Source organism: Paenibacillus sp. GCM10012306 (assembly GCF_042649265.1).
GTDB lineage: Bacteria > Bacillota > Bacilli > Paenibacillales > Paenibacillaceae > Paenibacillus_AQ.
Genome location: NZ_JBHRYW010000007.1, coordinates 286,604 through 344,274, shown reverse-complemented (window position 1 = coordinate 344,274; position 57,671 = coordinate 286,604). Strand labels below are relative to the sequence as shown.

Below are 57,671 nucleotides of genomic sequence, written 5' to 3'. Positions count from 1 at the left end.
CACGGTTTTTGGCGGTGCTTTTTTGCTGTCTTTTTTTAGAGAAAGGAGAGTGATGGCATGGCGGCAAGGATTGTGCTGGCCGTGCGGGAGAGTCAATACATCGAACCGTTACTGCATTATCTTCATCATAGCCAGTATAGCGATCTGCTGCGGATCACGGCGTTCAGCCGGATGGAGGCTTTTGCAGAATTTATACAGGGCGATGAGGTGCCAGATGCTGTTGTTGGGGATGCGGCCTTTATTGAAGCTTGGCTAGTTGGCGGACGAAGCACTGTGCGATGGGCGGTTATGAGCGAGGATGGAGGGCCAGGAAGCTACCTTGGGACCAGCAACAAGAGTTTGGCTGGCGGGGAAGTCATTGCCAAGTACCAGTCGTTGCCTTCCTTGCTGGAATCAATATTGCAATTATGTGATGTCAGGCGTTCAGGCATGCCATTATCGGCCAAAGAAGAAACTTTGCTGCTCGGCGTAGTCTCCAGTAGCGGCAGCAGTGGCAAGACGACCATTGCTCTAAATATGGCGAAAGTTCTGGGCGAACAGGGCTTGTCAGTCTTTTATCTCAATTTGGAAAGTGTGGATAGCAGCGGTATCATTCTTCGCCCGCCGCATGGGAATGTCCCAGGGCTCGAAAGGCTGCTCTATGATCTTCAGGCTGGTAGGAACAATGATGAGGTAGAACCCCCTGAACTGGGGCGTTATGTCATTCGTCATGAGGAGCTGCAGAGCGATGCGTTTAGACCTGTGAACAATCTCAAAGAAATGCTCCAGATGACTTCGCAGGATACACTCGACTTACTGGAATTGCTCATAGCCACTCGTAACTATGATGTTGTCATTATCGATACCGGTAACATAGAGGAGGAGCGGGTCAAGGCGGTGTTGCAGCGCTGCAGCATTCTGTTGTGGGTGATGCGCAATGATGATCTGAACATACATAAGATGGCCAGATGGCTGTCACATTGCAGTGCACCTCATTCCGGTCTGCCGCCGGGCATTCTTGAGAAGAGCCGGTTTGTCATGAACTTTGGGTCAGATGACATTGAAGTAGGGGGCCTGCCGGAAGGGCTGAGTATGGATGGGGTACTTCCTTATATTCCGTCTTGGACATTGCGGCACCGCGAGGAACTGTATCTGAACTCCCCTCAATTCCAGCAAGCGGTTATGGAACTATGTAGGGCTGTCGTAGAGCCTTCTCTGCCGCGTGTTTTTACTGGGAACACCGGTTATGAATGAGGAGATGTTCAGGGCGCTGCGCGGTGATATCCGGGCCGGACTGGATGTTACTTCATCTGTCGGGAACCGTGAGCTTACAGCCTATATTGAACAGACCATTCTGGAGCGGGAGAGTCTTCGCTACTTAACGGCACAGGAAAAGCATGAGCTCGTGAAGCGGCTGTTCGATTCCTTCCGCGGGCTGGATGTACTTCAGCCCCTGGTAGATAATCCGGCAATCACAGAAATTATGATCAATAGCCACAAAGATATTTTCATTGAAGAGGAGGGGGCTATCCGCCGCCTGCCACTGGCCTTTGAATCCAGCGGCAGACTGGAGGATATTATCCAGACCATCGTTTCCGGTGTGAACCGGGTGGTTAACGATTCTTCTCCCATTGTGGATGCGAGACTCAAAGATGGTTCCCGCGTCAATATTGTTCTACCGCCCGTTGCCTTGAAAGGTCCGGCGATGACTATCCGCAAATTCCCGGAAAAGCCCATGACCATGAATGAACTGGTCCGGCGCGAGACGCTCAGTGAAGAGGCGGCGGAGTTGCTCCAGACTTTGGTTGAGGCCAAATACAATATTTTTATTAGTGGAGGGACAGGTTCAGGTAAAACCACATTCCTGAACGCATTGTCCCAGTTCATCCCCTCGCAGGAGCGTGTCATTACGATTGAGGATTCAGCGGAACTACAGATTGTCACCGTTCCGAATCTTGTCTCCATGGAGACACGCAATGCTAACACAGAAGGCAAGGGGGAAATTACGATCCGCGATCTGATCCGTTCTTCACTACGAATGCGGCCGAACCGGATTGTAGTTGGCGAGGTACGGGGCGCGGAATGCCTGGATATGCTGCAAGCCATGAACACTGGCCACGACGGAAGCTTGTCCACGGGACATTCAAACAGCGCCCGCGATATGGTCAGCCGCATGGAGACCATGGTGCTAAGCGCGGCAGAGCTACCGGTTACGGTGGTTCGGCAGCAGATTAGCTCGGCGATTGATATCTTCGTGCACCTCTCTCGGTTGCGTGATCGATCCCGTCGGGTAATGGAAATCTGTGAAGTTGACGGATTGAAGGACGGAGAAGTACAGCTCAATCGACTCTACGAATTCCGGGAGACGGGAGAGCGTGACGGACGGGTTCAGGGAGGGCTGACTGCTTGCGGTAATGCTATGCTGCATACCAGCAAGCTTAGAATGTCGGGTATCGCGACACACCCGTTATCGAAGTATGCCGAGAAGGCTAGGGAGGAGGTAGGAGGGGTTTGATTCAGCGCGGGAATTTCAAACAGGATTCTGCCATGGCTCAAACCGGAAAGTCTGGTGCCGGGGTGAGGACGGTTCTGCCGGATTACAAAGTCTACATCTTATCTTCTTGGCAAAAGAATGCGGCGATCCTAATCGGGAGCCTGCTCCTGTATGGAGTTGGCTATCTCTTTTATCATCATTGGCTCATAGCTCTGCTGCTAGTACCGGGTGGAGTCTATGCTCCGCGGTTGCTGCGTGATTATTTGCATAATCGTCGCCGGATGGGACTCACGCTACAGTTCAAGCAGACACTGTTCTCATTATCCTCTTCTCTCTCGGCAGGCCGCTCTGTAGAAAACGCCTTCCGGGAAGCGGTGCAGGATTTGCACATGCTGGACCCCGAAGGGGGCGGCGATATGATTGCCGAGCTGAACATTATCTGTACACGTATGGAGAATGGACAGCCGGTGGAAGAAGCGCTGCATGATTTTAGTGCAAGGGCTGGCTTGGAGGATATTGAACGCTTCGCTGATGTGTTCACGGTATGTAAGCGGACAGGCGGTGATCTGGTGGAGGTAGTGCGCCGTACCTCGACAGTCATCGGCGAGAAGCTTGATATTCAACAGGATATCGCTGTCAGCATTGCTCAGAAGAAATTCGAGGCTAAGGCTCTGTTGATCTCTCCGCTGGCCATGATCATGTTTATGAGTCTGACGGCGGGTGATTATATGGAGCCTATGTACACCGGGCTAGGGATGGTTATATCTACATTAGCACTGGCGGGGTTGTTTCTGTGCTATCTGTGGACTTCCAAGATAATGAATATCCCGCTGTGAAGGACGGATGAGGATGAGATGGGTATCTGGTGTGGTCTTGCTTCTATTGATAGTGTTCTGGTGTGTCTTTCGGGTGCAAAGTGGCAACCGGTATGCAGGATTGCGCACATTGCCCATGGAGGGACTGAGGCTGCGACAGCTTGGTGAACCAATGCTGCTGTTGATTGAGAGACTTGGCATTGGTAGTCGTTTTCCGTCAGTGATGTTCAAAATTCAGCGTTCCATTCAGCGGATTGAGGGTACCAGATATAGCGCAGAACGAACACTGCTGTTCGCGGGAGAGATGCTCAGTTATAGCTGGCTGCTGGCAGTAGGTGGGAGCGCACTGACGCTTTTAACCGGGGAACAGACGGGGATTGTACTAGGATCTCTGCTAGCTCTTGTATTGCCGATTGCTTTGGCAAGTGATTTGCATAAAAAGGTGCGGTTGCGGGAGCAGAATATTTTGCTGGAGTTGCCTGAGCTACTGAATAGCATCGTGCTACTGGTCGGCGCCGGTGAGACCGTGCAGCGGGCAATCCAGCGTTGTGTGGAGAGCCGCAAAGGGAATACGAAACACCCGTTATATAAAGAGTTAATAGCCATGACAGGGGAATGGGAGAGCGGCTATTCCTTTCAGCAGTCGCTTGAGAACTTTAGCAAACGCTGTGCTGTGCAGGAAGTATCGTTGTTTACCACGACCGTGTTATTGAATTACCGGAGGGGTGGGAGTGATTTTGTATTGGCGCTCCGCGACCTGTCACGGATGCTGTGGGATAAGCGGAAGGCGGTCAGCCGGACACGTGGGGAGCAGGCTTCCTCGAAGTTGGTCTTTCCGATGGTAGTGATCTTTTTAATCGTTATTGTGCTGGTGGGAGCACCGGCAATTATGATGCTCAAAATGTAGAGGAGGAAGATGAGATGTCGTTGATTATAGGGAAAATGAAAAGCTTCTGGAAGGACGAGGAGGGACTCGGCACCTTGGAGATGATTCTGATTATTGCAGTATTGATTGCTGTAGTATTGGTGTTTAGAAAAGAAATACAAGAGGTTGTGAAATCGCTGATTAGTACTGCTGGCAAGAAGAGTCAGGAAGTATTCGATTGATGTTGCTGAGGGATGATCGCGGCAGCTTCACCATCGAGGCTTCCCTCCTGCTACCCATTATTATGCTCATTACCATGCTGCTTCTGTTTTTCGGCTTGTACAGTTATCAGAAGACAATGCTGCTACAGGTGGCGTCGGCTTCTACTGAACGGGCGGCGTTTAATTGGGACAATAGCCATAAAGAGAAGACGGGAGCAGTTGCTGCAGGTGAATATGATTCATTGTATTGGCGTATCGGGGAGGACAGTTTAATTGCATCATTATTTGGTGGTGAGGGGGGAAGTGGCGGTACACAGATTGAGCTTCCGGCGGGAAGTAAAGATTCAGCTCCGCTGCCTGATCTTAAACTGGCTAATGCATCCCGTATGGTCCCAGCCAATATGCCAGGGGAGATGGGCTATAAGTATGGCTTTACTGGGCGCAAAGTGAGTCTGGATTTAAAACGTCTGCTCCACTTACCTGTATTGGACGATGTGTTATCGGATGGCGCAAGTCCCAGTATACAAGCCACATCTGTCGTTACTGAACCGGCGGAGTTTATTCGTACTGTAGATCTGATGCGTTATTACGGCGCCAAGTTTAAAGGACGTCAAGGAAGCGGGGAGACCCGGCAGCCTATGAACAAGCAGGATGCCTCTGCAATGATGATGAAGCTTGGTAAAAAGTGAGAATGAGCAATCCTATTGAGAGTTTGTGACGAGAATGGCTGGGAATGGGGCTCAATCTGGGAACGGAAGAAAGTAGTCACGAAGAAAGGAAGACATGGATGAAGAGAGCGTATAACGGCTCTAACCGAGGCTTGAAGCGCAGGAAAGGAGGGTGGTTTTTTCGAATAGACGGTTCGGTATCCATCTTTTTGATCATGGTGCTGGCCTTTGTCTTCCTGTTCGATGCGGTTCTGATTGATTATGCGCGGATTGCTGCGGCCAATACCCAGGGGGAACGTCTTGCCCGAGCCGGAATACGTTCCGTGCTATCGGCTTACGATGTAGAGCTAAGGGAGAAATACGGTTTGTTCGCTTCAGGCGGAACGGATGGAAACATGCTGTTATCCAGCGTACTCAATGATAATCTGCACGAAAGCGGTCGGTCTGACGCTTTTAATCTTATTCAGATGGGCGTTGAGAGCTCTACTGTGGAATGGAGTCGGCCGCTAGGCGAGTATGGGACTTTCCGGCGTCAGATTAATGAAGAGATGAAATATAAGGCACCGATCGATTTTACACTGGAATTGGGCGGCAAGTTCAAACCTTTGTCCGGGGCGATGGCGGAGGCCTCGCAGGTGACGAAGGTACTCCGGGCATTGCAGCCACTTTATGATGAGCGTGAGGAAGCGCTGGATCTGATGATAGAACGACGGAAGCAAGCTGCAGAAAGCGGCAGGGCGCTGCTTCAGCTTATCATGAATCCACCGGGGGACAGCTTGCAGCCAAGTACGCTTGGTGAGGTATCTACGGCAGCGGATATAGCGGCTCAATATGATGATTTTGTTTACAAGTATACGTGGGACATGAACCGTGATAGTCGGGAGCCGGCGAGATATACATATCCGTTATCCCGGTATTCACAGCAATCGGCACTAGTAATTCAGCGAATTCCGCCAGCCATGAATGCTTTCCGTGAACAGCACAATGTCTTCATAGAACAGGCTGAAAGTGCTTTGTTACGGGCAAGAGAGCTGAATGATGAAATGAAGGTCGTGCTGGAGCAGTCCCGAAACAGCGGTTCTAGTAAGAGTGACCGGGCGAAGGATTGGGATATTCCAGGCAGTAGTGGTAATGAAATAGACTCTGATCCGCTACACAAGCTTCGTGAGCAGGAGGATTCTCTTATTCTTGATCAAGCTGACTTTACAGGGATAGAAGAACATTTTTCCACTCAAAAGAGAGGTTTTGAACGGCTGGAACCAGTAACTGCCGCATTGCCGGGTGTCCTTGCTGAATTTTCGGGGCTATACAGTAATGGTTCAAGAATGATTGGGTCGGTTTTAGCAGCTGCGCAATCTGTTGGGAACTATCTGGGCAGCTATGGTGCTGGAGGTAGCCTTATTGAAGCAGAGCTTGCTGCACTTGAAGAGCACCGGAGCTCGGATAAACAGCGGAAGCAGTGGGAGAAAGAGGCCAAGACCAAGCTGAGTGATGCTATGAAGACAATAGATATAATTCGAGAGCTGAACGACCGGGCAGGAGAGGCTATGCAGCGCTATGATACTTTGCAGAAGTACTACGAGGAAATTCTTTCACTGAATAAAGGATTGGACGATGCCAGAAAAGACGGGCAAACCTCCTCCGATCCTTATGCTGCCGGAAGCTCTGCGATGACGAATATGGACGGGGTATACGATGTCATGACCAGTGCCCTTACAGGAACAAGAGATAGGCTTTTTCAAACAGAGTATTCAGCACTTTATTTTCAACATTTTGATCTCTCTGCTTTGTCCTCTATGGGTAGCGGTATGGAAGGCGCGAATGTTGACAAGCTTGCTGCACAGATGGACCCGCATGCTCAGGAACTGGAGTATATTTTGTACGGATTCCATAATCCGGCAGGCAACATTGCCGCCGCTTATGGTGAAATATTCGCCATGCGGCTAGCCATTCGCACCATGGAGGGGTTTGTCAAAAAAGCGGGTATTGGCAATCCACTGGCTGTTCTGGCGGCTGCGTTGTTGTACGGCATTGAGCAGGCAGTTCAGGACATGCTGAAACTATGCAAGGATGGTTCAATTCCATTATCAGAGTTTATACCGGCTCAGTTGACTTACCGTGATTACTTGAGGTTGTTCCTCATGATACATGGCAGTGGCGAATCACAATTATCACGAATGCTGGCTGTGATTCGGCTCAATACAGGTATCAATCCCGCAGAGAGAAATACTTATGCTTCCGCGAATATTCGTTTTGGACTGCGTCTATGGTTTCTGCCAGGGATGATTACATTGCTGAATTACAGTGGAGTGCTTGCGGGGGATGTGAAAGGAAAGATTTACTATAGGGGGATACAGGCTGATTCAGCTTATTAGGCGGAGGGGGTGAAGATTATGAGGCTATGGCTCAAAAGAAGAAGAAGCAATGAGAAGAACGAGGGTAGCATGGTGGTTGAAGCGGCAATGGTTCTCCCCATTTTCTTGTTATTCGTTCTGTTCCTGATCTTTATCATTCAAATGAGTCTATACTCCACCGCTTTGCAAAGCACGGCCTCGGACACCGTGAAAGTCATCTCCACCCATATCTATCCCGCAGCTCTGGCAGCTCAAAAATGGGATAAAGACAGTGGCAGCGAAACAAATCCTACAGGAAGTGATCCGGGAAGCAAACAAGCAGATGCACACTCGCCATGGGGAATTCCCCGTCTTTCGCTCATGGAATGGGGGGAGGATTATGCGAATGATCTGCCGCCTCCGCTGAATGAGTGGGCCCTGGCTGCAGCAGAAAAGGGAGAAGGACCCTTGCAGAAGCTTCAGGCGGAAGCCTCACAGAGTGTGTTGGACCTGGCCATAAAGCCTTTAATGAAGCCTTATCTCGCCAGCGACATGTTGGAGTATGACCGAATTCATGTGTCCAATGTCATTATCCCAGATTTGAAGAAGGGGACAAGGCCCTATTTCGGTGTGGAGGTAAGCTATGATTTGCCCATGAAGGTTCCTTTTCTGAATCAAAATATTGTGCTGGAGGCAAGTGCCGTAGAGCGTCTGTGGATCGGTGATACTGGCGAGGGCCGCGGCGGAAATGGGGAAGAGGGCGGAAAAGAAGAGCCTTCGATTGTGATCCTGGAGAAGCCGGATCCCGGTGTTGTTAACAAGCAGGGCAAGGTTCGGGCCAAAATCCCACCGGGCACCTCTGCTAACTTGACAGTCATTTATAAGAGTGGCTTGAGCAAGGCAAAGTACTTGGGCTGGAAGCAGGCGGACAAGGATGGATATATCGAATGGGAATGGAAGATTGGCGTTAACACGACGCCAGGTTCCTGGACATTGGTTATTCAGACAGATGATGGGCAGTCCATCGAAGTCAATTTTACAGTCGTGAGTGGTAAAAAAGGGGGTTAGAGAATGGCCGATTGGGCTTTTTGGGGCTGCCTTCCGTTTCTGGTGGCTGCACTCGTTACAGATATACGATCGATGCGGATACCCAATCGAATTACAGTGTCTGCATGGCTTGGAGGCCTATTGGCTCAGTCGCTCATGAACGGCTGGCACGGTCTTTTAATGTCAGTCATCGGGGCTGCTGGGGGATTTGCAGTGATGCTGCTTTTGCATCTTATCGGGGCTGTTGGAGCCGGGGATGTTAAGCTTTTTGCTGGCATCGGGGCCTGGACTGGCTTTATGTTCACAGCTCAGACCATCATGTATTCGATCTTGTTCGGGGCGGTCATCGGTTGGATCATCGCCTTGCGGCGCGAAGAGGCGTGGGTGCGGTTGCGAAAAGTTTTTGGAACAGTGGCGGGGGTTGTAGTGCTGCGCAATCTGGGTATAGCAAAGTCAGGCGGCGGGCATCTGCTGAAATTTCCTTTTATGCTGGCGGTGCTACCCGCTGTTGTATGTGCTTATCTATATTATTGAGGTTGGGAGGTGATCAATGTTGTTTGGTTTGACCCGTGATTTTATGCAAAAGGATGGCATCAGCATGATGCTGGGTGTTCCCGAAGGGCTGCGTGCAGAGCGGCTCAATATGGTACAGGTCCGTATGCTTATGAATTCAGAAATCCCACATCATTTGCGGTTGCAGCTCAAGGAGATCGACCTAAGAGTCACTCTGGAATATGGATTATCCCGCAAAAAAATGCTCAGCCATCTACTGAAAGGTGAGAAACTGAGTATGACCTCTTTCTTCGGTTTGCTGCTCCAGGTGGCTCAATCGATAGAAGAGGGTAGACTCTACATGCTGAAAGCCGAACAGTATGCGCTGCATGAGGACTATATTTTCGTCGAAGGTTCGCTACACTCCGGAAAAGTCTATCTGACCTACGTTCCCTTGCTAAGTCCGGATAATGTAATCTCTACCGGCCAAGGCTTTAGATCCCTGATTATGACGCTGATGGCTTCAGTGAAGGAGCTTACGGGCGATGGTGTACAGCGATTATTGCAATGCTGTGGAGAAGAGGACTTCACTCCCGTCCGTTTAAAAAAACTGCTGGCAGAGCTTCTGACTGAGGGGGAAGTGGTGAAGCCGCATTCGGAAATCAAGAGGGACAGCAATGTCTTGCCTTTCCCGAGATTTGAGAATCCTGAGCCGTCAATTTTATCTGATCAACCGTTAAGGACACGGCCATCAATCGGGGGTTCTGATAAGAAAGCGGGCATGCAAGATTCTGTTAGTGTACCTACAGCAGCAGGAGTTCCTCCGACCCCATGGACGGGTGGTTATTCCGCTTTTCAGCGGAGCCAGGAACAAACAAGTTCAGGGTTTACGGAAGCAGAGGAAACACAGCGGGCCTCGCCATACAGAACATATATCGTGCTTGGATGCTTGCTGGGCGATGCACTGTTGTGGAAATTTCTTTATATGAGTGATCCTTCAACTCTATGGCTAGCAGTGTGCGGAATCATAACGTTGCTGCTTGCGATTACATGCTGGCTGGTGTGGACTGGGGTCATCAAATTAGGTAAGAAGGAAGACGAGGATGAACCGGATGCAGAAGAGATTGCACGGGGGATGAGCCTCAGGGTACCGGACAGTTTTTTTGGAAGAGATTCTGGGAGGGATTCTGTAAGGGGCCTTAAAAGGGAATCTGAAAGGGACTCTATGAACGCCGGTTTATCACCACCGCTGTCCAAGGTAGAACCGTTGAAAAATAGGCAGAAAGTAGACAATAGCCGATCAGTGCAAAACCAGAAGCATCCTGCTCATGAATTTCCTGCTTCAGGCTCGTTACCTACCTCGGCAACCGTTCTGTTATCAGTGGAAAATGCGCCGGATAACAATGTGGCGACGGATAAGCACAGACGTGCTGCACCGTATCTGGAACGATGTGATCACAATAACAGCGGTGCGATTGAACGAATCGAACTGGATCGAGCAAGCTTTATTATTGGACGTTCGGAAGAGGTGGCCCAATATGTAGAAAAATCCGAGGGCACCTCCCGAGTGCATGCTGAAATACTCAAGAGTCCAGCCGGATATGTCATTAAGGATCTCGACTCCAGGAACGGAACTTTGCTACAGGGGGAGGCTATGATCCCATATAAAGAGTACCCGCTCATGGAAGGAACTGAATTTACTATTGTCAAAGGCAATTATATCTTTCATACAGCCTAGTCCCTGAATTCAATGTTGCTTTATTGGGGAGCTTCTACTTCTACTACGCCTTGAGGTCTTGCAGTGCAGTTTCTAGTGTAGGATGAGTGAAGCTGAATCCGTGCGCTATCGATTTGGAAGGAAGCACTCGCTGGCCTTCCAACAGAATTTCCGAAAGTTCGCCTACGGCTGTCTTCAAGAGGAATGCCGGGAGTGGAAACCAGTGTGGTCTTTTATACACCTTGCCAATGGTTCGACCAAACTGATCATTGGTGACCGGATTCGGGGCTGTGGCGTTGACTGGACCGGAAATATCCGGCGTATGGACACAGAAGTCGATTAGCTTCACGATGTCATCATGATGAATCCAGGACAGCCACTGTTTACCGCTACCTATTTTGCCGCCAACGCCTAGAAGGTAAGGAAGCTTCATCATAGGAAAAGCTCCACTTTCGTTGCCAAGTACGACTCCTATACGGAGCTTGACCCTTCTGATATCGGGATAGGCTGCATCTGCAGCATCTTCCCAAGCTTTTACGACTTCTGAAGGGAAATCCATCACATGGGCGGGAGAAGATTCATCGAAAGTATCATTGAAGGACGTACCGTAGATAGCCACGGCGGAGGCTTGAACGATCACAGGTGGCTGATGCTCCAGCGCATGCCACAGCTTGGCTGCCGCCGCTACGGTGACCAGACGGGACTGTATAATCGACTGCTTTCCTTTTGGGGTCCAGCGCTGACTTAGCGAGGAGCCGGCAAGATTGATAAGCGCGTCACTGTTCTCGGCAGGGAGGGGATTGACTGCAAGGCCGTCCCAGGTATGATAACTTAGCTTGGCATGTGATGACTTCACTTCAGGCAGCTTGCGGCCTACGATCAATACTTCATGACCGGCCTGAAGCCAGTAATCCTTAAGCTTGCTTCCGATGAAGCCTGTGCCGCCGCATATTACGTATTTCATACTGTATGCCTCCATTTCGCCGCTCGGAATGCCACGGAAGTTCTGTATGATGGTCTACTTGAACAAATGCTTGTAGGGAGAGTAATCGATTCCGTTCTTTTCAAGAAAACTGACGAGAAAACGGTTATCCCGCCGGGGGGTAGCAACAATGTAGCCCTTGATGCAATGATCGCGTGTAACTTCAGAGGCATTGCTCTCCACCGCTATCTTTCCGATCTCGGCAGCAATGGAATGTTTGGCGATATCTCGAAAGGGACTGGGCACCGGCTGAACGAGTTGATCCAAAAAGGCTTTAGATTCGCTGCCCCACAGTGGTCGGCTACGCTCCACCCAATAGTTCTGCCAATCAAGTTTGGACTTCCCATCGGCTTTGGGAAGCACTTTCAGAAATTTGCGAAACATAAAGTAGCCGCCGATACACATGGAGCCAAGTAGAAGAAAGGTCCAGAAAGCGATGGAGTTCATAAACCAATTGCTCGGTGCTACCGACAACATTCCAAGCCCTGATTTGATAAACATGTCCTAACCACCTTTAACAATGATTATTATCACAAATTTGTCTCTGGTCTAAAGTATAGCGTATTTACCAAGTTTTGCGAAGTCGGAATGCCAGCTTGGCATTGCCTAGATTTATTCCCCCGTTCACGGTAGAATATAGTTTAATTCGTGATGGAAAGAGGGAAAAAGGCATGCTGAAAATAGGTTCACATGTGTCCAGCTCGGACAAGGGTCTCCTGACCGCTGCTAAGGAAGCCAACGAGTACGGTTCTAGCTCGTTCATGTTATATACTGGGGCGCCGCAGAATACGCGTCGCAAGCCGATTGAAGCGATGTATCCCGAGGAAGGGAAATTGGCGATGAAGGCCAACGGGGTAGAGGAGATTGTTGTCCATGCCCCATACATTATCAATTTGGCCTCGTATAAGGACAATACGTATCAGTTGGCTGTGGATTTCTTGCAGGAGGAAATTCGCCGTACACATGCATTTGACGTCAAGAATATTGTACTGCATCCAGGTGCTTATACAGACAAGGATCCGGAATATGGCATCCAACGGATTGCAGACGGTCTTAATGAGGTGCTTAACGGTACTAATGAGACAGAAGTTCATGTTGCGCTAGAGACCATGGCCGGAAAGGGTACAGAGATCGGCCGCAGCTTTGAGGAGATTGCCTCAATCATTGACAAAGTCGTTCACAACGAACGGTTGACCGTTTGTCTGGATACTTGCCACATTCATGATGCCGGGTATGATATCGTTAGCGATCTGGATGGAGTGCTGCAACAGTTCGATCAGATCGTTGGTTTGAACCGCCTAGGCGTTATTCATATCAACGATAGTAAGAATCCTTCCGGCGCGCGCAAAGACCGTCACACACCGATAGGATCCGGCTTTATTGGCTTCGATGCGATCAATAAGGTGGTTCATCATGAAGCACTGTCGGGTCTTCCGTTTATCCTGGAGACACCATGGATCGGTAAAGATGCCAAGACACAGCGGCCGATGTATGAGGTGGAGATTGCCTTGCTGCGTGGCAACGTATCAGAGCGCTTCGGACCGGAGTTTCTGAAGGAGGTTGAGGAGCTGCATAGCTTCTTTGCCAAGCTGGAGATTGATTCCCGCCAGTATGTGCTGGATATCTGGAATCTGCTGAAGAACGATGCCAAGGCCAAGAAGGCTGACCCACGCGAGCCGCTGGAACGGTTGTATGATCATGTGGCGGCTGCCGGATTGTTCCCTGAACTCAGTGAGGAAGGTATCAATCACCGTTTGATCGCGTGGCTTGCCGGCAAACAAATTCTGGTTAACGCTTAAGCAAAACTTTAGACATGCGCAAGTAGATGAGAGGGTGGAACACAGAACATGGAATTACATGTAAAGAGAGATCATTCATCAAGCAGTCATCAATATCCGAATCGTGCGCGGATGCTCATTTCCTGTCCGGATGGACCGGGAATTGTGGCGGCAGTATCACATTTTCTGCACCAGCACGGTGCCAACATTGTTCAGTCTGATCAATATACAATGGACCCGGATGGCGGCATGTTTTTCATGAGAGTCGAATTTGATCTTTCGGAGCTAGGGGAGCGGCTGGAAGAACTTCGCACACAATTCAGTGCAGTAGCTGACAAGTTCAAGATGGATTGGCAGATCTTCCAGGTGAGTCACAAAAAACGGCTAGCCATCTTTGTTTCCAAAGAAGATCACTGTTTGGTCGAGCTGCTCTGGCAGTGGCAGGCCGGTGATTTGGATGCTGAAATTGCCCTTGTGGTGAGCAATCACACGGATATGCAGGCTTATGTGGAATCCTTCGGCATTCCATTCCATCATATCCCGGTTACTGCGGAGACCAAGGCAGCAGCAGAGAAACGGCAGCTTGAAGTCATCGGAGGCGACATTGATGTCATCATCCTGGCCCGTTATATGCAGATCATTTCGCCTTCATTCATCGAGCATTTCCGTCACAAGATCATCAATATCCACCATTCGTTCCTGCCTGCCTTCGTCGGTGGCAAGCCTTACGCACAGGCTTACCAGCGCGGGGTGAAAATTATCGGAGCTACAGCTCACTATGTAACTGAAGAGCTTGATGGCGGCCCGATTATTGAGCAGGACGTTCAGCGCGTTAGTCATAGCGACGATGTGAATGAACTGAAGCGAATTGGTCGTACGATCGAGCGTGTAGTTCTGGCCCGTGCCGTTAAATGGCATATTGAAGATCGTATTCTTGTGCACAACAACAAGACTGTCGTGTTTAACTAATTCAACTAACTTTTCGGTGAACGCGGGTGCAACCCTTGCAAACCCGGCGTTCACCGGATTCTTCATCAGCCGGAATGCTCATTCCGCAGAATCCCCCAGTGTAGTTCCTCTTGGATAATCTTATAACTTTCTTAATTCCCTACAGGTAAAAAAGCATTTTACCAGCATTTTGGATATCCATGCCAAAGTGCATTTTGTCGTGGGCAAAATTAGTATTTTGAAGGAGGCAGAGGGCTTGTCTTTACAGCGAAGGCATTTGCTAAAACGTAATTATTTTTTCGCATTTCTGATTCTGATTACAGGGTTCGGCGGTCTACTTGGCTACGATCTATATTTCAAGCCCTACGTGTTGGCCCAGACGGTAGTGAAGGTCAAGGTAGCAGACGGCAATTTTTTGCCTAAAAATTATGAGTTGACCGCTAGTGATCTGTACCTGGATTCTGTTCAGACCAAGGACATTCCCGCCGGTGTCGTTACAGATATCCGGAAGGTCGAACATAAAATCACAAATGTCAATTTAACGAATGGGAGTATTCTCACCGACTACCTGATTGATGTCAGCGAGCTGGAGCCTACGGCTGATGAAGGAATATTCCCAATTCCGAAGGAGGGGATTTATGCCATCAATGGTTCATTGCGCAGCCGGGACAAGGTGGATATTTATCTGGTCGAGGGTGATTCTCGCAATGCTAGTGCAGCTAGAGAGCGCAATGCTGCCAACGGTATAGACAACACGCCAGGAGTTTTAAGTGACGGTAAGGAGGCTGCAGAGCTTCCTGACTCTGGAGCATCGCTGTTTCTGGCCGGAGCCACAGTGAACTATGTGCGCTCGGAGGATAATAATGATGTGCTCGACTCGGAGCATGGCAACACGAATAATCGGTTCACATCGACGGGGAAGGTCGCATCACCTGAACTGAAGCTGAAGAAAAGTGATGGTCAGCGCTTAGGCCAATATTTGGAGCAGGGTAAGAAGCTGTGGATTGTGCGGGTGGAGTAGGAGGGAGAACGTAATTGAAGATTTTTAGCTTTGGAATGGATCAACTGACTGTCAATGAGATTAAAAATGCTGGCTTTACAGTCGTCACTCAAAATGTGCTGCCTGATCCGCCCCATACGGAGGGGCACATGCTTCTGGCAACCAGCGAGCAGGTCCCGGTACAGACTTTGCGTGAGCTGCGCCACCGATACCCGGTAACGACGATTCTTTATCTGTATATGCAAAAGGGAGTTCACGGCTATCAGCCGGTGCATATGTTATGCGAGAGCCTGGGGATTCATTTTATCCCGCCTCGATCAACTTCATTGGCGATTATCGAGAAAATCCATTTTATTCTGGAAGAGGACGGCGAGAAACGCAGCAATTTGGTTGGGTTTTTCGGGTCAGGTCCCGGAATCGGCTGCACAAGTGCGGCCAAGCTGTTTGCCTGGAGACTTGCTGCGGCTGGCTTACGCGTGATTTTACTGGGCCTTGATTTGTATGATCCAGGCTTTGACCGTAGAACAACAATCAGCCTGGACAGGCTGCGTCCAAGAATTACAGGCAAGATGCTGCACGCCGAGGATTTCGAGCAATTGATCAAGCAGGACGGCTATGCTTATCTGCCGGGCAACTATGACTACTTGAGCGCCCAGGATTATCAGGAAGAGGAGATCGAGTATCTTTTGGCCCGGGCAGCGGAGAATGCCGATATCGTGATTGCTGATTTTGGCTCCATTCCGGAAAGTGCTGCCTGGTATGTGGGGATGCATCAAAGTGCGCTGCGACTGATCGTCACCCATCCCAAGCACGAATATAGACTGGAACCCTTGCTAGAGTTGGCCGGGCACATGGATCTGGGACCACAGGATTTTCAACTGATTATTAACAGAAGCAATCTGGAAGAGATTACGACACCGAAAAATCTTGCGCATCGGATCGGCAGCGAGATTATGCTGGAAATCCCATATGTTCAATCCTTTCAGGAGAATCTCCCGCTTGGCAAAAGAGAGCTTCAGCAGGTCGATGATAAGGTGCGTTTCTTAATGGTGGCACTTGGATTGGCACCTGAGACACGCAAGAAGGGATTGTTCTCATGATTAGTGTTCAGGAGCCTTTTTCGCTTAAAAGAAGTGTGATGCGCAGCAGCAAGCCCGGGAAAGAAGATTTCTACGCTTTTCTGCAAAAAATGAAAAATGATATGAATGCGGGATTGGAGCGGGAGGATGATTACTATTTCCAGCTTAATGCCAAGGCTCTGATTGGTGATCCCCAGGCGGTCAGTTATTTTATGAATGAAATTGAAAAGTATCTGCGCAAAACACCGTTCACAGGTCAGGTGCCGGAGGCCTACCGGACAGCAGCGGAGGCTCTTTTCCACGAATGGAAGGGCTTCGGTCCAGCCTACCGCTGGTTTACCGACCGGGCATACAGCGAGTCTACGGGACTGCAGATGATAGGAAAACAGATCTTTTATAACCACAAGGGACAGTTCGTGCCTTATCCGTACGAGATGCCTTCTCTGGATCGGGTGGAACAGCTGAAGCGATCTTTGCTGAAGAGCGACCCTAACAAAAAGCTGAACAAGGATCACCCTTCGGTTGAGTTTAAAATGGACGATCCACTCTGGCCCGGACGTTTCATCCGGCTGGCAATCTGGGTGTCCCCGCGGGTCTGGGAGGGCTTCACGACAATCTCGCTTAGACGTCAGGTTGTGGAGTTTCTTGATCTGGATGATCAGGCTGGCACGGAATGCATCCCGGTAGAAGCTGTGGAGCTGATTCGGGCGCTCGCTGGGACATTCCGTAACACGATCATCGCAGGTGCTGTCGGTTCGGGTAAAACAACGTTTGCCAATACGATTGTCGGTGAGCAGCTGCTGGGTTCTACCTCCTGCATGGGGGTGGTCATGATTGAGAAGCATCCGGAATCTACGCTGCCGTATCAGATCAAAGGCCATCGAATTATTCCAATCCAGGCAGCTAATGAGGAATTGATGGAGGTCGGCGTGGAATCGCTGCGGCATGACCCAAACATCGTCTACATGACCGAGATGCGCTATAACGAATGGGAATTTTATCTCTGGAGCGGCGAAAAGGGCTATGACGGCATCACCGGCACGTTTCACACAGTTGACTCGGAGGATATTCCGTATCAAGGGGCTTTTGCTGTATCGACTCGGATTGGTGGTAGCCTGGAGGGCCATCTTATTTCTGCCCTGAAGGCCTGTGAACTGGTCTTTATTCTGGAGAGCATTCCTAATGGGAAGAAGCGGTTGTCCCGTATTTCGGAGGTGTTTTACGATGAGGCCCGTAATTCAGTTTTTGCCAATGATCTGATGCGCTGGGACGAGGTGCGGGCGGAGTGGACATACAACGATGAGCTGACAGAGGCGCTGATGACCAAGATGGCGAAGAAAAACGCCACAGCCGCCAAAATACTGCTCAAGGAGCTTGGACATCTGGCCGGTCTCAAACCGATGGTGGAGCCCCTGAAGGAAAGCTTGAAATCGCGGATTGTTCTTAACAAGTAAGGCGGTGAATCTATGAATCTTTTGCAGTATTTACTACGGTTTGCTCTGCATGTTCTGGTGGTATGGGCATTATGGCTGATGATTAAACCGCTCGTAGAGCAGCATTTGCGGCAGCTTGGGCAGAAGTTGGATCAGAAGCTGCACCGTAAGGCCAGCATGTTCGGGCAAAAGGTCAGCAGGTTTCGGAAGAGGCTGTGGATCTATCGCCATCTGGATCACCTGCTTTATTTTGCTCAGCGGAAGTACGAGCCCGGGATCAGTGTGATGCGTTTTATGTTTGGTTCTGGCATTGTGTTTACGGCGGTTTTCTTGTCTGGTCTATTGACACTAAGCGAGCTTCCCGGTCGTTTGAGCTTCTCTAACCCTTTTATGGAGGGAGTTACTTTTAAGCAGGGGGTGCCCATTCAAGGGGCCTGGCGTTTTCCGTTATTTGCAGCTTTTATTTCTGCGATGATTCCGTACTTCCGGCTAAGGTATGTCCATGCGCAGCGTAAGGTAAGAGGAAGCTACGATCTACTGGATGTGGTAAAAATATCGACGAAATTCACACATCTATCGGTAGATTCCATCCTGAACAAAACAGCGGATTTTCTCACAGAGGATAACGTGCTGAAGACCCCGCTCAAGCTGCTTGGCGCCGCCTTTTCCAATTACAGCAGTGAAAGAGAACTGAATGAGGAGGCTGCACGCTTCTCTTCCGCGATTGGAACAACCTTCGCCGTGGAGTTTGTGTCGGATTTGTTGTATTCGGAGAAAGAAGGTACACGTTATCTGAAGAACTCGCTTATGATGCTGAACCGCTCGATGGAGCAACAGCGCGAGACTATTATTTCGGTAAAAGCAAACAGTCGAGACGCAATCAGCCTGGGGCTGTACGGTAATCTGGTGGTGCTATTTTCTTCTGTCGGAACCTTTATCTACATGCTGAAGCCTGATGTGTACCTGCGACTGCAGTTTGAGACTCCGCTTGGCCTGACCTTTTTGATGATCATTATTACGGGACTCTTTATTTCCTTTGTCATCAGCACGGTTCTTGCCAGACCTAAACTGGACTACCATTAAGGTGATGAACTATGGATAGATTATTTTTATTACTTGCCACATTGGGAGTTGCGTACGTTGCGTTGCTAGTTTTTGTGAGCAGTAGCAGTAAGCAGGAACGCTATATTCTTAGGCTTGGCCTAAAGTGGAATAAGATTGGTGAGCGTGTACAGAATGACCGCCTTCAGCAACTGCTGGATCATAGCGGAATACCTGTATCGGCCCAGAAAATCACCCTGTTTCGCTACTCTGCCGCGCTTATCTATCTTCTGCTCCAGATTATCGGAGATTTCATTCGCGCCGCACCATTTTCACTCTATGATCCATTGATTGCAGGTCTCATTCTAGTGGTTACTAGTCCTGTGCGCTATCTTCCGTTCGGCTGGCTGTTGTCATGGTATCACCAGAGAACGATGGTTCAAAAGGACGGTGAGCTGATCTCCTTCATTCGTCTATATGAGAATAACAGGCTGCGAAAACATGGATATGTCCAACTGTCTGCTTTTTGCGGAGGCTCTGCAGATCATTTTCAGTATATCCGCCAGGATCTGCGTGAGTTGTCAGAGCGTGCGGTCGATGAAGGGGTGGAACCGGCCATAGAATGGTTTTGTGGAAGGTTTCCGGCGAACCATAGCTTTATTAACGATATCCGTTCTATTTTGCTGGCTACCGAGAGTATGGACGACGATGTCGAAGCCGCCAACTATTTGCGGGAACAGGGGAAAATCATTTCGAAAATCTCCAGCGATCAGTATTTGCGAAAATGGTCCTTTATCGGGGATATTTCAACGATTGTGAACGTAATTCCGTCGATCGCCACCTTTTTGATGATTGTTTGTTTGGCGATGCAGTACATCATGTTAATAAAAGGGGATTTTGGCGGTGTAGGTATGTTTCAGTGAAAAAATGTCATATTCAAGAATCGAATAAAAATATACAATTAAAAGGGAGATATTAACAATGAAAAAAGACGCTATATCTACAGGTATGTTTATCGCTATCGGATTTTTGTGTGTTGCTATCGTTATCGCCATCCTGGTTCCTGTCGTCAGGGATGTCGTTAATAATGCGCGTGACAGTAAACCGGACATTCCTAAAGTGATGATTGTACAACCGTCTGGACAGATTCAAAGTGCTGCAACCCATTTGTTGTTAAACGGTCAAGTGTAACGAGTTATGAAAAAGGACTCTATTTCTGTTGCGGTTTTTCTGGCCATAGGCTTTGTCATCGCCGGGATATTTATCACTGCGGCTACTGGCATTATTGGCGACAGCCAGGATGACATCATTACTTATACAAAGCAAGTAGAGCAATACTAGAAGGGGGCAGAATCCGTGAAAGCGACTGTCCTCAGGGCATTGTTCATGTGGCTTGTCCTCTTTATTATTTTGCAGCCGATATTCACTTATCTTGATTATTTACTCGATCTGCAGGTAAAGGCCAACACCTCTTTTCTGACGCAAAAGGCGGCTACTGAGGGAATGGTTACCTCTGCAATGAGAAGCGAAGTGATATCTAACCTGAAGGCGGTCGGTTTTCCAGAAGCTTCGATCTCAATCACCAGCAGTACGGAAAGCGTGCAGGCGCGCAAGCAGCGAATTGACGTCTATGTAACAGCACCGCGACTGAATCTGTTTCCTTACAAATTCTCTGGCATGTCGCAGCCGACACGTTATTACGGGCATGGATCCATAATGAGTGAGTATTTGGACTAGATGGGGATGGGCTAACAGATGGACTATATTATCAAACTGGCTTTTGTGCTGCTGATCTTTATTTATTCCTGGTTTTTTCAGATTCAGAATCAGGAATGGGACACCGTGCGGAGCATGCTGAAGGATGCTAGTAACGTCGCAGTCCATGATGCTGCACAAGAAATGGATGAGACTGCCCGCGCGCAGGGCCGGCTGATTATCGATCCCGCCCAAGCTTATGCGACCTTTGAGGATTCGCTTCGCCATAATTTGGGGCTAGGTATTGATCTCTCTCCCAAGGCTGGAAGTAGATTTCGAGACAAGGTCAAAATCGTAAAGTTCGATATCGTAGATGAATCCAAAGGAGCAAGTTTCCCGCTACTCTACGAGGACCGTAAATACGGCATCACCAAATATATACAAGGTCCTTCCGTTATAGCGGTGATAGAAACCAAGCATCCGGTATTGATTGCTAGAACAAAAAAGCAAGAAGCCATTACCGTACCGGCAGTTCAGGAGTACAAGTACAATAAGTAATTTTAGCGGCAACTGGAGCCTGTGAGGATGGTATTATCTCGGGCTCTATTGCCGTAATACATAACCCTGTTTTTGGCGGATGACCTGTTCAGGTATGGCGGAAAAACTACCCGGTGGAGATGAACTGAAGCATATTTGGAGTGGTAAGGCTGATCTGTGGTGAGACTTAGCAGGGCATCAAATAAATATTCTAAAGGAGATGTTTCGAATGAAGAACACAATGATGAAGGTAACTCTAGCAGCAACCATGTTGGTAGGTGGAATTTTGGGACAGGGTGCAGTGGACGATTCGAAAGCAGATGCAGCAGCAGCTCCTACTACAAAAGCCCAGCCGGTCATGACAGATAACTTGTTTAAGTTTGGATTGAAAAAGGACATTGAGCTGCCGGTTACTGTTACTGCTGGGGGTTTGAGTTACACGCTGGAGAAGCTGATGTTCTACGACGTGAAATCTACTGAAGCGCAAACGCTCATGAAGAAATATGGTTATTCAGATAGAATTTATAGAACACCTACTAAATATATGGTATGGACAAAGTTAACCATTGAAAATAAAAGTAATAAGATCATTCAGCAAGGTGCAAGAGATTTGAGTCCGAAATGGCGTATAAATGTAAATGGCAGTAGCCTCGATGCACCCACTCCTGGAAAGAAAGTAGATGAGCTCAATAATAGAGAAGCATTGTGGGATTGGGTATTGAAACCAGGTGAACAACTATCTACCTATCAGATGTATGGATATATTAAAGATCCTAAAGATATCTCTATTTACGTTAATGTTAATGGCCAATTTCAAGAAAAATACATTGTGAATATGCCAGAGGAATAGTCTATATGAAAAAACTATGCATTGCTATATTTACATTTACGTTGTTTTTAACATCTTTTTCGCTGGAAACGAGGGCAGCTAATACGCTAAACAAAACAGTGTCAATACCCTCAGAAATTCTTACTGGATCTGCCAATAGTCAGAAGACATATTACTTAGATCTTCCTAGTGGTGTATCCAGTTCTTCGATTAATACCTCATCTCTAAAGTATAATGGTACTAGTCAGAGAGTAAATTTATCAATAGAGAATGGGAAAATAAAAGTGACTTTAAAGGGTGTGGAATCGAAGCAACGAATCGATAATGTGCTCGGGTATTTCGGTTCTTTTAGATATCTATTTGAAACAACGCCCGGCAATTCAATTTGGCGATATTCAGATGGTGTGAGATGGCAAATAAATGAGTGGGACCCCTACCTTAACGCTCAGAAACATCACAATACGAATGGACAAGGTAATGAGATACCTAGAGAAGATCCCCCGGATATGAAGGTGGTGACTCAGTCAGAAGTATCACGATCCGGGATTAAATGGTACGACAAGAGTGTGAATTCGGTAATTGATCCAACTCAGATCATAGAGTCCTCTGTCCAATTAGTTGTACCTACAGATCTTCTTCCACCAACATATGTTAATCATAATGTAGTAAATGGAAAACAATTTATAATCTATTATAAAACTGATGCGGCTTTGAAAAATTATGGTCCTGAACCATTGAGTGAAAATTTTGATAAAAGCGGTCATGCATTGGGTAGACGGTATAGAACAGCATTAAAATACTACTTTACAGCCTCAGCGAATGTAACCTCTTATAAATATAGTGGAGATATCTCGTTTGATTACAATCTCCCAACAGAACCTACCCTTACCGGAACAGCAACTCTAAACAAACCTAATCCAAATCCTACAAAACTGGGAGATACGGATGTACCCGTGCAAATCGCTTTAATGGGACAGCTGCAAGGTTACACGGATGCCTCAAACATTCAAGAGTGGGTCTTCTATGCAAAAGAGAAAAATAGGGACCAGACCCTACAAACGAAAAAAGAAACTGCAAAGACTTTCAATGTTAGCACCGTATTTGATTTTACGATAAAAAAACCGGATGTGAAGGGCGAAACCCATACTCAAGATTATGCGCTAAGGGTTCTTGTTCGTTTCAAAAAACCTATTGTTACTAAAAATGGACCTATTGATTCATTGGAACAGCTTTTAGAAATTTCGGCGGGTGTTTATAAGAATAAGCCTGAGGTTTCTTTTCCTTCGCCCCCAGCCGTTCCTACACCCCCTGAAGGAAAGCCACCTGTAGCAAGAATATCAGCACCAAGATACATAAAAGCTGGGGATGATATGCTTGTTAGTGGAGCTGCTTCCTATGATCCGGATGGATACATTAAGGATTACTGGTGGGATACCTCGGGAGCACAGGGGGAGATCGGAAACAACTCAAGAGGTTATGTCTGGTATACCAGAGAGCAGATTGGAAAGACGTATCCTATTGCGCTGACAGTTGTAGATAATGATAATCTATTTGGCAGTACAAGCACCCAAGTTACGGTAATTGAGCCAACACCATCAGCGAGTTTAGTAATAGAAGGGACGCTTAAGCAAAATCGAAAGACTACATTAATGTCTAAAAGCCAGAGTCCCACACGGTTTCCGTTAGTTTCTTCAAAGACGAGAGTGACCATAACCGCTGTCTCTGGCGGAACGAATGCAGATATTAAATATGCCGGTACATTATCTGATTTTGAAAGTAAAGATATTCTATTCAAAAGGGCTGGTAAATATAAAGCTTCGATTTATGTAGAAAACACGCTTGGATATTCTGCTACAAACGAGATTACTTTTGATATTATTCCAGATGAAGCACCATATGCTTACTTCACTATGCCGGCAGTAGTCTATAGAAGTCCTGATTACGGAAACAAGGCAGTAGTTTCTTTGGATGATATGTCGTATTCCCCTGATAAAGATGTAGTGGGACGCAGATTGTGGGAATATCGCTATGACTCTAATAATGACGGAAGTTTTGACGGAGAACCATGGGTGATCTTCAGTAATGACAATGAGGATCGTTTAAATCTGCTGCTTAGTGAGGTTGGGAAATATGAAATTCGCCTAACCGTTTTTGAGGAATTTGGTCAGCCTACGATCGATGAGTTCGTCACTTTAGCAGACCGTAAATCCACAAATTCAGATGGACAAAAATTAAGCTCACGGATAGTGGAAGTGAAAAATCGAGCACCAGAAGTTGATTGGTCCTGGTAGAAGAGGTGATTAAATGACAAAAAAAATACTATCTTTATTCCTTGTAATCTCATTGGTATTTAGCGTTTTTCCTAATTATTATCTTCAAACCGCCGAAGCTGCTACTGGTGATCCGAATATTATCAATTTCAAAGATATAAACATACCTGCTGCAGCACAATATTTTGATGCAGGGTGGAGATCCGGTAATATTACTGCATCTATCAATGATCACAAGCTAACGAATCTTAAATATAATAAGGCAACAGGACAATTAACATTCGATCTGAATTCAGATGCAACAATGACGACTACAGCAAACTTAGTTCCTTCTCAAAGTTCTACAGATGTACGTGTCATTGCGAACGATCTCTGTGTAGCGGCAATTGGAGAGGGGCAATCAACAGATCTACCGGCAACTAGTTATGGTTGTCCAAATGGCTGGTATTCCAATACCAGTTGGACCCCGCTACAAATGACTTGGTTTCAAGGGCCGTTTGCGGAAAATTCCATTTCGCACACATTCAATTTAGCAAAAGATGTTTATAGTACAAAAAAAGGGGCTGGAGGCGTTCCAGTAGGATTAGTGATGAAATATTACTTTTCAGCGGGACAGCAGGATTCAATGCGCAGGGGTCCTATGTATGGAGTAAGTGGTCCGTCAGTTAATATAACGCTTACCAAAGTATTTCGCTTAATCCCTAATAGCCCACCCACCATTTCTTTAAACACACCGAATAACCAGGTGCTGCAAAATGAGCCTGGGAGAAATACACTTAACATCGAGGGATATGTTCATGATCCTGATAATGATAATCTAATCATAAGCGCTGAGATACCCAATATTTTTTATAGGAAGACAGAAGTATCTCAAACACTAGGTTATCAGTATTTCTCCATCCCATTAGACGCTATAGGGGATTCGATTCCTCCTGGCGATTACACGATGACGGTAAAAGTGGCAGACCCTTCAAATATGTCGGATTCGGTGAATTTGAATTTAAAAGTAACCAACCGGCTAAAACGTAATGCTTTTGTTCTTGTTAATACTCCAATCGTGAATAGTGGTACTACCTATGAGGACTATGAAGGTGATCCTAAGTATGCCGAACGGGTAAAATATGATCATGATCCGAATTACTTTGATAACTCAATGGGGATTATCGGTGATTCGGGACTATGGAGAACAAGTCTTTACACTTCTTTTCCTTATACGGGTCAGTACGTAGTGAGTTATCAAGCAAAGGATAACCCGAAGTCGGATGCTCGCTTTGCTGAATATCAAATGTGGAGTCGTGATGCAGCCTCAACGATGAGTTTTCAAGTGCATCGCAAACCTATAGCATTGTTTTCGGCTAAGCTAATAAATGGAAATGTGCAATTGGTAGATTTGTCCTACGATTTAGATCATATCTCAAGTTCTGATAAAGGGATTATGCAGTGGCAATGGCAATATAAAAAAAGTTCGGATGAGATGTGGACAGACGGACAGCTGCAGAATGTATCTTCTTCAACTGAAAATTATAATATACGTTTGAGGGTTAGAGATATAGACGGCAATAATGGAATCGGAGTTTGGAGTGACTGGTGTGAACGAACTGTTGGGAATACAGCAGGGGTTCTACCGCCTGTAGCAATGTTTACCGTTAATCCAAATATCGTATCCTACCGCAAGTCCACAACCATTACGGACAAGTCCTTCGATCCAGATAATGCTCCTTTAGATATATATTACTGGACTGTAATTAAGGATGAATGGAATAAGGTATTTGAACATTGGGGTGGTGCAACTATTCCGCCCAATATAGCATCATATGGAGTTGGTAATTACGAAATCAGACTACAGGTTCATAATAATCGTGGCCTGTGGTCCGAAGCCTACAGTCAAAATGTGCTGGTGATCAATCACCCGCCGGCTGCTGCTTTTATGATGCCAAGCGAAGTGTACCGTGATACGGTTATTACGATGGATAACTTAACTCCTGATCCGGATGAAGATGGAGATGTATTAGCTTATGCCTGGAATGCGAAATTTAATAATTCTCCTTACTACTGGGCAGGAAACAATCGATATCAGTCTATGACTATTCGAGAGCTTATTAATCGAAATGGAATATCCCATAAAAAAGCGATATCAGATGGTTGGGAAATGCAGCTTCAAGCATCAGATGGTATGTTAAGTTCTTACGCTACTCGAACCTTTGCTGTTAAAAATCATATACCGGTTGCTTTGATTAATGGACCGTCGTCCGCAAACCAATATGATACGAAACAATACACGTCAGGAGCTTACGATGAGGATACATCAGATCAAAGTTCTCTAGAGTATTACTGGAAAGTTAAAAGCAGTGATGGATTGATTAAATCCTATACTACTCGCGATATTGCGCTTACTTTCCTAGATCCAGGAGTATACACAATTGAACATTGGGCGATCGATCAGATCGGTGACAAGTCAAACATCGCTGCTCTACAAGTCAATGTGAAGGAAAACTTACCACCATCGATGGCTTTAACGAACCCAAGTGGTACAGCTACTAATCCTACGGTAATTGATGCAGTGCTAGAAGGAGATCCTTTAATTAAATGGATGTATGCCGATCCTGAGAATGATCCACAGGAAAAGTATAGATTGGAGTTTTTTATGAAGGATGGACTCTTAGTGAAGACCATTGAAAATCCGGATCCTACTGGTCTACTTAGGCAGTATCAAATACCAAATAATACTTTTGAACGCTTTGAATACTTCACGGTTTTAGGACGGGCCTATTCTAAAAATTCGTGGTCTGAGGTTTCCAATGAAAAGTCGTTCATCATCGACAACCCGCCGAGACCTGGGTTTACGCTGATTACAGATACAGGCAAGGATGCTACGAAGGTGCCGATCTATCGGACGGATGTTCTAAACATCAAGAGCACAGCTTCCGATCCAGACGAGTCGAAGGGAGATAGCATCAGTTACAGATATTATCTCAAGCCTGGAAGTGGAGCAGAAGCACTTGCTAGCTCACAGAAGGACATCACCAAACAGTTCACATCTAACGGTACATTTACCTATCGTCAGGTTGTTACCGATTCGCTGGGGCTGTTCAGAGAGCTATCGCAAAATATCACTGTGGTGAACCGGTTGCCGAAGGTCAACATCACCTATCCAACAAGTGACAACCCTAGTAAGCCAACAATCGCCAGTACACTGACTCCAATCATCAAGTGGGATTACCAGGATGAGGATGGAGATCTGCAGCAACGTTTCCGTGTAAGAATCATCAATCTGGCTACAGGAGCGATAAAAGTACAATCCGGGGACCAGGTCTCAGGTGCGAAGCAGTGGCAAACTCCAGCCGGAGCACTGATCGAGAATGAAAAGTATGCGGTAGAGGTTGAAGTGTTTGACGGTTTCGATTGGAGTAATGTTTCCGCACGGAAGTATCTCATGGTGAATTTATTGAGTGTTAAAGGCGGAGTGAAGCATACGGAAGAGTGGAATTTGAACCGACAGAATTATAATCTGAAGAAGAGTGGTGACAGAGAGCAGCCACGGGGTTATAGCGTGTTTTGGGCGGGAGAGAAATTTGTTTTCCTGGCGGACACTACAGGGTTGCCGGATACGGTGGAGGTGACTATGCCGGGCGGATACAGCACGCAGCTTCGTCCGGATAATGAGGATAAGCTGGTATGGAAGGGGGAGCTGTATGACTCCTCTTTTGAAAAGCTGCCTGACGGCCCCCTTACGTTCACCTTCACGGCTACGAACGAATATCAGGTCAAGATCGATAAGGTAACGATTCAAATCCTGGACGATTGGTCAGAGTATTTCCGGTTTCATCGCATAAAATAGCACGCGTGAACGGTGGAGGAATGTCGATTAAACAACGGCTTCCTCTGCCTGTTTTTCTATGTCCTTCATTATTCTGGCGGTACTAGAGGTCACAATGTGCTTGCCTGAGCGAGTCGAATTGTAATTGATCATGCGCAGGTAATAGCACAGCTTGCCACTATAAATCTTATGGTGATACAACGAGAGGGCGAAGTCCTCTGGCGTCACGAAGCAGGATGGTTTATTCACAGGAAGCCTCTGGGTCTCTTCGAAGACAGACGCGACGAAATGCGAGCAGAAATAGGCGTTTTCCCTATCGATTTTAATATTAAATAATACCCCGACCAGGCCCAGCAAATGATATTTGTAGCGGTCCTGTTGTTGCATCATGCCCTGAACGTGATTATACATGGTGTCGTATTCTTCATTAGATACCTTTAATTGATAAATGGCACAGTTTGCACTGTTATAAAAAGGGTCCACAAAGTTCTCTCGTATAAGCCCGGCGACAAACGGGTTGTACATTTTTTTTCTACCGAAGCTGTAGACTTCCCGCAATTCAGGATCAAAGGCAATGGAGGCATGATTCAGAGCGGCCCTTGTGAACAAGCGGATAAAACCACTGAAAGCGGTACCCGTTCCGGTCAACACAATATAAATATGTTTGCTTTGAGTCATGTCGGAGGTCCCTTTCTGTTGGTGTTAATGGATATTTAGGTAAAATAATGCCTGAGTTATTCCATCTTACTGTATAATCCGGCGTAGTAAAACAAACTTTAGTCTTAAACAAATACTGGACCTAAGACCAGTGCGTGCAAAAAGAAATGGTAATGCTTCTACACTAGTGATACAATAAGAGTCAAAATGACATTCTTGAGATTTCAGAGGAGGACAATTTAAAATGAGTGATTCTACACAAGCTATCCAGAAGGAAGAGAACTCCACTATCGACAATCTGGCGATCACAACGATCCGTACCCTGTCCATTGATGCAATTGAAAAAGCAAATTCCGGACATCCAGGTATGCCGATGGGTTCCGCACCGATGGGCTATCAATTGTTTGCAAAAACAATGAATCATAACCCGGAACATCCGACATGGGTGAACCGTGACCGTTTTGTATTGTCCGCAGGACATGGCTCGATGTTGCTGTACAGCCTCTTGCACCTGAGTGGTTATGATCTGCCTATGGAAGAATTGAAGCAATTCCGCCAATGGGGCAGCTTGACACCAGGACACCCGGAGTTCGGCCACACTGCTGGCGTTGACGCTACAACAGGCCCGCTTGGACAAGGGATTGGTATGGCTGTGGGTATGGCTATGGCTGAAGCCCAACTGGGAGCTACTTATAACAAAGATCAACATAAAATCGTCGACCACTTTACCTATGCAATCTGTGGTGACGGCGACTTGATGGAAGGAATTTCTTCCGAATCCGCTTCCCTCGCTGGTCATTTGAAGCTGGGCAAGTTGGTAGTCCTGTACGATTCCAATGATATTTCCCTTGACGGGAAGCTGAACCTGGCGTTCTCCGAGAACGTAGCTCAACGTTTTGAAGCTTATGGCTGGCAAGTGCTGCGTGTAGAGGATGGCAACGATCTTCCTGCTATCGAAAAAGCGATTGCTGAAGCACAAGCTGAACTGAACAAACCAACATTGATAGAAGTCAAAACCGTTATCGGTTACGGTAGCCCGAACAAGCAAGGTAAAGGCGGTCATGGTGGTACACACGGTTCTCCGCTGGGTGCAGAAGAAGCGAAGCTGACCAAGGAATTCTACAAATGGGTATACGAAGAAGATTTCTATGTGCCGGATGAAGTTCGTGCACGTTTTGCAGAAGTGAAAGATAAGGGTATTGCCGCTAACAAAGCATGGGACGAGCAGTTCGCAGCTTATAAAAAAGCGTATCCTGAACTGGCTGCCCAGTTCGAAACTGCTTTGAATGGTGAGCTTCCAGAAGGCTGGGATGCTAATCTTCCGTTCTACACAACAGAAGACAAAGCCGTGTCCACACGTGTGGCTTCCGGTAGTGCACTGAACGGTCTGGCTCCAAGCGTACCACAACTGGTTGGTGGTTCTGCAGACCTTGAGAGTTCCACGATGACTCACCTGAAAGACCTGCCTGTATTTACATCTGAATCCTATGAAGGCCGCAATATCTACTTCGGCGTTCGTGAATTCGGTATGGCAGCAGCGATGAACGGGATTGCACTGCACAGCGGTCTGAAAGTATTCGGCGGTACGTTCTTCGTATTTACTGATTACTTGCGTCCGGCAGTTCGTCTGGCTTCCATCATGAAGCTGCCTGTAACCTATGTTCTGACTCACGACAGTATCGCTGTTGGTGAAGATGGTCCTACGCACGAGCCGATCGAACAATTGGCTTCTCTGCGTATCATTCCAGGTCTGACTGTGATTCGTCCGGCTGATGCCAACGAAACTTCGGCAGCTTGGGCATATGCGCTCGAGAACAAGTCCAACCCGGTAGCACTGGTGCTTACTCGTCAAAACCTGCCGATCCTTGCTGGTACTGTGGAAGGCGTGCGCGAGAACATCAAACGCGGTGGATACGTTGTATCCGATGCGAAGAATGGCACACCGCAAGCACAAATCATTGCCACTGGTTCCGAAGTTCAACTGGCTGTGAAAGCACAAGCTGCGTTGGCTGAAGAAGGCATTGATGTACGTGTTATCAGCTTGCCAAGCTGGGATCTGTTCGAAAAACAAGACAAAGCTTACCGCGATTCCGTTATCCTGCCGGGAGTTAAAGCCCGTCTGGCGATTGAAATGGCGCAAACCTTCGGTTGGGAACGTTACACTGGAGATCAAGGCGACATCCTGGGTATCACAACCTTCGGTGCTTCCGCGCCTGGCGATACTGTAATCAAAGAGTATGGTTTCACTGTGGAGAATGTAGTTAGCCGCGTAAAAGCTTTGCTGTAAGCTATTGCAACTATAGGGGGAGAACAGGACATGAGCGAGTTTAACAATGCGACGATTGTCAAGGCAGCCAATGTTTATTATGGAGGGCAAGTAACCAGCCGTACGGTTCATCTGGAGGATGGAACCAAAGTAACACTTGGCATCATGCTTCCAGGCGTATATGAGTTTGGTACGGATGGCCCAGAGATCATGGAGATTCTGTCCGGTGACCTGAAAGTGCTGCTTCCGGGCGCTGAGGTATGGCAGGAGATCAAAGGCCCTGAAACCTTCCATGTTCCAGGCAACTCCAAATTTGCGTTGGAAGTGTTCAGTGTAACGGATTATTGCTGTTCTTACCCAGAGTTGTAATTTGTAGAATAGATATTTATGAAGGAGCTCCGCTTGTGCGGGGCTCTTTTTTGCGCTTGCTCCCGTTGCATCTCAGAAATAGGCTAACTGCCAAAAGGAGCTGGGGAGCAGCTTTTCTTCCGCATAGCTTGGGTTACAGCGCTCGGTTGATCGACGGAGCAACCTGACGATACCTAAGTTACTGTTTCTTGTTACATCAAAAAGACTGCTTTCGCCGGACCCGCTGGTCCAGAAAAGCAGTCTTTTTGTTCAATGCAGCGAATTCTTCAGCTACAGCGAAGCTATATTATTGCTCCGGCTTATCTTCACCGATTTTTTGACCAATCCAGGACTCGTAGGTTTTGACTACAGCAGAGAGATCTTCTTCGCCATAGCCCTGGGTGTAGCCGGCTTGGAACAGGCTTTTGGCGAGTCCCAGCATTGGCGTAGGAACGCCTGTGGCATCGCTGAGCGAAGCAGCGAGCTTCAGGTCCTTGAGCATCAGTGCCAGTGAGAACTGGTTGCTGAAGTCATTCTCGATGATCTTGCGGCCTTTGAGCTCTGCCTGCTTACTGCCTGCTGAGCCGAGCTGCACCAGTTCCAGGAACTTGTCCGCCGGAACGCCTGATTTCACGGCGATGGAGAAGCCTTCGGCAAGCGCAACGTTATGGATGCCTACCATGGTATTGTGGGCCAGCTTGGCGACGGCGCCACTGCCGTTGCCGCCCATGTGCAGCAGCTTTTTGCCCATGGTATCGAAGAGGGCGCGGTTCGCTTCAATGACTTCGGCGCTACCGCCGACCATGAATACCAGCGTGCCATCCACGGCTGCTGGCTTGCTGCCAGTTACCGGTGCATCAAGGAACTGGCTGCCGCGCGCTTCTACTGCTGCTGCAATTTCTTGTACCAGTCCAGGGGAGATCGTACTGGAATCAATCACGACGGTTCCGGGCTTCAGCGTTTCGAGAATGCCCTCTTCCCCGTAATACACTTCACGGATGGAATCATCGTTGCTGATCATGGTAATAATAACATCCTTACCTTCTGCTGCTGCACGGGGAGTTGCTGCCGCCTGAGCACCTTCTTCTACAAGAGGAATGCACTTGGAAGCTGTGCGGTTGTAAACGGTGACCTGAAATCCACCGCGAAGCAGGTTGGAGGCCATTGGCGCTCCCATTGTTCCGAGTCCGATAAAGCCGATAGTTGTCATTACTTTTCACACCTTCGCTATTGGGTTTCTGTTAAATTCGACAGGATTTGTGGAGCACTTTTCTCCATTCTAGCATGCGTTTAGTACAGGTTCCACAGGGTAGAGTGCGCTTCACTTTTAGGCAGCGTTTTCAGTTTTGTTCAAAAACATCGTTCTAAAGCCCGGGTTGTGACCTAAGACCTTGCCAGCCCCGGAAAATTAAAGTATCCTATTATAAAGTTGTAACAAACGGTGTCAAATTTAAAGAGACAAACAGGAGGTTACCATTACACATGTCTAAAAAGATTAATTTTGACTACAGTAAAGCCCTGTCTTTTATTGGACAGAATGAAATCGACAACTTCGCAGCTCCAGTAAAGCTGGCTCACGAGCAGCTACATAACGGAACAGGAACAGGCTCCGACTACCTGGGGTGGATCGATCTGCCAACAGCATATGACAAGGAAGAATTCGCCCGCATTCAGCAGGCTGCCAAGAAGATCCAGAATGATTCCGAAGTACTTATCGTTATCGGTATCGGCGGTTCTTATCTGGGGGCTCGCGCAGCAATCGAGGCGCTTTCCCATTCCTTCTACAATAATCTTTCCAAAGACAAACGCAAGACGCCGGAAGTTTATTTTGCCGGTAACAATATCAGCTCCACATACATTACACACCTGCTTGATCTCGTAGAAGGCAAAGACTTCTCCGTGAACGTAATCTCCAAATCCGGTACTACAACTGAACCGGCTATCGCTTTCCGCATTTTCCGCGCAGCGCTGGAGAAGAAATACGGCAAGGAAGAGGCTCGCAAGCGCATCTACGCTACTACAGACAAGGAGAAGGGCGCACTCAAGAAGCTGGCTAATGAAGAAGGCTATGAGTCGTTCATCATCCCTGATGATGTAGGCGGACGTTATTCCGTACTGACACCGGTAGGCCTTCTGCCAATCGCTGTTGCAGGCATCAACATTGAAGAAATGATGCAAGGCGCAGCCGCTGCAGCTGACGAGTTCAACAACCCGGACGTGGCAACGAACCAAAGTTATCAGTACGCTGCTGTACGTAACGCTTTGTACCGCAAAGGCAAAACAACGGAAATCCTCGTTAACTACGAGCCTTCCCTGCACTTTGTCTCTGAATGGTGGAAACAGCTGTACGGCGAGAGCGAAGGTAAGGACTTCAAGGGGATTTATCCTTCCTCCGTTGATTTCTCGACAGATCTTCACTCCATGGGTCAATTCATCCAGGAAGGTAACCGCAACATCTTCGAAACGGTTATCCAAGTGGAGCAAGTGGCTCATCACGTAACAATCGAGAATGATCCGGATGATCTGGACGGTTTGAACTTCCTGACTGGCAAAACAATGGATTTTGTCAACAAGAAGGCTTTCCAGGGAACAATGCTGGCGCACACAGACGGACAAGTGCCGAACCTGATCGTCACTATTCCGGACCAAACACCGTATACTTTCGGATATCTGGTTTATTTCTTTGAAAAAGCCTGCGGGATCAGCGGATACCTGCTGGGCGTCAATCCTTTTGACCAACCGGGCGTGGAAGCTTACAAGAAGAACATGTTCGCATTGCTGGGCAAACCGGGTTACGAGAAGGAAAAGGCTGAGCTGGAAGCCAGACTTACCGAGTAACATCGGCTACACCGAAGCAACAACTCTCATACTAGCGTAACTCACACTGGAGCAGTCCATAGGTATCATTACCGCGGGCTGCTCCTCATATATATTTAGCTATTATTTGCGTATAAGGACTGGAGAATCATGCTGGAACAATACCGGACGGTTCGCGCTCCTGGGTCACAGGAGATCGTAATCCGTAAGTCACGCTTTATCGGCCATGTTATGCCGGTGGAGAATGAAGAAGAAGCGGTGCAATTTATCGAAGACATCAAGAAGCAGCATTGGAACGCCACACATAATTGCTCAGCATTTATGATTGGTGAGAGGGACGAGATCCAGAGGCAGTCTGACGACGGAGAGCCGAGCGGAACAGCCGGCAAACCGATTTTGGAGGTAATCCGCAGCCAAGGGGTTAAAAATGTCGCAATTGTTGTCACCCGTTATTTCGGAGGTATCATGCTGGGAGCTGGAGGGCTGATCCGGGCTTACGCAGATGGAGCAGCAATCGCGCTTGAAGCAGGAGAGGTCATCACCCGTGTACTGAGGCGTGAGGTATTCGTTGAACTGGATTACACCTGGCTGGGCAAGGTTGAGAACGAGCTCCGGGGCAGAGGTATTCAGACCGGCGAGACTTCATTCACCGACAAAGTGACACTGACCTGTCTGCCACGCAATGATGAGGGCGATGCATTTATGGCATGGATAACAGATCTAACCCAAGGCCAAGCCTTGGTAACGGAAGGGCGGCGGCTTTACTACAACGAAGGGGAATAGACGATGGCAAGAAGAGCAGTGGAGCAGGAGTTGTCGAGGGAAAGGATACTTGAGGCAGCCAGGCATTTGTTTATTACCAAAGGATACCGGGCAATTTCCATGCGCAGCATAGGGCAGCACTTGGGGTACAGCCATGGCTCCCTCTATTATCACTTCAAGGAAAAGGCGGAGTTGTTCTACGCCATTGTTGTCGAGGATTTCAATTATGTGGCTGCACTGCTGAGCCAGGCGATGAATACGCCCCCGGAAGAAGGTATGACACGGGTGGAGCAGCTGATTATGGAGTTTATCCGGTTCGGACTGGATCATCCTTATCAATACGAGATCATGTTCATGATCCGTGACGAAGAGCTGTTGGCCTATTGTAGAGCAGAACAGGGACGATGTTTTGATTTATTTGCAAGTATTGTACGCCGTCATATGAAAGAAGAAGGATATGTACATGGGGACTGGCAGAGTATGCCGTTGACCTTATTTTTATCTGCACATGGATTTATCTCTTACTATATTCAGGATAAAGTATCTTTTGAGGATGTCAAAGCGGAAGCAGTCTCCCATATCAAGGTATTATGCCGCAATCTGTAGAGCTTGCTTTTTTTATAAGTTTACGCTTTAAAGCATTGCATTGGTATAACATCACTTCTCTGCTTGATGAAAGTGTTATAGGAACTATACATTTTAAAGAGGCCGCTTTACGGTAGCAGCCGTAAGCGGTCCTCTTGTTTTTATCCCTCGATGATTTTTAGATAATATTCTCTGTGTCTGGGCCCGTCAAATTCGCAAAAATAAATACCTTGCCAGCGTCCTAATAGCAGCTCACCATCATGAATGATGATGCTCTGTGAAGGTCCTGCGGTAATGGATTTCAAGTGGGAGGCCGTATTGCCCTCTGCATGGCGATATTGTGGATGCTTCCAAGGGTAGACCTCATCCAGCCGCATCAGGACATCATGCTTCACGTCGGGATCGGCATTCTCATTAATCGCAATTCCCGCTGTGGTGTGTGGACAATAGACGACGATAATTCCATTCTGAACACCGCTCTTTTTAACGTAAGATACCACCTCGCGGGTAATATCCCGCAGTTCGTCACGCTTGCTTGTAGATAGTTGGATCGTATTCAGCATGCTACATTTCTCCTCTCTGGATCAACAAACCTGAACAGCATGAACCGCTAAAATGAACCCTATTCCAAGGGGAAATGGTTTTCATTACATATTTTACCCCAAAAAGGCTGGAAAGTAATTGACGTTAGCAAGGCGATTTTGATAAAGTAGTGTTTATATTAAACCGAGTATATTAATGGGAATAATGCTGCGCGTAAAGGCAACTATACCGACCGGTAATCCGGAGGTGGGAGGACTAATCGTTGAATTCGCTGCTTAGACACAAGGGATGGACATGGGGTTTTCGCTCGACGATCTTGTTGTATTTTGTAGTGTTGATTGTACTGCCGATTCTTGGGGTGTATTATAGCTCCTTCTCGCTGGGTTTTGGTAATTTCGCCGAAAGCCTCAGTGATCCGATTGCCTGGAAATCGGTACTGCTGACGTTAAAGCTGGCTGTGATCGCAGCCTCCATCAATGTGCTGCTGGGTACGATGATTGCCTGGGTTCTGATTCGCTACAAGTTTCCCGGCAAGGCCTTGCTGAACAGTCTGGTGGATCTACCGTTTGCCCTGCCTACGGCAGTGGGAGGATTAATGATTCTGCTGCTACTCGGACCGGGAAGTCTGATAGGCGGGATCGCAGAGAAGCTGGGCTTCGAGATTGTCTTCCACCAGCCGGCTATCGTCATTGCTATGGTGTTTGTTACGTTTCCTTTTGTAATTCGTGCAGTGCAGCCGCTGCTGGAGGAGTTGGACCCTTCCGAAGAAGAGGCTGCATATACGATGGGCGCCAAGGGAGTTAGGGTGTTCCGTCAGGTGATTCTGCCGTCCATGGCTCCCGGAATGATTGGTGGCGGCATGCTGGCCTTCTCAAGGGCGCTGGCGGAGTTTGGGGCGGTAGTGCTCGTAGCCGGTAATATCCCGGGCCGCACATTGGTATCCTCTGTTTTTATCTACGGTGAAGTGGAGAGCGACAATCCCGTAGGGGCTTCGGCCGTATCCATCATCCTCCTGACCTTATCCTTCCTCATCCTATGGCTGATCAATATGGTACAGATGCGGGGGAGAAGATCATCATGAGAAGACTTTGGATTGGCTTAACGTACCTGGTGTTCTTTCTACTCATTGCTGCTCCACTGGGCAAAATGACCATCGGCGCCTTCAGTCAGGGACCTGTTGGATTGTGGAGTGCCTTGGTCCGGCCGGAAGCGCTGCACGCGCTGATGATGACCGGCTTTGTTGTGATCGTGGTTACGCTGCTGAACACGTTGTTCGGCATTATGTTGGCTCTTTATCTGGTCCGGGCCCGCTTTATTGGACGGCGGCTGAAAAGCTTGCTGAACAGTATTGTCGATCTGCCGTATGCGGTGTCGCCGGTAATTGGCGGTTTGATGATTGTGCTGCTGCTCGGGCCGGATAGCGCGCTTGGCACGCTTTTTGAAGAGATCGGGCTGAAGATTGTGTATGCTTTTCCCGGTATGGTCATTGCCACACTCTTTGTGACGTTCCCACTGATGGTGCGTGAGATTATGCCTGTGCTGCAGGAGATTGGCTCTCAGCAGGAGGAAGCGGCTTCGACGCTTGGTGCTTATGGCTGGACGACCTTCTGGAAAGTTACCTGGCCCTCAATCCGCTGGGCGGCGATGTACGGTGTTATTTTGACGGTCGCCCGCTCGCTGGGCGAATTCGGGGCGGTGCTGGTCGTCTCGGGCAATATCATGAATAAAACGCAAACGGCCACTACGCTCGTATATCAGGATGTCGAGAATTTTAATGTAACCGCTGCGGGCGGTGTAGCGCTTGTGCTGGCGGCTTTTTCCGTAGGTCTGCTGCTGTTGATGGAATGGACCAAGAGAAGAAAGGGAGTGCATTGATATGCATGTCGAAGTCCGAGGGTTAAATAAGCATTTTGGAGATTTTCATGCCGTCAAGGATGTGGAGTTCGGAATTACCAAGGGACATCTGATCGGCCTGCTCGGCCCAAGCGGCGGTGGCAAAACCTCGATCCTGCGCATGCTGGCAGGGCTGGAGTCACCGGATAGCGGGGAGATTATTTTTCATGGTCAGACTGTCAACAACCTTCCTCCTCAGGAGCGCGGAATCGGCTTCGTTTTCCAGAACTATGCACTGTTCAAGCACATGACCGTATTTGAGAATATTGCCTTTGGCCTAAAGGTGAAAAAAGCAAGCAAGGCAGCTATCCGGGACCGGGTGACTGAACTCGTGGAGTTGACGGGTCTTAAGGGTTTTGAAAAACGCTATCCGCACCAGTTGTCAGGCGGTCAGCGTCAGCGTGTGGCATTCGCTCGGGCGCTCGCACCGGAACCGCAGCTGTTGCTGCTGGATGAGCCGTTTGCGGCGATTGATGCGAAGATCCGCCAGGAGCTGCGCTCATGGCTGCGTGAACTGATAGAACGTGTAGGCATCACCTCCATCTTCGTTACTCATGACCAGGATGAAGCGATTGAAGTGGCAGACGAGATTATGATCATCAATCAGGGGCGTCTGGAGCAGAAGGGTACTCCGTGGGATATTTACAAAGAGCCGAAAACCCCGTTCGTCGCAACATTCATCGGTGAATCCACGCTAATCGAGAATGCTTCCGAGCTGAAGGGCTTTGACAATACTGGTGGTGGCAAGCCGACCAAAGCGCTGATCCGTCCCGAATACATCGAAGTAGGCAGTCTAAATGAATTTAAAGTCGCATCAGCTACAGAGCAGGGCATCGTGAAGCATCTGCATTTCCGCGGCAGCGAATGGCTGGTAGAGATCGAAGTGAACGGCCACAAGCTCGTGACCTACCGTTCCCTGGAGAAAGAGACCTTGCAGGTGGGGCAGGAAATATCCGTGCTGGTGCACCGCGCTTACCTGTTCAACGAGGATCATAGCTGGATTCAGGAGAACAACCTGAAGGAAGACCCGATGCCGGTATTTATTTAATTTATTTTATCTAATTCAATCCAATCCAATCCAATTCAATCCAATTCAATTCAATCCAAGCTAGGCTATTTTCTTTTAAAGAATGATAAAGGTGCTGTTATAAAAGGTTGTACGAAGATGAGGCGTGTGGAGTGAGAGGTATTTCTTAAATAACTGGAAAAACTCCCGTTAATCTCCGTGACCATGTCTGCTCACTCGCGTGATCAGCAAGCGGACTTGAGCCGATGAAGAACAATCATCTAACAATTTTAAAGGGATGTGGGCCGCAATGAAGCCTCGCAAAAGGAGCAGACAACTGCACGGATGGCTCGCCGCTCTAATGCTGGTTGTGCTTGTACTAGCGATAACAGGCTGTGTGAGTGAAGGGAAGGATAGTAATGCGGCTCCCGAGACCCCGCGCAAAGGCGACCTTACACTGGTCATCGGTGCCTATAGCGTGGTCAAGGATGCTATGGAAGAAGTCTTACCGCTTTTTGCGGCCAAATGGAAAGCGGATACGGGGCAGACTCTGGAGTTCCAGCAGTCTTACGAGGCATCGGGTACTCAGTCCCGGGCCATTACTGGTGGCTTTGAGGCGGATGTCACGCTGCTGGCGATGGAGGGGGACGTCGACAAGCTGGTCAAGGCGGGACTTGTACAGCCAGACTGGAAAAGCAAAGGCGGTGAGGACGGGATGGTCACCCGCTCGGTAGTAGCCCTGGGAACCCGGGAGGGCAACCCGAAGGGCATTCACGGTTTTGCGGATCTGGCGAAGCCGGGGATTAAGGTGCTTTACCCCAATCCAAAGACGTCTGGCGGCGCCCAGTGGGATATCAACGCCATCTATGGGGCGGGCCTGAAGCTGTCTGAGGAGCAGAAAGGGGTGAAGGATCCCGCTGCTGCCAAGGCTTTCCTGGAGAGCGTACATGCCAATGTGGAGTCGCTGGACAAAAGCGGCCGGGCATCGATGGCCGCCTTCGAATACGGTGTTGGCGATGTGATCGTTACCTATGAGAACGAACTGCTCGCGCGGATCGCCAAAGGGGTCAAATATGAGGTGATTATTCCGCAGGATACCCTTCTCATTGAAAACCCGCTGGCGGTTGTAGACAAATACGCAGAGAAGCACGGTACTCGCGAGGCCGCGGATGCACTTGTTGCTTACCTGCTGAGCCCACAGGCACAGGAAATCTTTGCGAAGCATGGTTTCCGTCCGGTCAATAAACAGGTATATACTGACAACGAAAGTCATTATCCCATCCCGGCCGGTCTGTTCGACATCCAGTACCTGGGTGGCTGGAACGAAGTGCGTAGCACGCTGTACTCCAAGCGTGGAGTCTGGTATCAGGTGCTGGCTGGGATTTAAGCTAGGCTAGCAACCGAAGTCCAAGCCTCACGGTAGTGACGGTCGAGCCTTACGTTCATAACTTGAGCTCATGTTAGATAAACGGAACAGAAAAAAGACGGGAAGTGAAGTCGTTCGTAGGGCAAAGCGCCTTGTGGGCGACTTTTTGTATTATCAGGTTAGCTAGAATGTGCTGATTGTCCCTTTTTCTGCTTTTCTTATTATAGGGGCTGACCTATATAGGGTGTACTAAGTGGGTCCTTGGCTTCGTGCAATGGTGCTCTAACCTGTTTTATAATGGGCATACAAGACTTCGTGATAGGACAGAAGGAGAGAGAACTGATGGATACATTGGTATTTTTGGGCACGGGCGATGCAATGGGAGTTCCACGGGTTTACTGCGATTGTGAGACTTGTTCAGAGTCGAGAACGGGCGGACTAAACGCTCGGCTTCGTTCCTCCGTACTGATTGACAACGGCAGCGACGGGCTGGTGATTGATTGCGGTCCGGACTGGAGACGACAGATGGAAGAACAGGGAATTCGCCATATGCGGCGCTTGCTCGTGACACATGCTCATTTTGACCATATCGGTGGCCTTCCCGAGTGGGCTGACGCTTGCCGCTGGATGGGGTATCGAGGTCAGCTCTATGCGCCCGCAGAGGTTATTCCGGTGATTCAACGTCAGTATCCTTGGCTGGAGAATCAACTGGATATGATTCCTTGTGATGAAGGGATCACACTGGACGGCTGGGCGATAGAGACATGGAGAGTGTGTCATGGCAAAAATGGCTACTCCTATGCTTACCGACTGGAGAAGGAGGGGTATGCGTGGGTTTACTGTCCAGACTCTATCTCGCTCGGGGAGGAAGAGACCCGGCGTATGCATAACGCCGATCTGCTGGTCCTGGGGACAAGCTTCTATTATGAAGCAGCTGAGCTATCCACCCGATCTGTTTACGATATGACCGAGGCTGCGGAACTGCTGAAGGAAGTAAAGCCCCGCCGGGCTATATACACCCACATGTCTCATGATGTTGATTTACGAAAGGATTATATTCTGCCGGAGCATGTTACACTGGCGCGGACGGGAATGAGGGTTCCTCTGGGAAGCGCGGCAGAGTAAGTATAGGGAGTAGAGCAGGCATGGGAGTAAAGCAGGTATGGGAGTAGAGCAGGTACAGCGGGTAGAGTAAGTGCAGCGAATATAGCAAGAGGTGCAAGTGGAGAGCGAGCATGTCAGTAGAGAAGTATAGTAAGTATTATAATTAGGGGCAGTTGGGTAACCAGAGCATGGAAAATCAAGTGATCAGAAAACGCATATAGCCGCATTTATCATTTAGCAGCACTAGCGTGTCACTATATAAGCCGAACAAAAGAAATTAACAAAAAGCGAAGATGAACGAACGGGAAGTTTGGAACTGTAGGGGCAAAGTGTTCGCCTGAAAGCTTTCCATAGGCAAGCTAGCACCGGAACATAGAGTGTCAACAGATTTCAACCACTAGAAGCAGTAAATTCCCCTTCACTGGTCGTCTTAATAGTGGAAAAGAGGGGCCACGTCCGTAACTAAGAGCATTTTTGCACCTTATTTTTCTTAAAAATAGTCAAATGAGGAAAATAAGGTAATTTTTGTATCTTATTTTTGAGAAAAGCAAGCTGAAGGGGTGATTCTGGAGGATTTAAGGTGCAAAATTGCACTTAATCTCCAATAACCCTTAGCAGCAGAGGATTTAAGGTACAAAAATGCCGTTAATTATATTTCGATGCTTCTTAATATAACCTTCTTATATAAGTTCTCTTTCTTCTTAGCTATGTTTGTTTTTAAATGCGTTTTATGTAGCTAATTCATAGCATTAAAAAGGAGCACAGTCACGGGGGATACCCGAATACTGTGCTCCTTTTATTGTCTAACCGCAGCTATTGTCTAACCACAACTATTGTCTAACTGCGACTATCGTCTAACCGCAGCTATCCCCTAACGCAGTTATCCTCTAACCCAAGTGGTCTACTAATGCATGGTCATGCCGCCGGTTACGTTGATGGCTTGCCCGGTCATGTATGAAGAGAAAGGACTGGCGAGGAACAGGACCACGTTCGCTACATCCTCCGGCTCGGCGGTCCGGCCTAGCGGAACCTGCGAGCGGTCTTCTGCCAGAATATCTTCCGGCGTCATCCCGCGGAGCTGTGCGCCCTCGATCCGTTCACGGCGTTTCATATCCGTCTCCACAATTCCTGGGCAGACGGCGTTCACCAGAATTTGCTCACTGGCGAGTTCGATCGCCATCACTTTGGTGAATCCCAGCACTGCGTGCTTGGAGGCCACGTAGTTCCCCATGCAGCGATAGCCGTTCTTCCCCGCCTGTGAGGCAATATTGATAATCCGACCGCCACCGCCCTGGCGCAGCATCTGTCTGGCTCCCGCCTGGGAGACTAGATAAACGCCCTTGGCATTGATATCCATGACTTTGTCCCAGTCGGCTTCCTTGATGTCCACGGCAAAATCCATGGTAGACGTGCCGCTGTTGTTCACCAGAAAGTCGATCCGACCGAAGGCCTGAACGGCTCCTTCGATGAGTCTGGTGGCATCCTCAGCCACTGTGACATCAATACGAAGATGAACCAGCCGTTCATGGATATGCTCATAATCTGCCTTGCAGGCGATGTCGCCAATGACGACATTAGCCCCGGCCTCCAGAAACAAATCCACTATCCCCTTGCCGATCCCGGTTAGGCCGCCGGTAACGATCAATGTTTTGCCAGTAAAATCAATGCTCAGCATGCTGCACAGTTCCCTTCTATCTTAGGCTCTGAATGGATCGTCGCTGATGCCAGCATCCAGTACGATACGGGCGTATTCTTGAGCGCTGAACAAGGAGTGGTCCTTGTAATTTCCGCATTCCAGGGCAGAGACCGCAGGCACATGCTCGGTTTCGAGAACCTTGTGCAATACCTTAGTAAGTGCCGCTGCCACGTCGGCAGGATTATGCTCGTTCCAGATAATAAGATAGAAGCCAGTTCTGCAACCCATTGGGGAAATATCGATAATACCTTCCAGCTCATCGCGGAGGTAAGTCGCGAGCAAGTGCTCCAGCGTGTGTACCGCTGCTGTCGGCAGGGCATCCTCGTTCGGTTGAAGGAAGCGCAGATCATACTTTTGAATGGTGCTACCCTTCTCATTGCTTTCAGTACCTGCAATTCTTACATAAGGTGCTTTCACCTTGGTGTGGTCTAGTTGGAAACTTTCTACTTGTGCCATGATTATATCTCTTCCTTTCGGGACTTTTCATTCCAAACTATCACAACCCGGTAGGGATGTAAATAGTTAGGTCTGCCAAAGCGGATTATTCATAGTACATTATACGGATTATGTTTGTAAATGTGTTGACATGAATATTAATGCATTGTAACATATGAAACATCTTAAATCTGATGCAATTACTTGGTATTATTCGAACTAGTCTTGCGTTAGGGGAGAGCAACACGTCAAGGGGGAGAAACATCATATGAAGAAAAAATGGATTCATTCTGCACTAATCATCGTCGCTGCCGCACTTTTTATTGCAGGATGCGGTAACAACAAGGAAGCTGCCGGTTCAGGGGATGCTTCCAGCCAGGACAAGAAAACACTGCGAATCAGCTTCAATCCAGGACCTTATAGTGATCAGTTCAAAAATGGAGTAGCACCCTATCTGGAGAAGAAAGGGTATCAAATTACATATAAAGAATTTACCGATGGCATTCAGCCGAACGTGGCTGTGGCTAATGGCGAGATCGACGCGAATGTATTCCAGCATTCTCTGTATCTGCAATCTATCAATGTGAGAGAAAAGATTGATCTGATAGGGGCTGTGCAGGTGCCGACGCCGCCGATGGGCCTTTACTCCAAGAAGCATAAAAGCCTGGACGAGGTGAGCGATGGCGATCAGGTCAATTTGCCGAATGAGCCGGTTAATATGCTTCGTGCGCTCAATGTTCTGAAGGATATCGGCTGGATTACGCTGAAGGACAATATTGATCCGCTGCAGACCTCTCTTTCGGACGTCACTTCCAACCCGCATAACCTGAAGTTCATAGCCACCGAGCCGGCACAAGGTCCACGGGCGCTGGAAGACGTCGATTATGCTGCTATTCAGGGGAACTTCGCTGTTTCTAACAATATTAAGCTGACGACAGCGCTGCAACTGGAGAACATGACGGATCCATTTACCAACATTGTGGCGATTGACAGCAAGAACAAGGACGCACAGTTCGTTAAGGATATTGTAGAGGGCTACCATTCGGACGAGTTCCAGAAATACATCAAATCGAACCCGGTCTATGAGGGTTACAAGCTGCCAAGTTACTTTAAATAATAACTGATCTGGTCTGCCATTCCTTTACGGAGAAGTGGCAGACCCTCCTATTTGTTGAGGGGATAGGATGACGGTGATACCAAAACCGATCTTTGCTAAAGAGGTGTAAAACAATGGACTTTAGACCTTCTAATGTAGTCAGCGAATTACCTAATAATTATTTCAGTGCGCTCAACGACAAGATTGCCTTATACCGCAGCAAGGGAGTTGACGTTATTGATCTGGCAAGTGGAACTCCGGATCAGCCGACCCCGCAGCATATTATCGAAGTTCTGAAAGAAGCGGTCGAAGAGCCGCTGAATCAGGGGTATCCGCCTTTTTACGGTAAGGGAAGCGCGCGGGAGGCGGTAGCAGCTTTTTATAAGCGGGAATACAATGTAGAGCTTGACCCGGAGACGGAGGTAGCTGTGTTCAACGGTTCGGCGATTGGTGTGGTGGGTATTCCACAAAGTCTCCTGAACCCCGGCGATCTGCTGCTGACAACGGATCCCGCATACCCGCCTTATTTCGCTGCGGCGATTCTGGCAAGAGCACAAATTCAGACGATACCCGTCTACGAAGAGGATGGTTTTCTTCCCCGCTATGAGAGCGTTCCTGAAGAGATTGCCCGGAAGGTGAAGCTGTTGATGCTGAACTATCCTAACAATCCGACAGGTGCGATCGCTACGGAAGAATTTTTTGAGCAGACGCTGGCGTTTGCTGCAAAGCACAAGTTTCCGGTGCTGAATGACTTTGCCTACGGTGCCTTTGGCTTCGATGGACACAAGCCGCTGAGCTTCCTTCAGCAGTCTGGGGGCAAAGATTATGGTGTGGAGTTGTATACGGCTTCCAAGACCTATAACATGGCTGGTTGGCGCTTCGGCTTCGCGGTGGGAAATGCTTCGGTCATCGGAGCGCTCAAGCACTTTCATACTCAGGCTTACAGCACGATTTTCGGGGCGGTGCAGGATGCTGCGGCGGCTGCGCTACTTGGACCACAAGAGGGTGTACAGCAGCTTGGGGCCTTATATGAGCAGCGGCGTGACTTTCTGGTGAACCGTTTGCGGGGAATCGGCTGGGCAGTTACAGCGCCCAAGGGCTCGTTCTTCTCCTGGTTCAAAGTGCCGGAAGGGTACACCGCAGAATCTTTTGCGGAGCGTCTGCTGGATGAAGCGCATGTTGCAGTGGCGCCGGGAGCAGGCTTTGGCAAGCAGGGGGAATACTATGTCAGAGTCGGCCTGGTGAACAGCGAGGAGAGGTTGAACGAAGCCATTGATCGAATTGCAGCGACAGGTATTTTTAAAAAATCGGGTATAGCCGTACAGTCAGGAGGCGTGCAGCATGATTGAGCTTAGAGATGTCCATAAATCCTTTGAGCGCAAAGGACAATCCATTAAGGCCTTGAAAGGAGTCAGTCTCCGCGCTGAAAAAGGGGATATTTACGGGGTAATCGGCTACAGTGGTGCTGGCAAAAGCACGCTGATTCGTCTGGTGAACTATTTGGAACGCCCGACCAGCGGTCAGGTCTTTGTAGACGGGGAGCCGCTTGACAAATACAGTCCCTCCGAGCTGCGGCAGGTGAAAAAGCGGATCGGCATGATTTTTCAACATTTTAACCTGCTGGAATCCAAGACTGTATTCGATAATATTGCTATTCCGCTGGTGCTGCTCAAGAAGAGCAAAGAGGAAATCCGCGAGCGTGTTACAGAATTGCTGAAATTCACAGGGCTCAGTGACAAGGCTGCTAGCTACCCTAAGGAACTGTCCGGTGGGCAAAAGCAGCGGGTCGGTATCGCCCGGGCACTTGCCAGTAATCCGTCCATTCTCCTGTGCGATGAAGCGACTTCAGCGCTGGACCCGCAGACGACCAGCTCCATTCTGGAGCTGCTGAAACGGATCAATGAGGAATACAACATCACGATTATGATCATTACCCATGAGATGGCGGTCATCCAGCAGATTTGCAACAAAGTAGCGGTGATGGAACAGGGAGAGATCATTGAGCAGGGCAACGTGCTGGAGGTCTTCGGTAATCCCTGTCATGCTACGACACAGAGCTTCGTACAGACAGTGATTCACAACAGTGTGCCGCAAAGTGTAATCCATACGCTCAAAGCAGAAAGCGGACGAAGGCTATTCAGACTCAAATTCGTCGGTGGTGCGGCATCCGAGCCTGTCATTAACAATCTAATTCGCAATCATGAGGTTAATGTGAATATTTTATTTGCCAATATGACGGAAATTCAGAACACGACGCTGGGAACGATGATTCTGCAGATGAACGGGGATCACGGCACAATTGATCAGGCTGCATCCTATTTGCTGAGTCAGGGCGTTGAGATTACGGAGGTGGATAAAGTATGAATACGGTGATAACGGCAGATCAGCTTTTTGGAGCCCTCAGGGAAACGGTGGTCATGGTGGGCTTCTCCCTGTTCTTCGGCGCATTGCTCGGGATTCCGCTTGGTATTGTACTGGTAATTACACGGCCTGGAGGCGTTCTGGAAAATAAATTTGTTTTTTCGGTACTGAATCCGGTGATCAATATTGTACGTTCTCTTCCGTTCATTATATTGCTGGTCGCCATCATTCCGTTTACAAGATGGGTCGTACATACTTCCATTGGTACTAGTGCGGCTATTGTGCCGCTGATCGTCTATATAGCGCCATACATCGCGCGATTGGTGGAGAATTCTCTGCTTGAAGTCAGTCCGGGAATTCTGGAAGCAGCGGAGGCCATGGGCGCAACGACCTTCCAGGTGATTTGGCATTTTCTGCTGCCGGAGGCGTTTGGGTCTCTGATTCTGACGATGACAACGGCTACGATCGGTCTGATTGGGGCTACGGCTATGGCCGGTACGGTTGGCGGGGGCGGCATCGGTGATTTGGCTATTTCCTACGGGTATCAACGGTTCGATACGTTTGTCATGATCGTTACGGTGGTTATCCTGATTATTTTCGTGCAGGGCATTCAGTCTCTTGGCAACGTGCTGGCTCGTAAGGCTCGGCGTAACTAATGAGCAGGGTGAACGAAGGATTGAAGCCGGAAATTATAGTTCGGGCTGCACCGCAAGAATTCATCTGTAGACCGGGTTCTTGGGGTAGCTTAGAGCAGCACTTGGAGCGAAGAGGCATTCACACAGTATTGATTGTGCATGGCCGGGATTCATGGAGTGCGGCGCAGCCCTTTCTGCCTGAACTGAAGGCGACGGTTGTCCACCTGTATGCATACAGCGGGGAATGCACCTATCCGGAGCGCGACGGAATCGTGGCTGAAGCTGTAGATCGTGAGGCTCAAGCTATTATCGCAGTAGGTGGCGGAAAAATAAGCGATTTGGTCAAAAGCGCAGCAGCCGCACTGCGGCTTCCTGCGATTATTTTGCCCACACTGGCCTCGACCTGTGCGGCATGGTCGTCCCTGAGCGTCATGTATGACGATCAGGGACGCTTTGTGAGTATGGATGTGTTTCCATACAGCAATGCGCTGGTTCTGCTTGATCCACAGGTCATTGCGCAGTCCCCGCCAGAGCTGCTGATCGCCGGTATCGGGGATACCCTGGCCAAATGGTACGAAGCTGATGTGATCATCCGGGGCATGGCTTCCCCTCCAGTAGAGGTGGAGCTGGCTTGGTATGCGGCACGAAAATGCAAGGAGCATCTGCTGCAACACAGCGAGGCTGCACTTGAAGCTCTACGGAGGGGACAGGCCAATGAGGACCTGACACGAATTGCCGAGACTATTATTATGGTTGCTGGTCTTGTGGGCGGCTTCGGAGAGGATTATGGGCGTACAGCGGGTGCTCATTCCATCCATGATGCGCTAACGGCCATACCGGAAGCCCATGGGCAATTGCACGGGAATAAAGTGGCTTACGGAGTGCTGGTGCAGCTTGCGCTAGAGGACAACCGGACGGAGATTGATTTTCTTTTGCCATTCTATGAGCAGTTGGGTCTGCCCGCCTGCCTTCAGGATATGGGACTTGGACATCTGGGGCGTGAGGATTGGCTTCAGCTTGGAGAACGGGCCACCGTTCAGAACGCTTCCATTCACAGAATGCCGGGTCACATTGGAGCAGAAGAAGTAGCAGATGCAATAGCACAGCTTGAGCTTTATACAACAGAATACAGAGCAAATTCCAACAAAGAGAAGGCGGGAAAGTCATGAGTATCGCAATTATCGGGGCAATGGAAGAAGAAGTAGCATTGATCAAATCACATTTGGAGGACATTCAGCAGTTGGTAGTGGCCAAAAGCAATTTCTTCACCGGACGTCTTAAGGGCAAGGATGTTGTGCTGGTGCAATCCGGGATCGGCAAGGCCAACGCGGCAATGACCACCTCCATTTTATTGGAGCGGTTTCAGGTCGAGCTGATTATCAACATTGGTGCTGCAGGTGCGTTGGACCCGGGCCTCCAGATCGGCGATGTAGTAATTGCCGAGGAACTTACCTACAGTGATGTGGATGCTACTGTTTTTAATTATGTCTACGGACAGGTACCGCAGATGCCAGCTTCGTACCCGGTGGATAAGCAATGGGTAGCCTTGGCGCTGGAAGGAGCTGCCCTCATCAATAGTGAGCGGAGCGTCGTGACGGGACTTGTGACCACAGAGGATTCTTTCATCGGGCATTCGGAGCTTGCTGTCTCCATCCGGACACGGTTCCCTGAGTCCAAGGCATCGGACATGGAGGGCGCAGCCATCGCCCAAACGGCTTATCAATTCGGGGTTCCCTTCTTTTCGGTCCGCGGGATCTCAGACAATGTCGGCGCGGGAGCTGCTGAATTGTTCACCTCCAACGTCGATCTGGCCGCGAAGAATTCGGCCGAAGTCGTTGAGGCTTTCCTGACTTTGTATGAACCGGGAAGCTCTTTATAGTATTAAAATATGCTCGTATAAAATGTTACCGTTCACCCCCTGGAAAATGATCCTGGTGTGAACGGTATTTTTATGTCCTAATATATACAAATTAATGGTATTATTAGGGGGTTTTAAATATAATCGATATACCTGCGTAAAAGAATTACATAGTTATATTTTCCGCAATGACGTACTTAGCTCGTGTGAAAATTCCAGCTTCAATCTATTTAGCATAACAATCAAATACATTGGAGGATTACATAATGTCAGGATCACAAGAACCAATCTTGTTTGATTTTCCCGAAAGCTTTGAGACAGAACGTCTGCTGATCCGAGCTCCATTGTGGGGGGATGGCGCCAGTATGCATGAAGCGCTTGTGGAAAGTCAGGAGCTGCTGAAGCCCTGGATGCCGTTCGCCCAAACCTTGCAGACTTTGGAGGAATCAGAGAAGTTCACACGTGAAGCAAGGCTGGAATTTCTAAAGCGTACTGAAATGCACCTGCGTATTTTTGACAAAGCGTCTGGTCGGTTCGTTGGCTGCACCGGATTGCACAGCATCAATTGGGACATTCGCAGTTTTGAAATTGGCTATTGGATCAGGAGCAGCTGCGCTGGCAAAGGGTACATGACCGAAGCGGTGAACAGGGTCACGGAATTTGCGATCCGAGAGCTGGCAGCGAACCGGATTGAGATCCGTTGCAGCGCCCATAATCTGAAAAGTGCAGCCGTAGCGGAACGCGCGGGCTATACGCTGGACGGGATTTTACGTAGCAATCGGCGGGCAATGAACGGGGAATTACATGACAGTAAGGTGTATGCCAAGGTGCGAGGAGCGGAATTTTAGGGGAGAGTGGATTCGTTCCAGCAACAGAGGGTATTTTGCCTATATGCGGCAGGATTCAGAGGTTGTTGAGGAAGGGGCCAGACTCTCAGGGGGTCAGCGCCAGAGACTGTCTATTACCAGGACAATTCTGAAAGATGCACCGACTCTGTTGCTGGATGAAGCTACGGCTCACAGTTGGAGAGTGAATAGGAAGAAGCTCAGATCAAGGAAACGATACTTTCGTCAACAGGTCACTAAATCTATATATAAATAAAGTGCCGCACGCCGTTAAAATACACGGTTGTGCGGCACTTTTGTATTAATTTTCGCTCTGCAAAATGAACTTTTCGATGACATGCTTGACGCCGTCCTCGTTGTTGCTGAGGGTGATGAAATCAGCGATTTCCTTCAGCGCCGGGATTGCGTTATCCATGGCTACACCCAGGCCTGCTGCTTCCAGCATCTCATGGTCGTTCCAGGAATCGCCGACAGCGATGGTCTCGGACAGATCGCATCCGAAATGGCCGGCCAGGAATTCCAGAGCCAAGCCCTTGGTGCCTTCGTGGTGCATGATTTCTAGGAAATAAGGTTTGGATTTGGTGATATGCACCGAATCTCCCAGCAGCTCACGCAGAATCGGCGCCAGCTCATCCAGGAAATCAGGATCGTCGATGATGAGCATTTTTGGTGTTTTTTCTGGCACCAGCTTCTCCCAGTCCGGTTCGATATAGTAACGGGTGTTGTTCAAAGCGGAGTAGTCGATCAGCTTCTGGTTCTCTTCACGGGAGTAAAGTTTATCGTCAATGTAGGTTTGCAAATGCAGATTATGCTCTACACAGTATTCGAACAGCTTGCGTACGGCATCCTGCGGGACATAACGTTCATATAATACGTTCTCGTCCAGCAAGTTCTTCACGAGTGCACCCTGGTACGTAATGATCGGCACGTTAAGTCCGGTTTGGCGGGCAATGGCTTGGGCCGACGCATAGGCGCGTCCAGTGGCCAGTGTTACCACTACACCTGCGGCAACGGCTTGCTCCAACGCTTGCTGCGTGGCCGGGGTAACTTCCTTGTCATCATTAATCAGTGTGTCGTCAATGTCGATAGCAATCAATTTGTACATGGATGGTTTCTCTCTCCTTATTTCTTTCTGGTTATAACAATCAGATCAAATGGGTACTGATGCCTGGCATTGAAAGTTGTCTTATACAGAAAGACAAGTTGTCCAAATTGTATCCTAAAAAAGCAGTAAGAACAAGACAAAGCTGCCGAAGATCCTTTATGGAACAGGCCATTTCAGGGTTCAAGCTAGACAAAAGAGCAGGGTCTTGGTATACTTCGATAACCGCACATTTGTTCGCGTTTACATCTTGGAAAGGGAGCGGTTCTCCTATGATGGGCAAATCCCATTTAATCATCAGCACCGGGGTTACCCTGTCGGTTATGAATCTATTAGGCTATGAGATCACCATTCCAGCCATTGCTGTGGCGGCGGTAAGCTCGCTTATGCCAGATATTGATGAGCCCAATTCATTATTGGTACGCAAGGCTATTCCTGAGTTCGTACTGCGAATTCTTCAGGTGGCGCTGCTTGGCGGAGCTATTTATCTTTATTTTGCCGGCCTAGTACAGCCGCCTTGGAACATTGCGTTGGCGCTGCTTGTCGGCAGCGTTTCTTTCCTGCCGGGACGCAGGCTGAGGCATCTTGTTATGCTGTTGATCGCCTTGGGGCTGATTGCATTCGCAGACGCCTATGCTCCATGGAACTATATTGCAGCTTGCGTGCTAATCGTCGCATCCATTGTCCCGCATCGTGGGCTAACGCACACGCTGTACGGCGTGGCCGGATGGGGCGCGCTGCTGTATTTTGCTTCCCGTGGCTTGGATGATGGCGGCAGCCTGTGGATCGCCGGGTGCATGTCCTATGCGCTGCATCTGCTGGCAGACTCCCTTACTCAGCGCGGGATTACCCCGCTGCCACCAATCCCCTTCAAGCTACGTCTGAGGCTGATGAGCACCGGCACGAAGAAGGGCAGCGCTGTAGAGAATCTGTGTATTGTGCTTACTCTGGCGCTGGTAATCTATGCGTTTATTCTCTCGCCGTAAAGCACCACAGACTGAGCAACGACATTGCAGCAACATGGCTGGGACAATACATAACAGAAATAAGGCTCTTTCGCTGCGCGGTGCAGCGAGAGAGCCTTATTGATTTTTTTATATACAGGAAATCTATTCTTCCAGGAAAACCAGCCCGAAAAATTCCTCCGGCTCGATCCGTCCAAAGTAATGCTTCAGGTCCAGCTCGGCCAGCGCTTGTCTGACTTCGACTTGCTCGTAACGTTTGCCACGAAGTGCATTTTCAACGTCTACCACATCGCCAGCACCGAAGAAATCGCCATAAATTTTAATATCCTTGATGTAGGAATCTTCAATGTCCATCCGGATATCAATAATTCCGGCAGGGAACTTACGTGTGTGTTTGACGTTGCTCTTCGGTGACAATCCATAGTTCCAATCCCAGTTCTGGTAATGCTCCTTGGAAATTTCATGGATTTTTACCCAGTCGTCTTGTTCCAGCTTGTACTGTGGCACCTCGGAAGGCTCCATGCCAAAGATTGAGCGCAGCAGACCGCTGCGGAATTCTTCAATCGTCATATCCGTCCCTAGAAGATCTTTAATGTTGGCTACGCGGCTGCGAACCGACTTCGTACTCTTCGATTTGAACTTCTCCGGATTAACATTCAGCGAAGCTTGTACATCCTCCAGATTGAGGTCGAACATCAGCGTACCATGGCTGAACATGCGTCCGCGTGTAGAGAACTGGGCGTTCCCGGAGATTTTTTGCTCTCCGACCTGCAGATCGTTCCGTCCGCTGAGCTCGGCATTGACGCCCATGCTCCGCAAGTAGTCGATGACCGGCTGCGTGAACTTCAGGAAGTTAAGGAAGGATTCGCCGTCATCCTTGGTAATGAAGCTGAAATTAAGATTGCCGAGGTCATGATAGACCGCCCCGCCGCCAGATAGACGACGCACAACCTGGATGTTATTGTCCTTCACGTACTCCTGGTTAATCTCTTCAATCGTATTTTGATGCTTGCCGATAATGATAGACGGACTGTTGATATAAAAGAGCAAGTAGCTCTCGTCCATAGGCAAATGCTTTAGCGCATATTCTTCAATCGCGAGATTGATGGATGCATCCGTAATCCCCGTGTTATCGATAAATAGCATGGAATGTTCCTCCGTTGCAGCATGATTGAATACAGCCTTTATTTTAAACTAAAAGTAGGGAATTCACAAAAGCGTTTCACTACCCTCTCCACGAGAGATTCGCTCGGCAGCGCGAAGTCATTGACGAATTTCCAGCTAGAGCGCAAAATGAGGGCATTGGCTTACATAGGTAACGTAAATATAAGATAAGGAAGTGCTGTTATGCTTGAAAAATACGGCCACGGCGGGGATTTGCTGACGGCTGCGGAACTCTACGGGGGGAAGGGCCGCGCTTTTCTGGACTTCAGCGCCAACATTAATCCGCTGGGTCCGCCGCCAGGGCTGCTGGAACGGCTGCGGGAGGCGCTGCCCTCGGTCACGGCTTATCCTGACCCTGGCCACCGGATCTTCAAGGGCCTGCTCGCGGAAACGCTGGGTGTGCCCGGTGAATGGCTGACCGTTGGCAACGGCGCCGCCGAAAGTATGTCCTTGCTGCTGCTGGCGCTTGCTCCCAGCAGGGTAGGTCTTGCAGAGCCGTGCTTCTCGGAATATCGCCAGCTATCGGAGCAGTTCGGAGCAGAGGTGTTGACTGTGCAGGGCACCCGGGAGAACGGCTATCGGGCCGGAGTAGAAGAACTCTCCGGCTTACTGGACCGGGTGGAGCTGCTGTTCCTCGGCCAGCCGAACAATCCGAATGGCATCCAGTATTCGCTGGATGAGCTGGTGCTACTGGCGGAAAAGGCCGAGGCTAGTGGTGCATATTTGGCTGTCGATGAGGCCTTCATCGACTTTATTGAGCCGGGGCAGCGGGCCACGCTGCTGCCGGAGCTTGCGCGGTTCCCACACACCGTGCTGATCCGCTCCATGACCAAGTTCTATGCCATTCCAGGCCTGCGGCTCGGGTTCACTATCGCTCATCCGTCGCTTGGCGCTGCCATGTCCGATAAACAGGTCACCTGGAGCGTGAACACGCTCGCTCTCCTGGCTGGAGAGGCGTGCTTGACCAGCGGGCAGGCCTATGAACGCCGCACGCGTGAGCTAATTGCGGCGCAGCGGAAGCTGCTGCTGGAAGGGTTGACTAGAATCGGCTGTGATGTGCTGCCGGGCGAAGCCAACTTCCTGCTGTGCGGTCTACCGCAGCCATGGAGTGCGGCAGAGATGCAGGCCTGTCTGGGGGACAGCGGCATCCTGGTCCGCAGCTGTGCTATGTATCCTGGCCTTGGGCCGGGACATATCCGCATTGCGGTCAAAGGGCATGAGGATAATACCATCTTGCTGCAGCGCATTGAGGAGATTATAAGAGAGCAGCAACGACGAGGCAGTGAAAAAACAATGTTGACGGAGGGGGCAAAGGGATGATGAGAGACATCAATATTAGTGAACAAAATAGAAATGAAACAGAAACAGAAACAGAAACAGAAACAAAACGGAATGAAAACAATCTGGATGAACTCAATCTGAATGAAAACAATCTGAATGAACTCAACAGAGTTGTAATCCAGGGGAATGAAGCCACGCTGAGTCGAGCAAAGCTCCCCTTTATGAATGAAGCTGGGACCGCAGTAATCCATTCTTCGGTCTTTCCCGGGCTGACCCTGGAGCGACAGGAAGACCATCTACTGCTGGCGTTCCCGGTTGAGGTGGATGGACTGTCGAGTGCAGTATATGGCGGGGGCATGATGCCCCTGACACAAGCGGTAAATCTGTTTGTCAGCCGGGATTATGAATGCAGTGATCCGGTGCGCGATATGGAGAACAAGCTCCGGGAATGGGGTTATCCTGCGACAGGCTGCGCCGGCCTGATGACAGCCGTGCCGCTGGAGCATGCTGCGGTATTCGAGGAAGATACCGGCTCTGCCGGAATCTTCTGCTGCGTTACGGCAGCTGCAGGCAATGCGGCTCGTGCAGGGGTAACCCGCCCCGTGCTAAAGGCATACCGGCCAGGCACGATTAACATTATGCTGGGCATTGATGGACGACTATCGCCTGCGGCAATGGTTAATGCTGTGATGACAGCTGTCGAGGCCAAGACAGCCGCTCTCGCGGATCTCGGGATTACTGACCCCGAGAACGGGTTGACGGCGACGGGTACGACAACAGATGCTATCGTACTGGGCGTAAGCCAGAGTGGACGATACGGCGCTGAGCATGTCTATGCCGGGACAGCTACCGATCTGGGCGGTGCTCTGGGGCGGCTGGTCTATGGTGCGGTCACAGCCAGCCTGAAATCGTTGCAGACGAGGAAGGACAGTTAATGAGCACGGATAAAAATACAAGGCCAGGGATAAGAGTAGGCAATGAAAATAGAGCCTGGGAGGAGGGGCTGTGATTACGGCCTTGATTCTGCTCGCCGCCTATATTATTGATAGAATCGTAGGTGATCCGCGGGCACTTCCCCATCCGGTAGTAGGGATGGGGAAGGTGATCAAGGCCGTGGAACGTCTGATTCGCCGTTTCGTATCCCGGCCCCGCAACCTGCGGCCAGCCGGGCTGCTCCTGCCGCTAATCGTGGCTGGCGGAGCCTGGGGTCTGACGACTCTGCTGCTATGGCTGCTCGCGATGATCGCGCCTTGGCTTCCTTGGGTCGCCTCGGCCTGGCTAATCTCAACCACCATTGCTGCCAAAGGTCTGAAGGACGCCGGCCTCGCCGTCTACACCGAGCTGCGTCGGGGGGACATTCCCGCTGCCCGTCAGGCGGTAGGGATGATTGTGGGGCGCGACACAACCTCGTTAGACAGCCCGGAGATTGTTCGCGGCACTGTGGAGACTGTGGCTGAAAACATCGTAGACGCTGTTGTCTCGCCGCTGTTCTATGCCCTGCTTGGCGGTGCGCCGCTAGCCATGGCCTATCGAGCGGTGAATACGCTCGACTCCATGGTAGGCTACAAGAATGACAAGTACCTTCATCTCGGCTGGGCATCCGCCAGGCTGGACGATGTTGCCAACTTCATTCCTGCCCGGATCACAGCGGGACTCCTAACGATGTGCGCCTGGCTGCTACGCCTAGACTGGCGGCGTTGTATACATATAATCAGGCGCGATGCCCGCCTGCATCCCAGCCCAAATAGCGGCTTCCCAGAGTCAGCGGTAGCTGGCGCGCTCGGTATCCGGCTGGGCGGGGAGAACGTCTACCATGGCGTAACCTCCTTCCGGGCCTACATGGGCGACCCGGTCAGGGTCATGGAGCCGGAGGATATTCTCCAGGCCTCGCGGATGATGTTGCTCTGTTCCTCTATCTTTGCTTGTCTTTGCGCAGCGACAGCTTGGCTGATTAGTTAGTTGACTGATTAGTTGATTGATTAGTTGATTGATTAGTTGATTTAATAGCTGATTGATTGGCTGACTAACTAACTAACTAACTAACTAACTGACTGATTGATTGGTTGATAGGCTAGTTTGCTGATTCGGTTAACACTGTCCTAGGTGGCAAGGGCGCGCGCGAGTTTTGTATCTTTTAGAAAAGATAAGATGAACAAAAGAAAGTAACAAAAGAAAGTAACAAAAGAAAGTAACAAAAGCAAAAAGGAACGAGGAACACGCGAGGAGAACCGAAGAAAAAAGCGAGAGGAAAGTAAGGAGAACTAAAGAGAACTGAGAAGAACTAAGGAGGACTAAGGGAGAAGCGAGAAAGAACGATGGGAAATGACGCTACCTACCCAACTAAGGGCATTTTTGTACCTTATATTTGTAGATTAGAGGTAAATGAGGAGAATAAGGGCGTTTTTGTACCTTATTTTTTAAAAAAAGTACAATAGAGGGTATTTCAGTGAATTTAAGGTACAAAATTGCACTTAATTACCACCTATCGACAATTACGGGCTATTTAGAGTACAAAAATGCCGTTAATTACACTTCGGAGATAACTTCTAGGCTTTGTTTGTTATTTTAGGCGTTCTATATAGAGACGGTTTATAAAGAAGGAATCTAGGAACAACAGCGACCGTAAGTCCAAACATTCCACATCAGTGACAACGAGCCTTATGTTCAGATCTTGTGTTCAGATCTTGTGTTCAGATCTTGTGTTCAGATCTTGTGTTCAGATCTTGTGTTCAGATCTTGTGTTCAGATCTTATGTTCAGATCTTGTGTTCAAATCTTACGTTCAGATCTTATGTTCGGATCTTATGTTCGTCTTATATAGATACTGATGAAGAATTGATAAAGTGA

The 57,671-nt window shown here is 48.8% G+C and carries 55 protein-coding genes; 46 read left to right on the top strand and 9 right to left on the bottom strand.

The window, feature by feature from the left end; genetic code table 11:
• The first annotated feature begins 57 nt into the window (after positions 1–57).
• The 10 genes from ACFORK_RS17495 (at position 58) to ACFORK_RS17450 (ending at position 10,652) form a co-directional block, all read left to right on the top strand.
• Entirely contained in the window at positions 58–1,233 is a 1,176-nt protein-coding gene (locus tag ACFORK_RS17495) for a P-loop NTPase family protein (RefSeq protein ID WP_379201180.1), read from the top strand.
• On the top strand, positions 1,226–2,494 hold the full coding sequence (locus tag ACFORK_RS17490; protein ID WP_379201178.1) for a TadA family conjugal transfer-associated ATPase: 1,269 nt from the start codon (positions 1,226–1,228) through the stop codon (positions 2,492–2,494). Before ACFORK_RS17495 ends, ACFORK_RS17490 begins: the two co-directional genes overlap by 8 nt.
• A gap of 32 nt (positions 2,495–2,526) precedes the next feature.
• Positions 2,527–3,309 (top strand): type II secretion system F family protein, encoded by a 783-nt coding sequence (locus ACFORK_RS17485; protein WP_379201264.1) that lies wholly within the window; start codon positions 2,527–2,529, stop codon positions 3,307–3,309.
• Positions 3,310–3,322: 13 nt separating this feature from the next.
• Positions 3,323–4,195, top strand: a complete 873-nt coding sequence (locus tag ACFORK_RS17480) for a type II secretion system F family protein (protein WP_379201176.1) — start codon at positions 3,323–3,325, stop codon at positions 4,193–4,195.
• A gap of 14 nt (positions 4,196–4,209) precedes the next feature.
• Positions 4,210–4,395: a Flp1 family type IVb pilin gene (locus ACFORK_RS17475; RefSeq protein ID WP_379201174.1), complete on the top strand. Its 186-nt coding sequence runs from the start codon at positions 4,210–4,212 to the stop codon at positions 4,393–4,395.
• Positions 4,395–5,063 carry a TadE/TadG family type IV pilus assembly protein gene (locus tag ACFORK_RS17470; protein WP_379201262.1) on the top strand — a complete coding sequence of 223 codons (669 nt, stop codon included), beginning with the start codon at positions 4,395–4,397 and terminating at the stop codon, positions 5,061–5,063. The genes ACFORK_RS17475 and ACFORK_RS17470 overlap by 1 nt, the downstream gene beginning before the upstream one ends.
• A 98-nt stretch (positions 5,064–5,161) precedes the next feature.
• Complete coding sequence (locus tag ACFORK_RS17465) at positions 5,162–7,417, top strand: hypothetical protein (protein WP_379201172.1); 2,256 nt, start codon at positions 5,162–5,164, stop codon at positions 7,415–7,417.
• An 18-nt stretch (positions 7,418–7,435) separates the two neighbouring features.
• Positions 7,436–8,443: a TadE/TadG family type IV pilus assembly protein gene (locus ACFORK_RS17460; RefSeq protein WP_379201170.1), complete on the top strand. Its 1,008-nt coding sequence runs from the start codon at positions 7,436–7,438 to the stop codon at positions 8,441–8,443.
• Between the two features lie 3 nt (positions 8,444–8,446).
• On the top strand, positions 8,447–8,956 hold the full coding sequence (locus ACFORK_RS17455; protein ID WP_379201168.1) for an A24 family peptidase: 510 nt from the start codon (positions 8,447–8,449) through the stop codon (positions 8,954–8,956).
• A 16-nt stretch (positions 8,957–8,972) separates the two neighbouring features.
• Complete coding sequence (locus ACFORK_RS17450; RefSeq protein ID WP_379201166.1) at positions 8,973–10,652, top strand: DUF6382 domain-containing protein; 1,680 nt, start codon at positions 8,973–8,975, stop codon at positions 10,650–10,652.
• Between the two features lie 43 nt (positions 10,653–10,695).
• On the opposite strand, the gene ACFORK_RS17445 is transcribed toward ACFORK_RS17450, so the two are convergent.
• Positions 10,696–11,595, bottom strand: a complete 900-nt coding sequence (locus ACFORK_RS17445; RefSeq protein WP_379201164.1) for a TIGR01777 family oxidoreductase — start codon at positions 11,593–11,595, stop codon at positions 10,696–10,698.
• A gap of 54 nt (positions 11,596–11,649) precedes the next feature.
• Positions 11,650–12,114 carry a DUF2621 domain-containing protein gene (locus tag ACFORK_RS17440; protein ID WP_379201162.1) on the bottom strand — a complete coding sequence of 155 codons (465 nt, stop codon included), beginning with the start codon at positions 12,112–12,114 and terminating at the stop codon, positions 11,650–11,652.
• A gap of 170 nt (positions 12,115–12,284) precedes the next feature.
• Here ACFORK_RS17440 and ACFORK_RS17435 point away from each other — a divergent pair, with 170 nt between their 5' ends.
• The 14 genes from ACFORK_RS17435 to ACFORK_RS17370 all read left to right on the top strand — a co-directional run bounded on the left by ACFORK_RS17435 (position 12,285) and on the right by ACFORK_RS17370 (position 28,061).
• The gene (locus ACFORK_RS17435; protein ID WP_379201160.1) at positions 12,285–13,412 is read left to right on the top strand and encodes a deoxyribonuclease IV; all 1,128 of its coding nucleotides are present in this window, start codon (positions 12,285–12,287) and stop codon (positions 13,410–13,412) included.
• 48 nt (positions 13,413–13,460) lie between these two features.
• A complete protein-coding gene (purU, locus tag ACFORK_RS17430; protein WP_379201158.1) occupies positions 13,461–14,360 on the top strand; it encodes a formyltetrahydrofolate deformylase in 900 nt (299 codons plus the stop codon).
• Between the two features lie 235 nt (positions 14,361–14,595).
• Complete coding sequence (locus tag ACFORK_RS17425) at positions 14,596–15,360, top strand: CpaB family protein (RefSeq protein WP_379201155.1); 765 nt, start codon at positions 14,596–14,598, stop codon at positions 15,358–15,360.
• Positions 15,361–15,374: 14 nt separating this feature from the next.
• Positions 15,375–16,439 carry a CpaE/TadZ family protein gene (locus tag ACFORK_RS17420; RefSeq protein ID WP_379201153.1) on the top strand — a complete coding sequence of 355 codons (1,065 nt, stop codon included), beginning with the start codon at positions 15,375–15,377 and terminating at the stop codon, positions 16,437–16,439.
• Entirely contained in the window at positions 16,436–17,872 is a 1,437-nt protein-coding gene (locus tag ACFORK_RS17415; RefSeq protein WP_379201151.1) for an ATPase, T2SS/T4P/T4SS family, read from the top strand. The genes ACFORK_RS17420 and ACFORK_RS17415 overlap by 4 nt, the downstream gene beginning before the upstream one ends.
• Before the next feature lie 12 nt (positions 17,873–17,884).
• Positions 17,885–18,934, top strand: a complete 1,050-nt coding sequence (locus ACFORK_RS17410; RefSeq protein ID WP_379201149.1) for a hypothetical protein — start codon at positions 17,885–17,887, stop codon at positions 18,932–18,934.
• 74 nt (positions 18,935–19,008) lie between these two features.
• Positions 19,009–19,815 (top strand): hypothetical protein, encoded by an 807-nt coding sequence (locus tag ACFORK_RS17405; RefSeq protein ID WP_379201147.1) that lies wholly within the window; start codon positions 19,009–19,011, stop codon positions 19,813–19,815.
• 58 nt (positions 19,816–19,873) lie between these two features.
• Positions 19,874–20,083, top strand: coding sequence for a hypothetical protein (locus tag ACFORK_RS17400; RefSeq protein WP_379201145.1), 210 nt, complete (start codon positions 19,874–19,876; stop codon positions 20,081–20,083).
• A 6-nt stretch (positions 20,084–20,089) separates the two neighbouring features.
• The gene (locus tag ACFORK_RS17395; RefSeq protein WP_379201143.1) at positions 20,090–20,233 is read left to right on the top strand and encodes a hypothetical protein; all 144 of its coding nucleotides are present in this window, start codon (positions 20,090–20,092) and stop codon (positions 20,231–20,233) included.
• Positions 20,234–20,248: 15 nt separating this feature from the next.
• A complete protein-coding gene (locus ACFORK_RS17390; protein WP_175370638.1) occupies positions 20,249–20,629 on the top strand; it encodes a hypothetical protein in 381 nt (126 codons plus the stop codon).
• Between the two features lie 18 nt (positions 20,630–20,647).
• Positions 20,648–21,145: a hypothetical protein gene (locus ACFORK_RS17385; protein WP_379201140.1), complete on the top strand. Its 498-nt coding sequence runs from the start codon at positions 20,648–20,650 to the stop codon at positions 21,143–21,145.
• 208 nt (positions 21,146–21,353) lie between these two features.
• Positions 21,354–21,974, top strand: a complete 621-nt coding sequence (locus ACFORK_RS17380; protein ID WP_379201138.1) for a hypothetical protein — start codon at positions 21,354–21,356, stop codon at positions 21,972–21,974.
• A gap of 5 nt (positions 21,975–21,979) precedes the next feature.
• Entirely contained in the window at positions 21,980–24,244 is a 2,265-nt protein-coding gene (locus ACFORK_RS17375) for a hypothetical protein (protein ID WP_379201136.1), read from the top strand.
• Between the two features lie 13 nt (positions 24,245–24,257).
• Complete coding sequence (locus ACFORK_RS17370) at positions 24,258–28,061, top strand: PKD/REJ-like domain-containing protein (protein ID WP_379201134.1); 3,804 nt, start codon at positions 24,258–24,260, stop codon at positions 28,059–28,061.
• A 27-nt stretch (positions 28,062–28,088) separates the two neighbouring features.
• Here the strand turns inward: ACFORK_RS17370 and ACFORK_RS17365 are convergent, their stop codons facing one another.
• On the bottom strand, positions 28,089–28,718 hold the full coding sequence (locus tag ACFORK_RS17365) for a hypothetical protein (protein WP_379201132.1): 630 nt from the start codon (positions 28,716–28,718) through the stop codon (positions 28,089–28,091).
• A gap of 223 nt (positions 28,719–28,941) precedes the next feature.
• On the opposite strand from ACFORK_RS17365, the gene tkt reads away from it, so the two are divergent.
• Entirely contained in the window at positions 28,942–30,984 is a 2,043-nt protein-coding gene (tkt, locus tag ACFORK_RS17360) for a transketolase (RefSeq protein WP_379201130.1), read from the top strand.
• A 30-nt stretch (positions 30,985–31,014) separates the two neighbouring features.
• Positions 31,015–31,332 carry a pyrimidine/purine nucleoside phosphorylase gene (ppnP, locus tag ACFORK_RS17355; RefSeq protein ID WP_379201128.1) on the top strand — a complete coding sequence of 106 codons (318 nt, stop codon included), beginning with the start codon at positions 31,015–31,017 and terminating at the stop codon, positions 31,330–31,332.
• 286 nt (positions 31,333–31,618) lie between these two features.
• Here the strand turns inward: ppnP and ACFORK_RS17350 are convergent, their stop codons facing one another.
• Complete coding sequence (locus tag ACFORK_RS17350; RefSeq protein ID WP_379201126.1) at positions 31,619–32,521, bottom strand: NAD(P)-dependent oxidoreductase; 903 nt, start codon at positions 32,519–32,521, stop codon at positions 31,619–31,621.
• 272 nt (positions 32,522–32,793) lie between these two features.
• Here ACFORK_RS17350 and ACFORK_RS17345 point away from each other — a divergent pair, with 272 nt between their 5' ends.
• The 3 genes from ACFORK_RS17345 (at position 32,794) to ACFORK_RS17335 (ending at position 35,496) form a co-directional block, all read left to right on the top strand.
• Positions 32,794–34,149, top strand: coding sequence for a glucose-6-phosphate isomerase (locus ACFORK_RS17345; RefSeq protein WP_379201124.1), 1,356 nt, complete (start codon positions 32,794–32,796; stop codon positions 34,147–34,149).
• Positions 34,150–34,278: 129 nt separating this feature from the next.
• Positions 34,279–34,911, top strand: a complete 633-nt coding sequence (locus ACFORK_RS17340) for a YigZ family protein (RefSeq protein ID WP_379201122.1) — start codon at positions 34,279–34,281, stop codon at positions 34,909–34,911.
• A gap of 3 nt (positions 34,912–34,914) precedes the next feature.
• Positions 34,915–35,496: a TetR/AcrR family transcriptional regulator gene (locus ACFORK_RS17335; protein WP_379201120.1), complete on the top strand. Its 582-nt coding sequence runs from the start codon at positions 34,915–34,917 to the stop codon at positions 35,494–35,496.
• A 140-nt stretch (positions 35,497–35,636) separates the two neighbouring features.
• Here ACFORK_RS17335 and ACFORK_RS17330 read toward each other — a convergent pair whose 3' ends face one another.
• On the bottom strand, positions 35,637–36,038 hold the full coding sequence (locus tag ACFORK_RS17330; RefSeq protein WP_379201118.1) for a secondary thiamine-phosphate synthase enzyme YjbQ: 402 nt from the start codon (positions 36,036–36,038) through the stop codon (positions 35,637–35,639).
• A gap of 242 nt (positions 36,039–36,280) precedes the next feature.
• On the opposite strand from ACFORK_RS17330, the gene cysT reads away from it, so the two are divergent.
• The 5 genes from cysT to ACFORK_RS17305 all read left to right on the top strand — a co-directional run bounded on the left by cysT (position 36,281) and on the right by ACFORK_RS17305 (position 41,408).
• Positions 36,281–37,099 (top strand): sulfate ABC transporter permease subunit CysT, encoded by an 819-nt coding sequence (gene cysT / locus ACFORK_RS17325; protein ID WP_379201116.1) that lies wholly within the window; start codon positions 36,281–36,283, stop codon positions 37,097–37,099.
• Positions 37,096–37,893: a sulfate ABC transporter permease gene (locus ACFORK_RS17320; RefSeq protein ID WP_379201114.1), complete on the top strand. Its 798-nt coding sequence runs from the start codon at positions 37,096–37,098 to the stop codon at positions 37,891–37,893. Before cysT ends, ACFORK_RS17320 begins: the two co-directional genes overlap by 4 nt.
• 1 nt (position 37,894) lies before the next feature.
• Positions 37,895–38,959: a sulfate/molybdate ABC transporter ATP-binding protein gene (locus ACFORK_RS17315; RefSeq protein ID WP_379201112.1), complete on the top strand. Its 1,065-nt coding sequence runs from the start codon at positions 37,895–37,897 to the stop codon at positions 38,957–38,959.
• Between the two features lie 268 nt (positions 38,960–39,227).
• Entirely contained in the window at positions 39,228–40,304 is a 1,077-nt protein-coding gene (locus ACFORK_RS17310; protein ID WP_379201110.1) for a sulfate ABC transporter substrate-binding protein, read from the top strand.
• A gap of 321 nt (positions 40,305–40,625) precedes the next feature.
• The gene (locus tag ACFORK_RS17305) at positions 40,626–41,408 is read left to right on the top strand and encodes an MBL fold metallo-hydrolase (RefSeq protein ID WP_379201108.1); all 783 of its coding nucleotides are present in this window, start codon (positions 40,626–40,628) and stop codon (positions 41,406–41,408) included.
• Positions 41,409–42,291: 883 nt separating this feature from the next.
• On the opposite strand, the gene ACFORK_RS17300 is transcribed toward ACFORK_RS17305, so the two are convergent.
• Both ACFORK_RS17300 and ACFORK_RS17295 read right to left on the bottom strand, forming a co-directional pair.
• The gene (locus ACFORK_RS17300) at positions 42,292–43,062 is read right to left on the bottom strand and encodes an SDR family NAD(P)-dependent oxidoreductase (protein WP_379201106.1); all 771 of its coding nucleotides are present in this window, start codon (positions 43,060–43,062) and stop codon (positions 42,292–42,294) included.
• Positions 43,063–43,083: 21 nt separating this feature from the next.
• On the bottom strand, positions 43,084–43,539 hold the full coding sequence (locus ACFORK_RS17295) for an S-ribosylhomocysteine lyase (protein ID WP_379201104.1): 456 nt from the start codon (positions 43,537–43,539) through the stop codon (positions 43,084–43,086).
• A 247-nt stretch (positions 43,540–43,786) separates the two neighbouring features.
• On the opposite strand from ACFORK_RS17295, the gene ACFORK_RS17290 reads away from it, so the two are divergent.
• From ACFORK_RS17290 to ACFORK_RS17255, 8 genes are all read left to right on the top strand, one after another.
• Positions 43,787–44,635 carry a MetQ/NlpA family ABC transporter substrate-binding protein gene (locus ACFORK_RS17290; RefSeq protein ID WP_379201102.1) on the top strand — a complete coding sequence of 283 codons (849 nt, stop codon included), beginning with the start codon at positions 43,787–43,789 and terminating at the stop codon, positions 44,633–44,635.
• Between the two features lie 113 nt (positions 44,636–44,748).
• Entirely contained in the window at positions 44,749–45,963 is a 1,215-nt protein-coding gene (locus tag ACFORK_RS17285; protein WP_379201100.1) for an aminotransferase class I/II-fold pyridoxal phosphate-dependent enzyme, read from the top strand.
• The gene (locus ACFORK_RS17280; RefSeq protein ID WP_379201098.1) at positions 45,956–46,978 is read left to right on the top strand and encodes a methionine ABC transporter ATP-binding protein; all 1,023 of its coding nucleotides are present in this window, start codon (positions 45,956–45,958) and stop codon (positions 46,976–46,978) included. Before ACFORK_RS17285 ends, ACFORK_RS17280 begins: the two co-directional genes overlap by 8 nt.
• Positions 46,975–47,631 carry a methionine ABC transporter permease gene (locus ACFORK_RS17275; RefSeq protein WP_379201096.1) on the top strand — a complete coding sequence of 219 codons (657 nt, stop codon included), beginning with the start codon at positions 46,975–46,977 and terminating at the stop codon, positions 47,629–47,631. Before ACFORK_RS17280 ends, ACFORK_RS17275 begins: the two co-directional genes overlap by 4 nt.
• Entirely contained in the window at positions 47,631–48,779 is a 1,149-nt protein-coding gene (locus tag ACFORK_RS17270) for an iron-containing alcohol dehydrogenase family protein (RefSeq protein ID WP_379201094.1), read from the top strand. The genes ACFORK_RS17275 and ACFORK_RS17270 overlap by 1 nt, the downstream gene beginning before the upstream one ends.
• A complete protein-coding gene (locus tag ACFORK_RS17265) occupies positions 48,776–49,489 on the top strand; it encodes a 5'-methylthioadenosine/adenosylhomocysteine nucleosidase (RefSeq protein WP_379201092.1) in 714 nt (237 codons plus the stop codon). Before ACFORK_RS17270 ends, ACFORK_RS17265 begins: the two co-directional genes overlap by 4 nt.
• Before the next feature lie 245 nt (positions 49,490–49,734).
• Positions 49,735–50,316 carry a GNAT family N-acetyltransferase gene (locus tag ACFORK_RS17260; protein WP_379201090.1) on the top strand — a complete coding sequence of 194 codons (582 nt, stop codon included), beginning with the start codon at positions 49,735–49,737 and terminating at the stop codon, positions 50,314–50,316.
• Positions 50,273–50,569, top strand: a complete 297-nt coding sequence (locus ACFORK_RS17255) for an ATP-binding cassette domain-containing protein (protein WP_379201088.1) — start codon at positions 50,273–50,275, stop codon at positions 50,567–50,569. The genes ACFORK_RS17260 and ACFORK_RS17255 overlap by 44 nt, the downstream gene beginning before the upstream one ends.
• Positions 50,570–50,614: 45 nt before the next feature.
• Here ACFORK_RS17255 and ACFORK_RS17250 read toward each other — a convergent pair whose 3' ends face one another.
• On the bottom strand, positions 50,615–51,418 hold the full coding sequence (locus tag ACFORK_RS17250; RefSeq protein ID WP_379201086.1) for a Cof-type HAD-IIB family hydrolase: 804 nt from the start codon (positions 51,416–51,418) through the stop codon (positions 50,615–50,617).
• 269 nt (positions 51,419–51,687) lie between these two features.
• Between ACFORK_RS17250 and ACFORK_RS17245 the strand changes: the two genes are divergently transcribed.
• The gene (locus tag ACFORK_RS17245) at positions 51,688–52,401 is read left to right on the top strand and encodes a metal-dependent hydrolase (RefSeq protein ID WP_379201084.1); all 714 of its coding nucleotides are present in this window, start codon (positions 51,688–51,690) and stop codon (positions 52,399–52,401) included.
• A 123-nt stretch (positions 52,402–52,524) separates the two neighbouring features.
• Here the strand turns inward: ACFORK_RS17245 and lplA are convergent, their stop codons facing one another.
• On the bottom strand, positions 52,525–53,526 hold the full coding sequence (gene lplA / locus ACFORK_RS17240) for a lipoate--protein ligase (RefSeq protein ID WP_379201082.1): 1,002 nt from the start codon (positions 53,524–53,526) through the stop codon (positions 52,525–52,527).
• A gap of 201 nt (positions 53,527–53,727) precedes the next feature.
• Here lplA and ACFORK_RS17235 point away from each other — a divergent pair, with 201 nt between their 5' ends.
• The 3 genes from ACFORK_RS17235 to cbiB all read left to right on the top strand — a co-directional run bounded on the left by ACFORK_RS17235 (position 53,728) and on the right by cbiB (position 56,784).
• Positions 53,728–54,864 carry a pyridoxal phosphate-dependent aminotransferase gene (locus tag ACFORK_RS17235; RefSeq protein WP_379201080.1) on the top strand — a complete coding sequence of 379 codons (1,137 nt, stop codon included), beginning with the start codon at positions 53,728–53,730 and terminating at the stop codon, positions 54,862–54,864.
• Complete coding sequence (locus ACFORK_RS17230) at positions 54,861–55,760, top strand: adenosylcobinamide amidohydrolase (protein WP_379201078.1); 900 nt, start codon at positions 54,861–54,863, stop codon at positions 55,758–55,760. The genes ACFORK_RS17235 and ACFORK_RS17230 overlap by 4 nt, the downstream gene beginning before the upstream one ends.
• 70 nt (positions 55,761–55,830) lie before the next feature.
• The gene (cbiB, locus tag ACFORK_RS17225) at positions 55,831–56,784 is read left to right on the top strand and encodes an adenosylcobinamide-phosphate synthase CbiB (protein ID WP_379201076.1); all 954 of its coding nucleotides are present in this window, start codon (positions 55,831–55,833) and stop codon (positions 56,782–56,784) included.
• The last annotated feature ends 887 nt before the right edge of the window (positions 56,785–57,671 follow it).

Excerpts from the sequence above, each read along its gene's own strand:
- ACFORK_RS17260 (WP_379201090.1), top strand. The coding sequence starts at position 49,735 with ATGTCAGGATCACAAGAACCAATCTTGTTTGATTTTCCCGAAAGCTTT.
- ACFORK_RS17435 (WP_379201160.1), top strand. The coding sequence starts at position 12,285 with ATGCTGAAAATAGGTTCACATGTGTCCAGCTCGGACAAGGGTCTCCTG.
- ACFORK_RS17460 (WP_379201170.1), top strand. The coding sequence starts at position 7,436 with ATGAGGCTATGGCTCAAAAGAAGAAGAAGCAATGAGAAGAACGAGGGT.
- ACFORK_RS17465 (WP_379201172.1), top strand. The coding sequence starts at position 5,162 with ATGAAGAGAGCGTATAACGGCTCTAACCGAGGCTTGAAGCGCAGGAAA.
- ACFORK_RS17485 (WP_379201264.1), top strand. The coding sequence starts at position 2,527 with ATGGCTCAAACCGGAAAGTCTGGTGCCGGGGTGAGGACGGTTCTGCCG.
- ACFORK_RS17275 (WP_379201096.1), top strand. The coding sequence starts at position 46,975 with ATGAATACGGTGATAACGGCAGATCAGCTTTTTGGAGCCCTCAGGGAA.
- ACFORK_RS17270 (WP_379201094.1), top strand. The coding sequence starts at position 47,631 with ATGAGCAGGGTGAACGAAGGATTGAAGCCGGAAATTATAGTTCGGGCT.
- ACFORK_RS17410 (WP_379201149.1), top strand. The coding sequence starts at position 17,885 with ATGAATCTTTTGCAGTATTTACTACGGTTTGCTCTGCATGTTCTGGTG.
- ACFORK_RS17495 (WP_379201180.1), top strand. The coding sequence starts at position 58 with ATGGCGGCAAGGATTGTGCTGGCCGTGCGGGAGAGTCAATACATCGAA.
- ppnP (WP_379201128.1), top strand. The coding sequence starts at position 31,015 with ATGAGCGAGTTTAACAATGCGACGATTGTCAAGGCAGCCAATGTTTAT.
- ACFORK_RS17350 (WP_379201126.1), bottom strand. The coding sequence starts at position 32,521 with ATGACAACTATCGGCTTTATCGGACTCGGAACAATGGGAGCGCCAATG.
- ACFORK_RS17315 (WP_379201112.1), top strand. The coding sequence starts at position 37,895 with ATGCATGTCGAAGTCCGAGGGTTAAATAAGCATTTTGGAGATTTTCAT.
- ACFORK_RS17375 (WP_379201136.1), top strand. The coding sequence starts at position 21,980 with ATGAAAAAACTATGCATTGCTATATTTACATTTACGTTGTTTTTAACA.
- ACFORK_RS17230 (WP_379201078.1), top strand. The coding sequence starts at position 54,861 with ATGATGAGAGACATCAATATTAGTGAACAAAATAGAAATGAAACAGAA.
- ACFORK_RS17235 (WP_379201080.1), top strand. The coding sequence starts at position 53,728 with ATGCTTGAAAAATACGGCCACGGCGGGGATTTGCTGACGGCTGCGGAA.
- ACFORK_RS17455 (WP_379201168.1), top strand. The coding sequence starts at position 8,447 with ATGGCCGATTGGGCTTTTTGGGGCTGCCTTCCGTTTCTGGTGGCTGCA.
- tkt (WP_379201130.1), top strand. The coding sequence starts at position 28,942 with ATGAGTGATTCTACACAAGCTATCCAGAAGGAAGAGAACTCCACTATC.
- ACFORK_RS17415 (WP_379201151.1), top strand. The coding sequence starts at position 16,436 with ATGATTAGTGTTCAGGAGCCTTTTTCGCTTAAAAGAAGTGTGATGCGC.
- ACFORK_RS17330 (WP_379201118.1), bottom strand. The coding sequence starts at position 36,038 with ATGCTGAATACGATCCAACTATCTACAAGCAAGCGTGACGAACTGCGG.
- ACFORK_RS17345 (WP_379201124.1), top strand. The coding sequence starts at position 32,794 with ATGTCTAAAAAGATTAATTTTGACTACAGTAAAGCCCTGTCTTTTATT.
- ACFORK_RS17245 (WP_379201084.1), top strand. The coding sequence starts at position 51,688 with ATGATGGGCAAATCCCATTTAATCATCAGCACCGGGGTTACCCTGTCG.
- ACFORK_RS17250 (WP_379201086.1), bottom strand. The coding sequence starts at position 51,418 with ATGTACAAATTGATTGCTATCGACATTGACGACACACTGATTAATGAT.
- ACFORK_RS17340 (WP_379201122.1), top strand. The coding sequence starts at position 34,279 with ATGCTGGAACAATACCGGACGGTTCGCGCTCCTGGGTCACAGGAGATC.
- ACFORK_RS17310 (WP_379201110.1), top strand. The coding sequence starts at position 39,228 with ATGAAGCCTCGCAAAAGGAGCAGACAACTGCACGGATGGCTCGCCGCT.
- ACFORK_RS17365 (WP_379201132.1), bottom strand. The coding sequence starts at position 28,718 with ATGACTCAAAGCAAACATATTTATATTGTGTTGACCGGAACGGGTACC.
- ACFORK_RS17490 (WP_379201178.1), top strand. The coding sequence starts at position 1,226 with ATGAATGAGGAGATGTTCAGGGCGCTGCGCGGTGATATCCGGGCCGGA.
- ACFORK_RS17380 (WP_379201138.1), top strand. The coding sequence starts at position 21,354 with ATGAAGAACACAATGATGAAGGTAACTCTAGCAGCAACCATGTTGGTA.
- ACFORK_RS17440 (WP_379201162.1), bottom strand. The coding sequence starts at position 12,114 with ATGTTTATCAAATCAGGGCTTGGAATGTTGTCGGTAGCACCGAGCAAT.
- purU (WP_379201158.1), top strand. The coding sequence starts at position 13,461 with ATGGAATTACATGTAAAGAGAGATCATTCATCAAGCAGTCATCAATAT.
- ACFORK_RS17255 (WP_379201088.1), top strand. The coding sequence starts at position 50,273 with ATGACAGTAAGGTGTATGCCAAGGTGCGAGGAGCGGAATTTTAGGGGA.
- ACFORK_RS17265 (WP_379201092.1), top strand. The coding sequence starts at position 48,776 with ATGAGTATCGCAATTATCGGGGCAATGGAAGAAGAAGTAGCATTGATC.
- ACFORK_RS17285 (WP_379201100.1), top strand. The coding sequence starts at position 44,749 with ATGGACTTTAGACCTTCTAATGTAGTCAGCGAATTACCTAATAATTAT.
- ACFORK_RS17295 (WP_379201104.1), bottom strand. The coding sequence starts at position 43,539 with ATGGCACAAGTAGAAAGTTTCCAACTAGACCACACCAAGGTGAAAGCA.
- ACFORK_RS17450 (WP_379201166.1), top strand. The coding sequence starts at position 8,973 with ATGTTGTTTGGTTTGACCCGTGATTTTATGCAAAAGGATGGCATCAGC.
- ACFORK_RS17280 (WP_379201098.1), top strand. The coding sequence starts at position 45,956 with ATGATTGAGCTTAGAGATGTCCATAAATCCTTTGAGCGCAAAGGACAA.
- ACFORK_RS17290 (WP_379201102.1), top strand. The coding sequence starts at position 43,787 with ATGAAGAAAAAATGGATTCATTCTGCACTAATCATCGTCGCTGCCGCA.
- ACFORK_RS17385 (WP_379201140.1), top strand. The coding sequence starts at position 20,648 with ATGGACTATATTATCAAACTGGCTTTTGTGCTGCTGATCTTTATTTAT.
- lplA (WP_379201082.1), bottom strand. The coding sequence starts at position 53,526 with ATGCTATTTATCGATAACACGGGGATTACGGATGCATCCATCAATCTC.
- ACFORK_RS17305 (WP_379201108.1), top strand. The coding sequence starts at position 40,626 with ATGGATACATTGGTATTTTTGGGCACGGGCGATGCAATGGGAGTTCCA.
- ACFORK_RS17395 (WP_379201143.1), top strand. The coding sequence starts at position 20,090 with ATGAAAAAGGACTCTATTTCTGTTGCGGTTTTTCTGGCCATAGGCTTT.
- ACFORK_RS17480 (WP_379201176.1), top strand. The coding sequence starts at position 3,323 with ATGAGATGGGTATCTGGTGTGGTCTTGCTTCTATTGATAGTGTTCTGG.
- ACFORK_RS17300 (WP_379201106.1), bottom strand. The coding sequence starts at position 43,062 with ATGCTGAGCATTGATTTTACTGGCAAAACATTGATCGTTACCGGCGGC.
- ACFORK_RS17445 (WP_379201164.1), bottom strand. The coding sequence starts at position 11,595 with ATGAAATACGTAATATGCGGCGGCACAGGCTTCATCGGAAGCAAGCTT.
- ACFORK_RS17475 (WP_379201174.1), top strand. The coding sequence starts at position 4,210 with ATGTCGTTGATTATAGGGAAAATGAAAAGCTTCTGGAAGGACGAGGAG.
- ACFORK_RS17320 (WP_379201114.1), top strand. The coding sequence starts at position 37,096 with ATGAGAAGACTTTGGATTGGCTTAACGTACCTGGTGTTCTTTCTACTC.
- ACFORK_RS17370 (WP_379201134.1), top strand. The coding sequence starts at position 24,258 with ATGACAAAAAAAATACTATCTTTATTCCTTGTAATCTCATTGGTATTT.
- ACFORK_RS17335 (WP_379201120.1), top strand. The coding sequence starts at position 34,915 with ATGGCAAGAAGAGCAGTGGAGCAGGAGTTGTCGAGGGAAAGGATACTT.
- ACFORK_RS17470 (WP_379201262.1), top strand. The coding sequence starts at position 4,395 with ATGTTGCTGAGGGATGATCGCGGCAGCTTCACCATCGAGGCTTCCCTC.
- ACFORK_RS17400 (WP_379201145.1), top strand. The coding sequence starts at position 19,874 with ATGAAAAAAGACGCTATATCTACAGGTATGTTTATCGCTATCGGATTT.